Here is a 55,027-nt window from a genome sequence, read left to right on the forward strand (position 1 = left end):
TGCCTCGCAAGCGGTCCCGCAAACCTTCCTTGACGTCCGGCCCGGCGCAGCGCGCCGGGCGTTCGGAGAGGGCGCGAGGCAGTGCCTCGCAAGCGCCCTCTCCTCACCCACTCCTCCTCCTGAAGAGGAACCAGGAGACGGCGAGCATGGCCAGGGGGGGGATCGCGTAGGCCACGCGGTAATCGAAGCCGTACACCGCCGCCAGCTTCACCACCTGGTTCTGCAGCAGCCAGAAGCCGAGCGCGAACACCACGCCGATGAACAGGCGCCGGCCCAGGCCGCCGCTGCGCAGGCTGCCGAAGGCGAACGGGATCGCCGCCAGGCACAGCGCCAGCACGTTGAACGGGTAGAACCAGTGTCCCCAGTAGTGCTCTTCGAACTCGCTGGCATCGAGCTGGTTGCGCTTGCGGTAGTCGATGCCCTGGCGCAGTTCCGCCGCGCTCATGTAGCGCGGGCGCCAGATGCTGGCGCTGGCGGCCAGCGCGGCGGCGTCCAGGCTGGATTCCCAGCGCTCCTCGGGGATGTCCACCTGGGTCAGGGACCGCTCCTCGAAGCGGGTGCGGCGCACGTCGCGCAGCAGCCAGCCGTTCGGCCGGTGCTCGGCCACGCGCGCGTGGGCGATGGACGCCAGGCGGCCGTCGGGCTCGAACTCGAACAGGCGCACGTCGTGCAGTTCCAGCCAGCTTTCGTCGCCTTCGCTGCGCTCGCGGCCGGACTGGGCGTTGAGGAACACGTCGCCCTCGCGCGCCCACAGGCCGGAGAACTGGGCGACCATCATGTCGTTGGAGCGCGCGGCCGACTTCATCACGTCGCCGCTGCGCTGCGCCCAGGGGGCGAGCGTCTCGGCGTTGACCATCATCAGTCCGGTCAGCACCAGCAGCGGCAGCGCCACCGAGGCGGCCAGGCGCTTGCGCGACAGGCCCAGCGCGCGCAGCGCGGTCAGCTCGGAGCTGGCCGCCAGCTGGCCCAGGCCCATCAGCGAGCCGATCACCGCCGCGGTCGGGAACATCATGTACAGGCGCCGCGGGATCGTGTGGGCGATGTAGGTCACCGCCTCGAACATGCCGTAGCGGCCCTGGCCCACGCTGCGCAGTTCGTCGACCGTGGCCAGCACCAGGTCGAGGCCGGTCAGCACCGCCCAGGTGAGCAGGATGGTGCCGATGACCACGCGGGCCACCAGCAGGTCGTGCAGGCGCAGGATCGGCCTCATCGCGCCGGCCCGTTCACGAGCGCCGCCGCGGCCGGCGCACGCGGCCGTCGCCGAAGTACATCCAGGCCCCGAGCGCCAGAAGCGGCAGCAGCAGCCACCACAGGCCCGCGGCCACCGGCAGCTTGCCCGAGGCCAGGCCGTTGGTGCCCAGCAGCATCAGGTTCACCCCGAACACGTAGGCCAGCAGGCCCATCAGGATCCGGCCCCAGCGCGCCTGCCGCGGCGGGCTGCGCGCCAGCGGCACCGCCAGCAGGGCGAAGGCCAACGCCAGCAGCGGCGGCGCGATGCGGAAATGCAGCTGCGCGCGCGCTTCCCGGCGGCCGTCGCCCAGCAGGGTGAGGGTGGGCATCAGCTCGGGGTCGTCGTCGATGTCGCGCGACTCGGCGTCGGGCAGCCGCACCTCGTTGCTGGCGTAGCGCATCAGGCGGAAATCCCTGCCGCCGTCCATGGGACCCTCGACCCGGAAGCCCTCGTCGAGGGTCAGGTAGCGGGTGGTGCCCTCGACGGTGAGGGTACCGGTGCGGGCCGAGGTGACGTCCATCCGGCCCTCGTCCTGGCGATAGATGAACACGCGCCCGAGCCAGGTGCCGTCGTTGGACATGGCGTTGGCGTACACCACCCCGCCGCCGCCCGGCAGCTCGACGAAGCGGCCGGCCTCCAGGCCGGCGACGAGCAGGCTGCGCTGGCCGACCTCGATCATCCGCTGCGAGTACTCGCGCGCCCACGGCCCCAGCCACATCGAGCAGGCCGCGATCACCAGCACGAACGGCCCCACCAGCATCATCAGCGGGCGCAGCAGCCGCACCGGGCCGACCCCGATCGAGGTCAGCACCGGCATCTCGCTGTCGCGGTACAGGCGCCCCACCCCCATCAGCAGGCCCAGCATCAGGCCCAGGGGCAGGATCATCGGCAGGTAGTTGAGGACCTGCAGGCCGAGCTGGGCCAGCATCATCCCCGCCGGGACCCGGCCGCGGACGATGTCGCCCAGCACGTCGGCGAACACCGCGCCCAGGCTCACGACCATCAGCACCACCAGCGCCGCGAACGTGGTCTGCGCGAATTCGCGGAACAGGTAGCTGTCGAGCTTCGGCATCGGCTGGGGGCTTGGATTAGACTAGGGCGTTGCGTCCGGACCGTGCCGGCACGGCCTCGGCGCGTCCCGGGGCCCGCAAGGCCGCGTCCGGGCGCCGATTGTACGGAAGTCCCCTCGGAATCTGATCAATGACCCTCGAATTCACCCTGAACCGCGGCCCGGCCGCGGAAGTCGCGACCGACTGCATCGTGGTAGGCGCGTTCACCGGCGGCGCGCTCACGCCCGCCGCGCAGTCGCTCGACCGCGAGGGTCGCCTGGCCGCGCTCGCCGCGCGCGGCGACGTGTCCGGCGCCACCGGCCGCACCCAGATGCTGCACGACCTGCCCGGGGTGGCCGCGCCCCGGGTGCTGGTGGTCGGGCTCGGCGAGCGCGCCAAGTTCGGCGTGCCCCAATACCTCAAGGCGGTGGCCGACGCGGTGCGCGCGCTGCGTACCGGGCCCGTGAAGAAGGCGTTGCTGACGTTGACCGATCTGCCGGTCGAGGGCCGCGACGCGGCCTGGGCGGTGCGCCAGGCGGTCATCGCCGCCGACCACGCCGCGTACCGCTACGTCGCCACCCTCGGCGCGAAGAACAAGAAGCGCGAGGAAAGCGGCCTGTCCGCGCTCGCCGTCCAGGGCGACGACGAACAGGCGCTGGAGCAGGGCAAGGCGATCGCCGCGGGCGTGGAGTTCGCGCGCGAGCTCGGCAACCTGCCGCCGAACATCTGCAACCCGGCCTATGTCGCCGGGCAGGCGCGCGAGTTCGCGTCGCGCGTGGACGGCGTCGAGGTCGAGGTGCTGGAAGAGGACCGGATGGAGCAGCTGGGCATGGGCGCGCTGCTCGCGGTCGCGCGCGGCTCGGCCAACCGCCCGCGCCTGGTGGTGCTGAAGTGGAACGGCGGCGGCGATGCCCGTCCGTACGTGCTGGTGGGCAAGGGCATCACCTTCGACACCGGCGGCGTCAACCTCAAGACCCAGGGCGGGATCGAGGAGATGAAGTACGACATGTGCGGCGCGGCCGGCGTGCTCGGCACCTTCGTCTCCGCGGTCGGCCTCAAGCTCCCGATCAACCTCGTGGTGGTGGTGCCCGCGGTCGAGAACGCGATCGACGGCAATGCCTACCGTCCGTCCGACGTCATCACCTCGATGTCGGGCAAGACCATCGAGGTCGGCAACACCGACGCCGAGGGCCGCCTGATCCTGTGCGACGCGCTGACCTACGCCGAGCGCTTCAATCCGCAGGCGCTGGTGGACGTGGCCACGCTGACCGGCGCCTGCATGGTGGCGCTGGGCCGCTTCGCCTCCGGCCTGATGACCAGGCACGACGACCTGGCCCAGGAACTGCTGTCCGCGGGCGAAGACGTGTTCGACCGCGCCTGGCGCCTGCCCCTGTGGGACGAGTACCAGACCCTGCTCGACTCCAACTTCGCCGACGTCTACAACATCGGCGGCCGCTGGGGCGGCGCGATCACCGCCGGCTGCTTCCTCTCGCGTTTCGCCGAGGGCCAGCGCTGGGCGCACCTGGACATCGCCGGCAGCGCCAACAGCGACGGCAAGATGGGCATGGCCACCGGCCGGCCGGTCGGCCTGCTGAGCCAGTGGCTGCTCGACCGCGCCGGCGCCCGCTGAGGCCGGCGCGTGGCGGGTGGCCCGCGGCCGCGTGGCCCGGCCCCTGACCCGGGCGACAGCACGCACCTGAAAGGAACCCCTGCCCCGCCATGCCGCGCGCCGACTTCTACCTGATCGCCAAGCCCCGTTTCCGCGACCAGCCCCTGCGCCTGGTCTGCGAGCTGGTGCGCAAGGCCTACCACGCGAACCTCTGGACCCTGGTGCTGGCCCGCGACACGGCCCAGGCCGAGGAGCTCGACGATCTGCTCTGGGACATGGGCGAGGACGAATACATCCCGCACCAGATCGCCGGCCGCGACGACGAGGACGACGTCACGCCCGTGCTGATCGCCGATCCGCAGACCGGCACGCCGATGCGGCCGCTGGTGCTCAACCTGCGCGACGCGCCGGTCGCCGGGGATTTCGAGCGGGTGCTGGAAGTGGTGCCGGCCGACGAATCCGCGCGCGGGCCGCTGCGCGAGCGCTGGAAGCACTACAAGGCCCAGGGCTTGGAACTCAACAAGTACGACATGTAGGAGCGGCTTCAGCCGCGACCCGGCGCCCCGTTTCCGGGCAGCCGGCCCGCCGCGACGCACCGCCGACGACAAGACCGCCATGACCGACCAACTCGCCCCCAGCTACGACCCCGGCAGCTTCGAATCGCGCCTCTACGCCGAATGGGAGGCGTCGGGCGTGTTCGCCCCGCGCGGCGACGGCCCGGCCTACACCATCCTGCTGCCGCCGCCGAACGTCACCGGCACCCTGCACATGGGCCACGCCTTCCAGCACACGCTGCAGGACGCGCTGGTGCGCTACCACCGCATGCGCGGCTACCGCACGCTGTGGCAGATGGGCACCGACCACGCCGGCATCGCCACCGAGATGGTGGTCAGCCGCAACCTCGCCATCGCCGGCACCGGCGAGACGCGCGATTCGCTCGGCCGCGAGGGCTTCATCGCGAAGGTCTGGGAGTGGAAGCAGCAGTCGGGCGACACCATCGAGCGCCAGATGCGGCGCCTGGGCGCCTCGGGCGACTGGTCGCGCAAGGTGTTCACCATGGACGAGGGCCCGTCGAAGGCCGTGGTCGAGGCCTTCGTACGCCTGCACGAGCAGGGCCTGATCTACCGCGGCAAGCGCCTGGTGAACTGGGACCCGGTGCTGCAGACCGCGGTCTCCGATCTCGAGGTGGTGAGCGAGGAGGAGGACGGGTTCCTGTGGTCGATCCGCTACCCGCTGGCCGATGGCCGCACGTACGAACACGTCGAGCGCGACGCCGACGGCAACGAGGTGCTGCGCGAGACGCGCGACTACCTGGTCGTGGCCACCACCCGTCCCGAGACCATGCTCGGCGACACCGCGGTGATGGTGCACCCGGACGACCCGCGCTACGCCGCCCTGCACGGCGCCTTCGTCGAGCTGCCGCTGAGCGGCCGCCGCATCCCGCTGATCACCGACGACTACGTCGACCGCGACTTCGGCACCGGCGTGGTCAAGGTCACCCCGGCGCACGACTTCAACGACTACGCGGTGGGCCAGCGCCACGGCCTGCCGATGATCAACATCTTCACCGGCACCGCGACCGTCAACGACGAAGCGCCGGTGAAGTATCGCGGCCTCGACCGCTACGAGGCCCGCAAGGCCGTACTCGACGACCTCGAGGCGCTGGGCCTGCTCGCGGAGACGAAGCCGCACAGGCTGCAGGTGCCGCGCGGCGATCGCAGCGGCCAGGTGATCGAGCCCTATCTCACCGACCAGTGGTTCGTGCGCATGGACCGGATGGGGCGGCGCGGGATGGAACTGGTCGAATCCGGCCAGGTGAAGTTCGTTCCGCCGAACTGGATCAACACCTACCGCCACTGGATGGAGAACATCCAGGACTGGACCATCAGCCGCCAGCTCTGGTGGGGCCATCGCATCCCGGCCTGGTACGACGACCAGGGCAACGTGTACGTCGGCCGCGACGAGGCCGACGCGCGCGCTCGCGCGGGCCTGTCCGCGGACCTGGCGCTGCGCCAGGACAGCGACGTGCTCGAGACCTGGTTCTCGTCCTCGCTGTGGCCGATCAGCACCATGGGCTGGCCGGACGAAGAGGCGATGCGCGAGCGCGGCTTCGACGCGTTCGTGCCCAGCAGCGTGCTGGTCACCGGCTTCGACATCATCTTCTTCTGGGTCGCGCGCATGATCATGATGACCGACGCGCTGGCCGGGAAGATCCCGTTCCACGACGTCTACATCACCGGCCTGGTCCGCGACAAGGACGGGCAGAAGATGTCCAAGTCGAAGGGCAACATCCTCGACCCGCTCGACATCATCGACGGCATCAGCGCCGACGCGCTGGTCGCCAAGCGCACCACCGGGTTGATGAAGCCCAAGGACGCGCCGAAGATCGAAAAGGCCACGCGCAAGGAGTTCCCCGACGGCATCGCCGCGCACGGCGCCGACCCGCTGCGCTTCACCATGGCCGCGCTGGCGGGGCCGGGCCGCGACATCAAGTTCGACCTCGGCCGCGCCGAGGGCTACAAGAACTTCTGCAACAAGCTGTGGAACGCGACCCGCTTCGTGCTGATGAACACGGAGGGCTTCGACGCCGCCACCGCCCCGGCGTCGCCGGCCACCGACGCCGAGAAGTGGATCCTGTCGCGGCTCGCCCACGCCGCCGCGCAGGCGCGCGAGCACTTCGCCAGCTACCGTTTCGACCTGCTCGCGCAGGCGCTGTACGAGTTCGCCTGGAACGAGTTCTGCGACTGGTTCGTGGAACTGGCCAAGCCCGCGCTCAACGGCGACGACGCGGTCGCCGCGGCGAGCACCCGCCGCACCCTGCTGGCGGTGCTCGAGGCACTGCTGCGCCTGGCGCATCCGCTGGTCCCGTTCGTCACCGAGGAACTGTGGCGCCACGTCGCGCCACGCCTGGGCATCGAAGGCGCGACGATCTCGCTGCAGCGCTACCCCGAGCCGGGCGACTTCGCCGGCGACCACGCGCGCGCGGAGGCCGACGTGGAATGGCTCAAGGCGATGGTCACCGCGCTGCGCCGGATCCGCAGCGAGCTGGGCGTCTCGCCCAACCGCCAGGTGGCGCTGCTGGTCCAGCACGGTGCCGCGGACGACCACGCGCGCCTGCAGCGCTTCGCCGCGCAGCTGCGCTTCCTGGCCCGGCTCGAGCGGATCGACGCGATCGGGGGCGAGCCGCCGCCGGCCGCCGCCGGCCTGGTCGGCGAGCTCAGGCTGTTCGTGCCGCTGGAAGGGCTGGTGGACCTGGAGGCCGAGCGCGCGCGCCTGGACCGCGAGATCGCGCGGGTGGCGGGCGAGAAGGAGAAGAGCCAGGCCAAGCTGGCGAAGTTCAGCGAGAAGGTGCCGGCCGCGGTGGTCGAACAGGAGCGCCAGCGCCTGGCCGACTGGACCGCGCAGCACGACGCCCTGAGCCTGCAGCGCGCCCGCCTGGGCTGAGCCCGGGGGCGGCTGGCTGGTTTGCCGCGGTTCCCGCGTTCTCCGGGTAAACGCCCGGAGAACGTGCATGCGCCTGGTCCTGCTGCTCGCCTGCCTGTCGCTCGCCCTGCCGCTGTCCGCCGCCGAACTGCTGCTGGTCAACGGCCGCATCTGGACCGGCGACCCCGACCTGCGCGAAGCCAGCGCCATCGCGATCCGCGACGGGCGCATCGTCGCAGTCGGGGACGAGGCCACCGCGGCTGCCGCGCTTCCGGCCGGCACCACGCCGATCGACCTCGGCGGCCGGCGCGTGGTGCCGGGCATCAACGACGCCCACGTGCATCTGGGCGCGCCGCCGATGGCGACGTTCCTCAGCCTGCCCGCACCGGACCCCGGCAGCGCCGAGGTCGAGGCCGCACTTGCGGCCGAAGCCAGGGACGGCGACGGCTGGATCATGGGCGACATCGGCGCCGCCGTCTGGAACGACCCGGCCTGGCACCAGGCCCGCCTGGACACCCTGCAGCCCGATCGTCCGGTGATGCTGCAGGTGTTCACCGGCCACGGCACGCTGCTCAATACCGCCGCGCAACGCGCCCTGGGCATCGACCCCGCCGTGGAAGTGCCGGGGGGCTGGTACGGCAGCGCCGAGGGCGGCTTCGACGGCCGGCTCTACGAGTACGCGCAATGGCGCAACCTGTCGCTGGCCCCGCCGCAGCCCGATGCCCGCGAGACGAAGTCGATCCAGCTGTACGTGGACGCCACGCTGCGCTGGGGCACCACCTCGCTGCAGGCCATGACCTGGATCCGGCCGGAGCGCTTCGTCGAGCTGTGGCGCGCCTCCGGCGCGCCCACCCGCCTGCGCCTGGTGCGGCTGCCGCTGCCGGGATCGTTCGACGAACCCGTCGTCGCCGATGCGCTTGCGCGGCATCCGCCGGGCGCGCCGCGCGTCACCATCGCCGGCACCAAGTGGATCATCGACGGCACCCCGGTCGAACAGGCCGCGCCCCTGGCCGTGCCCTACCCCGACACCGGCGCGACCGGACGCCTCAACTTCGACCGTGCGCGCATCGAGGCGCTGCTGCGCGAAGCCCTCGCGCGCGAGGACCAGCTGCTGCTGCACGTGAGCGGCGACGTGGCCGCGGCCACGGTCATGGACGCGATGGCGGCGATCGCCGCGCCCGCGCAGTGGCGCGCGCGCCGGCTGCGCTTCGAGCACGGCGACGGGCTCACCCCGGCGCTGATGGCGCGTGCCGTGCAGTTCGGCATCGTGGTCGTGCAGAACCCCTCGCACCTGGCCATGCCGGGCGACCATCCGTTCACCGCCCTGGTCCGCGAGCGCCGGTTCTCCCCGCTGTCGGACGTACTCGAGGCCGGCCTGCCGCTGGCGCTGGGCAGCGACGGCCCGCCCAATCCCTGGCTCAACATGATGTTCGCGCTCGCGCCCACCACGCGGCCCGACCAGGCGCTGACCCGCGAGCAGGTGCTGCGCGCCTACACCGCCGGCAGCGCCTTCGCCGAGTTCGCCGAACAGGAGAAGGGACGCCTCGCGCCCGGCCTGCTGGCCGACCTCGCGGTGCTGTCGCAGGACGTGCTGGACCCGGCCCTGCCGCTGGAGGCCCTGCCCGCCACGCAGAGCGTGCTGACCGTGGTCGACGGCGAGATCGCCTGGCGCGATCCCGCGTTCTGAACGCCCGGCTAGAACCCGGGCATGCGCCCGGCGTCGTCGCCCAGCAGTTCCTTGGCCATGACGATGGCGTCCTCGCGCCCGTCATGCGCGGGGTAGTAGCGCGGGCGGCGGCCGATCTCGTTGAAGCCCTCGTCCTGGTACAGCGCGATCGCCACCGGGTTGGACGGCCGCACTTCCAGGAACACGCGCGCCGCCCCCTGCCCGCGCGCGACGCGCTCGAGGCCGCGCAGCAGGCGGCGGCCGTGGCCCCGGCCCTGGTGGCCCGGATCGATGCAGACGTTGAGCAGGTGGGCCTCGCCGGCGCCCACGCTCAGCACGCCGTAGCCGATCGGGCCCTGGTCCGATTCCAGGATCCAGGCCGGATAGCCGGCGCGCAGGCAGTCGCGGAAGATGCCCTGCGTCCACGGGAACGGATAGGCGCGGACCTCGATCCGCATCACCTCGTCGAGATCGTCCTCGCGCATCGGCCGCAACCGGGTGCGTGGCCGGTCCGCCGTGCCCGCCACGGCGTTCATCCCCGCGCCGTCCGGGCCCGCAGCGCGCGCAGCCGTGGCCACAGAGCGCGCCGCGCGCGCGCGTCGCGCAGGCCGCCTGGCGGCAGCAGGGACCGGCACAGTTCCAGCGCGGCCGCGTCGTCGGGGCCGCATCCCGCAGCGCGCAGCAATGCCAGCAGCAGCCGGTCGGGCGGTGGCGGACGCCGGACATCGCCCCTGGGGGGCGCCGGATCGGCCGCGGGCGGCGGGACCGGCCCGGCGTCCGCCCGGCCCGCCAGCGCGAAGACGGTGAACCCCATCGCCTCCAGGCACTCGCGCTGCAGCGGGTCGAAGCTCATGGCGCCCCTGCCTGCTGCGCCGCTTCCTGGCGGCGCCAGAACCACAGCACCGGGCCCGACAGCGCATACAGCGTGGACGCGGCGAGCAGCGTCTTGGGCGGATCGACCCACAGCGCGATCAGCACGCCGACCGCGATCAGCAGGGCCACGAACGGCACCCGCTCCGCGCGCGGCCCGGTGCCGCTGCCCTTGAAGCTGTTGTAGCGCAGCCGGCTGACCATCAGCAGGCCGGCGACCACGGTCACCACCAGTGCGCCGTAGCGCAGTTCCTCGCCGGCGTAGTCGAGCTCGTGGCAGGTCCAGACGAAGCTGGCCATCAGTCCCGCCGCCGCCGGGCTGGCCAGGCCGATGAACCAGCGCCGGTCCACGGTGCCGACCTGGCTGTTGAAGCGCGCCAGGCGCAGCGCGGCGCAGGCCGCGTACAGGAACGCCGCCAGCCAGCCGATCTTGCCCAGGGTCGGCCCGTCGAGCTTCATCGAGGCCAGCGCCCAGTGGTACATCACCAGCGCCGGGGCCATGCCGAAGCTCACCAGGTCGGCCAGCGAGTCGTACTGCACCCCGAACTCGCTCTGGGTGTTGGTCAGGCGCGCCACGCGGCCGTCGATGCCGTCGAGGATCGCGGCCACGAAGATCGCGATGCAGGCGGCGCCGTAGCGCCCCTGGGACGAGGCGATGATGGCGAAGAAGCCCGCGAACAGGCCGCCGGTGGTGAACAGGTTGGGCAGCAGGTAGATGCCGCGGCCGCGCGCGGGCGGCGTCGTCTGGGGCTCCATCCGCGCAGTGTAGCGCCGCCGCCACGGCCCCGCGCACCGCCGCGGCTGCCGTCGCCAGTCACGTTTCCGCACCATCGCGCTTGCGCGGGGGCCGGGCCGATGCTGCAATCGGCGCCGGACCACGTCCCCCGCAGGAGCCTGCCGATGCCCCGTCTCACCCTCCTGGTGTTCGTTGCCGGCCTGACCGCCTCCGCCGCGGCCTTCGCCGGGGAGGTCTACCAGTGGAAGGACGCCAACGGCGTCACCCATTACTCGCAGACGCCCCCGCCCAGTGGCGCCTACCAGCTGCGGCAGATCACCTCGACCGGCGCCTCCACCGCGCAGGCCAGCGCGCCCACGACGGTCGAGGAGAACCCCAACTGCGCGACCGCCCGCGGCAACGTGGCCGCGCTCAGCGGCAACCAGCCCGTGCACGAGGCGGGCGAGGACGGACAGCCCGGGCGGGCACTGAACGACGCCGAGCGCGCGGCCCAGCTCGAGCTGGCCAGGGCCGCGGTCAAGGCCTACTGCGACACGCCCGCGGGCTGACCCGTGCGCGTGGCCTGGGCCGCAGTCGCGGGCGCCCTGGGCGCCGGCGTGCTGGCCTGGTGGCTGGCGCGCGATCGGTCGCCCGGAACGGACGCGGGGAGCGGCGAAGTCGGTGAACCGGCACCCCCGGGCGCGCAGCGCGGCCAGGTGCTGTACCGCTGGCGCGATGCCAACGGGGTGGTGCAGGTCACCGACGTTCCGCCCGCCGGCCGCGAATACACCGTGGTCGACGTGGCGGCGCTGGAACGGCGCAACACCATCGATCCCAACCCCGCGCTCGAGGCCGGACGCGGGCAGTGAGCGCGGCCGCGGGCGGGTCGCATGGCAGAATGCGCATCCCGCTGTCCCGAGCCCGACGATGCGCCTGTCGCAGTTCCACCTCCGCACCGAGAAGGAAACCCCCGCCGAAGCCGAGATCGCCAGCCACCGGCTGATGCTCCGCGCCGGCATGATCCGCCGCCTGGCCGCCGGGCTGTACACCTGGTCGCCGCTGGGCCTGCGGGTGCTGCGCAAGGTGGAGGCCGTGGTGCGCGAGGAGATGGACCGCGCCGGCGCGCTCGAGATGGCGATGCCCTCGGTGCAGCCGCGCGAACTGTGGGAGGAAACCGGGCGCTGGGAGAAGTTCGGCCCGCAGCTGCTCAAGATCCGCGACCGCAAGGAGCACGAGTACTGCTTCACCCCGACTGCCGAAGAGGCCGTGACCGACTTCTTCCGCCAGGAGTTCAGCAGCTACCGCCAGCTGCCGGTCAATTTCTACCAGATCACCACCAAGTTCCGCGACGAGATCCGGCCGCGCTTCGGCGTGATGCGCGCGCGCGAGTTCGTCATGAAGGATGCGTACTCCTTCCACGTGGACGAGCAGGACCTGCTCGAGAACGGCTACCGCCCGATGTACGAGGCCTACGAGCGGATCTTCACCCGCCTGGGCCTGCGCTTCCGCGCGGTCGCGGCCGACACCGGCGCGATCGGCGGCAGCGCCTCGCACGAGTTCCACGTGCTGGCCGACTCGGGCGAGGACGCGCTGGCCTTCTGCGAGTCCTCCGGCTACGCGGCCAACGTCGAACTGGCCGAAGCGCTCGCGCCGGGCGAACGCCCCGCCCCGTCGGAGCCGATGCGCAAGGTCGACACCCCGGTGCAGAAGACCTGCGAGGACGTCGCCGCGCTGCTCGGGATCCCGCTCGCGCGCACGGTCAAGTCGGTGGCGCTGATGGCCGAGGAAGGCTTCGTGCTCGCGCTGGTGCGGGGCGACCACGTGGTCAACGAGATCAAGCTGGCCAAGGTCCCCGGCATGGCCGGGTTCCGCATGGCCACCGAGGCCGAGATCCAGGCGCACCTGGGCTGCGAACCCGGCTTCCTCGGCCCGGTGGGCGTGCGCGACGACGTGCGCGTGCTGGCCGACCGCAGCGTGGCGGCGATGGCCGATTTCGTGGTCGGCGCCAACGCACCGGGCGCGCACCTGGCGGGGGTGAACTGGGGCCGCGACCTCCCCGAACCGCACGTGGTGGCCGATATCCGCAACGTGGTCGCCGGCGACCCGTCGCCCGACGGCAAGGGCGTGCTGTCGCTGGCCCGCGGCATCGAGGTAGGCCACGTGTTCGCGCTGGGCAAGCGCTACTCCGAAGCGATGGGCTGCACCGTGCTCGACGAATCGGGCCAGCCGGTGCACCCGTCCATGGGCTGCTACGGCATCGGCGTCTCGCGCATCGTCGCCGCGGCGATCGAGCAGAACCACGACGAGGCCGGTATCCGCTGGCCGGAGGCGATGGCGCCATGGCGCGCGGTGGTGTGCATGATCAATCCCAAGGGCAACCCGGAAGTGACCGCGGCCGCGGAAAGCCTGTACCGCGACCTCATCGCCGCCGGCGTGGAAACCGCGCTCGACGACCGCGGCCTGCGGCCCGGGGCGATGTTCGCGGACATCGAGCTGATCGGCATCCCGCACCGGGTGGTGGTGTCCGAACGCGGCCTGGCCGCGGGCACCTTCGAATACCGGGCCCGGAGCGCCGCCGCATCCGAGCAGCTCGACCGCGACGCGCTGTTCACGCGGCTGGCCCGAGCATGAACGGTTTCCGCGGATAATCGCCCGAACTATTCGCGCCGCATTATCCGGCGCCGCTCCGCGGGAACCCGATCGCCGCATCCATTATCATTGCGCGCGTGCCAAGGACGGGACTTCCCATTTTCAGACCGGAGCAAGTTTTGATGGCAATCGATTTGACTGCACTTTCTCCCAAGGAACTCGACAACCTCATCGCCGAGGCCAAGCGTCGCAAGACCGTGCTCAGGAAGCGCAAGCCGATCGCCGCGATCCGCAAGCGGATCGTCGATTTCGCCACCGCCGAGGGTTACACCATCGAGGAACTGTTCGGCGCCGGCGGCCGCGCCGCGAAGGCACCCGGCAGGAAGGCCGCGAAGAAGGCCACCGGGCGCAAGCTGGGCAAGGTGCCGCCGAAGTACCGCAATCCGGCCAACCCCTCCGAAACCTGGACCGGCCGCGGCAAGCAGCCGCGCTGGCTGGCCGCGCAGATCGCCAAGGGCAAGAAGCTCGAGGATTTCCTGATCAGGAAGAAGTAGGGCCGGCCGCGCGCCAGGCCTGCGCGGGGAACGCCGGCCATGCCGGCGTTCTTCGTTTCCGGTGGTCGCCCGCCGCGCCCGGGGCCTGGCGGCCTGCGGCCCCGGCTCAGAGGCTGCGCCGCGCCGGCAGCAGCAGGTTGCCCACCAGCAGGCCCGCGATCAGCGCCAGCAGCACGTTGACCACCGTGATCGCCGCCTGCTGGCCCGCGACCACGTCCTGCTGCTGCACCGCCACCAGCAAGGTGCGCAGGCTGGTGCTGCCCGGGACGAGCATGATGATGCCCGGCACCCGGATCAGCGCCCCCGGCCGGTTGCGCCATTGCGCGTAGCCGTTGCCGGCCACGGTGATCACCAGCGCCGAAAGGAACACCCCGATCGGGCTGCCCAGCCATTGCCCGCCCAGGCGCGAGATCTGGTAACCGGCGATCGCCGCGGCCATCACCAGCGCGATGTCGCGCCGCCCGCTGCGGAACAGCGCGGCGAAGGCCCAGGACGCCGTCACCACCGCGCCCCACTCCACCCAGGCCGGCTGCGGCCGCAGCGCGCGCACCTGCGGCTCCAGGCCGAGCAGCTGCAGCGCGATCAGCGCGATCATCGTGCCCACCGTGAGCTTGAGCAGCGTGGCCAGCGCCCCGAACAGGCGCGCGGTGCCCGAGATCAGGTGCTGGCTGGTGAGCTCGCTGAACGCATTGGTGAGCGCCATGCCTGGCATCAGCACGATCATCGAGGCGATGACGACGGTGTTGAGGTTGAGCGGCGCCACGAAGGTGGCCACCAGCGCGGCCAACCCGCCGGCCACCACGCCGGCCAACACTTCGTCGGCTTCGCGCATCTGCGGACGGCCGCGGCTGAGGATGCCGAGCAGGCCGACCAGGGTCCCGATCACCGCGGCGGTGGCGATGTCCAGCCACGGCAGCCGCAGCAGCCCGGCCATGCTCGCTGCCGCCAACCCGAACCCCACGACCTGCTGCAGGTGGCTGCGCCAGCCGCCATCGCGCTTGAGCGCGCGCAGGGCCGCGTGCCCTTCGACGATGTCGAGGCGGCCGGCCAGCACCTCCTCCGCGATCCGGTCGGCCTCGCACAACTTGTGGAGGTTGGTCTCGCCCGGCGGCAGCCGGATCACGCGGGTGGTATGGCTGACGCCCGGCGGCTGTTGCGGATCGCTGAAGCTCAGGATCAGGCCGGTGGGGTTGCTCCACGGCTCGCAGTCGAGCCCCAGGCGCCGCGCGACCGCCTCGATGGCGCCTTCCAGGCGCTGCGCGGTGGTGCCGTAGCGGTGCAGCTGCCCGGCGAGCTCGACCACGAACTCGATGCGGGTGGCGAAGGCCGCGGCGCTGGCGGCGGTGGGCATCTGCGGTGCAGGCATGGCGACAGGATCGCATGACCCGCGCCGGCGCGGCAGCCGGGCGCCGCCGGCTGCCGTCGAAGGGGGCTTGCCTGTATCCTCGCCTGCGATGACTGCGCCCACGCCACAGCCGCCGTCCGCCACCGCCGACCCTGCCGATCCGTCGGTGCTGCGCCTGTCCGGACACTGGACGATCGGACAGGCGCACGAGATCGGGAAGGTCCTGCGCGCGGCGCCCGGCGACGCCCGTTGCGTCGACGCCACGGCCGTGCAGCGGCTCGATTCGCTCGGCGTGCTCCAGCTGTTGCGCCACGCCGAGCGCACCGGCATGGACTACGCGGGCTTCCGCTTCCGCGACGACCACCAGGCCCTGGTGGCGGCGATCGAGGACGTGCACGGCGGCCGCCCCGCGGCCAAGCGCGAGTACGGGTTCGCCGCCGCCCTGGCGCGACTGGGCTACGCGGTGCACGACAACGCGCAGGAGATCGTGGCCCTGGTGAGCTTCCTCGGCGAGACCCTGGTCAAGCTCGGCCGCACCGTGCTGGCCCCGCAGCGTTTCCGGCTCACCTCCACCGTGCACCACATGGAGCAGGTGGGCCTGGACGCGGTGCCGCTGGTGGCGCTGCTGTCGTTCCTGGTCGGTGCCGTGATCGCGTTCCTCGGCGCGCAGATCCTCGCCGACTTCGGCGCCACGATCTTCGTCGTGGAGCTGGTGTCGATCGCGTTCCTGCGCGAGTTCGGGGTGCTGTTGACCGCGATCCTGCTCGCCGGCCGCACCGCCAGCGCGTTCACCGCCCAGATCGGGGCGATGGTGAGCCGCGAGGAGATCGACGCGATCCGCACCCTGGGCCTGGACCCGGTGGACCTGCTGGTGATCCCGCGCGTGGTCGCGCTGCTGGTGATGCTGCCGCTGCTGACCTTCATCGCGATGATGTCGGGCCTGCTCGGCGGCCTGTCGGTGGGCGCCTTCAGCCTCGACATCCCGCCGCAGGCCTACCTGGCGCGGATGTACCAGGAGATGGAGCTGCGCCACTTCCTGGTCGGCATGTCCAAGGCGCCGCTGTTCGCGATGGTGATCGGGCTGATCGGCTGCCTCGAGGGCCTGCAGGTCAAGGGCACGGCGCAGTCGGTGGGCGAACGCACCACCTCGAGCGTGGTGCAGACGATTTCGCTGGTGATCGTGTTCGACGCGCTCGCCGCGATCTGGTTCATGTACATGGACTGGTGAGCATGGCCGCCGACCCCGACCTCCAGCGTCAGCCACCCGCCCGCGGCCAGGACCGGCCACCGGCGCTGATCCGCGTGCGCGGCCTGGTCAACCGCTTCGGCCGCCAGACCGTGCACGAGGGCCTGGACCTGGACGTGTACCAGGGCGAGATCATCGGCGTGGTCGGCGGCTCGGGCTCGGGCAAGTCGGTGCTGATGCGGTCGCTGATCGGCCTGCGCCGGCCCGATGCCGGCGAGATCTCGGTGCTGGGCGTGGACCCGCGCTCGGACGACCCGGCCGACCGCCTGCACCTGGAGCGCAGCACCGGGGTGCTGTTCCAGGACGGCGCGCTGTTCTCCTCCCTGACCGTGGGCGAGAACGTGGAAGTGCCGCTCAAGGAGCACCATCCCGACCTGCCCGATTCCCTGCGCTACGAGCTCTCCCTGCTGAAGGTGCGCCTGGCCGGGCTGCCGGCCGACGCGCTGGACAAGCTGCCCTCGCAGCTGTCGGGCGGCATGCGCAAGCGCGCCGCGCTGGCGCGGGCGCTGGCGCTGGACCCGCCGATGCTGTTCCTGGACGAGCCGACCGCCGGCCTGGACCCGATCGGCGCCGCCGCCTTCGACCGCCTGATCCGGACCCTGCAGCAGGCGCTGGGCCTGACGGTGTTCCTGATCACCCACGACCTCGACACCCTGTACACGATCTGCGACCGTGTCGCCGTGCTCGCCGACCGCAACGTGGTCGCCGCGGCCCCGCTGGCCGAGATCGAGCGGCACGACCACCCCTGGATCCGCGAGTATTTCCACGGGCCGCGCGGGCGCGCGGCCGCACGCGCGGCGGAAGGCGCCGCGCAGGAGTCCTGACGCATGGAAACCAAGGCCAACTACGTCCTGATCGGTGCGTTCACCATCGCGGTGACGGTGTTCCTGCTGCTGTTCGCGCTGTGGGCCGCGAAGTACTCGTCCGACCGCGGCTGGAACGAGTACCGCGTGGTGTTCCTCGAGCCGGTGACCGGACTGACCGAAGGCAGCAGCGTGCAGTACAACGGCATCGCCGTGGGCACGGTCGAGGACCTGATGCTGGCGCCGGAGGACCCGCGCCAGGTGATCGCGCGCCTGCGCCTGCAGGCCAGCACCCCGGTCAAGGTGGATACCCAGGCGCGGCTGTCGATGACCAGCCTCACCGGGCCGCCGATCATCCAGCTCACCGGCGGCAGCCCGGCCGCGCCGCCGCTGCTGCCCGGCCCCGACGGCGAGCCGCCGGTGATCGAGACCGCGGCCTCGGCGCTGCAGAACATCGCCGACACCGCCAACCGGCTGGTCGAGCGCCTCGACCAGGTGCTCAGCGAGGACAACGTGGCCCGCATCGCCGCCACCCTGGACCACATCGAGACCATGACCGGCGCGATCGCCGAGCAGCGCGAGGACATGCGCGAGATCCTGGTCAACGCGCGTACCGCCAGCCAGCAGCTGACCGTCACCATGGCCTCGGCCAACCGCACCCTCGACACCTTCGACCGCGAACTGGCGCAGAACCTGCCGCGGCTGATGGAGAAGATCGATGGCACCCTGGACCGGCTGGATTCGGCCGCACGCGGCGCCGATACGATCCTCAACGAGAACCGCGCGGCCATCAACAGCTTCGCCAACGACGGCCTGTCGCAGCTCGGCCCGACCCTGGGCGAACTGCGCAGCCTGATCCGCGACCTGCGCCGGATCAGCGACCGGCTCGACGCCAACCCCGCGCGCTACCTGCTCGGTCGCGACGCCCCCAAGGAGTTCGAACCGTGAACCACGCGGCCCCGATCCCGTTTCGGCCCCGCCGGGCCGCCCGCCTGATCGCGCCCCTGCTGCTCGCCACGCTGGCGGGCTGTTCGCTGCTGGGTGGCGGCGGAGAACGCGAGCGCTCGACCGTGTACGCGCCCGACCCGCGGGTCGCGATCGACCCGTCCGCGCCGGCGGCGACCTGGCAGCTCTCGCTGAGCCCGCCGTCGGGCGCGCGCGCCATCGACAGCTTCCGCATCGCGGTGCGGCCCACGCCCGGGGAGCTGCAGGTCTACCGCGGCGCCGTCTGGGCCAAGACGCCGGGCGACATGGTCCAGGACGCGCTGCTGCGCGCCCTGGAGGACTCCGGCAAGGTGCCGGCCATCGCCCGCCAGGGCGCCGGCGTCACCGCCGACTACAAGCTGGTGATCGATCTGCGCCGCTTCGAAGCCGACTACGCCGGCGGGCCCGCCCCCGCGGCCACCATCGAGCTGCACGCCAAGCTGATCCGCAGCATCGACCAGGGGATCGTGGCCGCGCGCACCTTCCACCACGCGGAACCGGCCGCCGGCACCGATGTCGCGCTGGTGGTGGACGCCTTCACCCGCGGGCTTGGAACCGTCACCGGCGAGCTCGGCAACTGGGTCCTCGCCGAGGGCGACGCGCACCGGCAGGATCTCCCGGCCCGCCCGGCGCCCTAGGCGCCCCGGGGCGGCGACGCGGGCACCCCGGGCTCCTCCCGGCGCGGAGCCGGTTCGCGCGCATCCGGCGTGCCCGACTGGCGCACGCACCCGGCACGGGCGCTGCCCTGCCTGGGCAGGGCCGTGCGCGCTGCACGCTCGTGCCCCGCCTGGCCGCTTCCCACGCCCGACGCGGCAGTGCGATCCGGCCCGTGGCGGCCGCCGCGCGCATCGGGCCCAAGAAAAGCCGGGCGCATCGGGCGCCCGGCTTCGCATCGCCTGCGACGGCGGCGACGGTGGTCCGTCGCCGCGACGCGTCCTCAGCGGACGATCGTCCAGCCCGCCGGATAGGTGCCGACCGGGCGCGAGGTGTAGGCGGCATCGCCCTTCATCAGCCAGATGTACAGCTGGCGCTGGGTGGTGTTGACCCACAGCACGTCCTCGCGGCCGTCGCCGTCGTAGTCGGTCACCGCCGCGATGGTGTAGCCGGCGCCCACGTTGCCGATGGTGGTGGTCTTGCGCACCTTGCTCCCCGCCATCTCCCAGTAGCCGAACTGGCGCGACGCCGGATGGGTCCAGAGGATGTCGGTGGCACCGTCGCCGCTCACGTCGCCGACGCCGGCGACCTGCCAGCCGGCCGGATAGGTCGACACCCTGGCCGAGTTGATGCCGCCGGACGCGTTGCCCGACCACAGGTACAGCTCGCGGGTGGTCGGGTTCACCCACAGGGTGTCGGCGTAGCCGTCCGCATTGAAGTCGCCGATCCCGGCGACCGAGAAACCCGCGCCGGCGTTGTTGAACGTGCGCGAGCCGGTGCGGCGACCGCCGTCCATCAGCCAGTAGCCGTACTGGCGGGTCGAGGCGTTGAACCAGTACAGGTCGCTCTTGCCGTCCCGGTTGGCATCGCCGGTACCCACGAGGGCCCAGCCAGCCGGATACGTGCCCAGCGAGCGCGCGGTGAACCCGCCGTTGCCTTTGCCCAGCCAGATGTAGAGGTCGCGCAGCGACGGGTTGCTCCACACCAGGTCCGCGCGGCCATCGGCGTTGAAGTCGCCAGTGGCGATCAACCTGTAGCCGTTCGCGATGTTGCTCATGGTCGAGCTGCCGGTACGGCTGGCGCCGTTCATCAGCCAGTACGCGAACTGGCGGTTGCCGGTGTGCTCCCACAGGATGTCGCCGAAACCGTTGCCGTCGACATCGTTGCGGGTGTAGGGCAGCGGCACCACGGTGGCACGGAACGCCGAAATGATCGGCATCGTCTGGTTCATGCTGCGGACGTTGTCCGCGCCGGCGCTGCCCGTGGGGCGGTTCTGGTAGCGCACCGACGGGTTGGCGAAGTGCGGGATCTCGAGCTGGCCGTCACCCAGCGGGTAGGCCATGATCGTGAAGAAGCCCGACGACGACGTCTCGCGGTAGCCGTAGGAATAGCTGTGCACGCCGGCGCGGCCGGCCGCGTCCTCCTGGTTGTGGGCCTGGCCCATCAGGTGGCCGAGTTCGTGCGCCAGCGAGAAGTCGCTGCAGAAGTAGCTCTGGCCGTCGCCTTCGTCGAGGTCCTCGCCGTCGCTGATCACCGCGTAGCCGAAGTCGGCGTCGCGCGCGGCCTGGATCCCCGAGCCGTTCATGCCGAGCAGCCAGGCGATGCCGCAGCCGGCGTGCTCCGGCTCGCGGTAACGGCGCAGGAAGGCCACCAGGTCGGCGCCATACTCGTCGCGCGCCTTGCGCAGGGCGTCGAACGCGGCGTTCGGCGTGATGTCCCTGCCGGCGCCGGCGTCGTAGCCGGTCATCTGCTGCAGCGCGTCCTCGTTGCTCGAGTTGTCGGCGTAGTTGACCTGCAGCGCGTACACCGGGCGCAGGCGCATGTTCACCCCGCTGTTGGCGTAGGCCTGGTTGGCCTGCGCCACCAGGTAGGACGCGCGGGTGCCCGCGGCGGAAGCGCCGCCGAGCTGCTGGGCCAGGCCGCTGGAATAGCCGATCAGCACGTCGATCACGGCCACCGCCTTGCCCGGTACGGCGGGCGCGGCCTTCGCGGCCACGCGCCGGGCGGCCGCCGCCATGCCCTGCTCGGGCGGCAGCAGCACGTCGTCGTGGTCGTGGCGGCCCGGGGGCAGGCGGGTCGGATCGGTGGTGACCACCCACGCGCCGTCGCGGTCGGTGCGCACGCGCAGCTGCTGGCCGCGATGGCTGACCATGCCGAACACCGCCTGGTCGCCGAAGGTCAGCACCGCGCCCTCGCCGTCCGGGCCGCGGCCGATCCAGGACCAGTTGCCGTCCGCGTGCTCCTCGTGGCGCTCGTAGGCCAGCTCGACGTTCTCGCCGCCCGGCGTGGGCACCACCAGCTTGCCGGTGGCGATCGCGTTCAGGGCGTGCTCTTCGCTGAGCGAGACCGGATGGAAGGTGTAGGCTCCGGACTGCCGGACCTTGCGCGCGTCGCCGTAGGCGAGCAGCTGGCCGCGGTCGGGAAGCGAGGCGAAGCCGGTCCCCGGCTCGCGCTGCGACGGCAACGCCTGGGCGGGGTCGGACGCGACGAGCGGGTCCGCCGTTGCCGGCCGCGAAGCAGCGGGGTCGGTTCCATGATCCGAGGTGCAGCCTGCCAGTCCGGCAACCAGCATCAATCCAAGCAGATGTTTGCGCATGTCTCGCGTCCCGAGTAGATGTCGCCCCTGAGGCGGGGAGTGTCGCAGGATACGCCGGCCTCCGCTGCTGCGGAAGCTAAATCACAGCTGAAAGCACCGGCGTCCGACCGGGCGGTTCACGGGGTTTCCGTGAACCCCACCCCGGTTTCCGGCCGGTTCGTCACCGCGTCGACCAGGGGGAAGGTGGCAGCAGGGACCGACCATCCAGCCCCGCATTGAATACCGCAAGGTCGGTGAGGATGCTTATCACCGGTGCCAGGCGCGCGCATTCGACTTGCCTGGACGGCGGCGCGGCGCGCGAGGTCCGGGCCTGCTCAACCGTGGCGGCGCCTGCGCGCGACCAGGATCGCGCTGGCCCCCACGGACAGGCGCCTGCCCGCGGCGATCGCGTCCACCTCGGGCCGGAGCAGTCGTTCCAGCGTGCGCACCGCCAGTCCACGGTCGACGCCATGCTCGAACTCGGCGCGCCCGGGAGGGGCCTGCCTGCCCAGCCCCATCCGGTACGGCAGCGCACGCAGGAGCAGCTGCGGCAACAGGAGCGGCCGGAAGTAGTAGCTCCAGTACTCGAGCTCGAAGATGCCGTCCAGCAGCTTGGACATCGAATCGAAGGTGTGCCTGCGGAAGTGGCCGGCGTCGACGTCCGCCTGCGACCACAGCCAGGCGTGGGCGGGGACGCTCATGTAGACCCGGCCCCCCGGCGGCAACACCCGGGCAAGCTCCTCGACCATCGCCCGATCGTCCTCGACGTGTTCGATCACGTCGAACAGGCCCACGGCGCCGACGCTGCCGGGACTGATGCGCGCCTGGAAGAAGTCCGCGCAGACGACCCGCTCCAGCCCCCGCTGCAGGCGCGCATTGGTGGCGCCCTGCACGCCCGGCTCCAGCAGGGCGACCGGCCAGCCGTCCCGGACCAGGCGCTGGGCGACGTACCCGTTCCCCCCGCCCACGTCCAGCAGCAGGCCGTCGGGCGGATGACGCCGCACCATCGCCGAGATGGCCTCGTTGCGGTGCCTGAACCAGAAGGACGCGTCTTCGATGTCGAAGCAGGCCTCGTGTCCGGCTTCGGGGTAGGACACGCTGGCGCCCGGGGCGTCCCCTGCCACCGGGAAGGCGATCCCATGGACGCCCTCGGCGAGGACCGGGCTGAGGTCCCGGTACCAGGTCATGCCCGTCCCCCGCGTTCCCGGCGGCAGCCCGGGACGGCCCGCGGCCTCGCGCCTGTCACGAGGCGAACCCGACCCCGGTCCTGGCCTTGAGCTCGTCGAGTTCCACGCCTGGCGCGGTTTCCACCAGATTGAGTCCCTGCGGGGTCACGTCGAAGACCGCCAGGTCGGTGATGATCCGGTCGACCACGCCCACGCCGGTCAGCGGCAGGGTGCACTCGGGCAGGATCTTGTGTTCGCCGTTCTTCGCCGTGTGTTCCATGAGCACCACGACCCGCTTGACCCCGGCCACCAGGTCCATGGCCCCGCCCATGCCCTTGACCATCTTGCCGGGCACCATCCAGTTGGCCAGGTCGCCCTTGTCGGTGACCTGCATCGCGCCGAGGATGGCCAGGTCGATGTGGCCGCCACGGATCATGGCGAAGGAGTCGTGGCTGCCGAAGTAGCTCGCGCCCGGGCGCGCGGTGACGGTCTGCTTGCCGGCGTTGATCAGGTCGGCGTCGACCTCGTCCTCGGTCGGGAACGGCCCGATGCCCAGCAGGCCGTTCTCGGACTGCAGCCACACGTCCATGCCCTCGGGGATGTGGTTGGCCACCAGGGTCGGCAGGCCGATGCCCAGGTTCACGTAGGCGCCGTCGGTCAGCTCCTGTGCGGCGCGGCGCGCCATCTCGTCGCGGGTCCAGGCCATTACTTGTCCTCCTGGCGGACGGTGCGCTGTTCGATGCGCTTCTCGGGGGTGGGGTTGAGCACGAGGCGGTCGACGTAGATGCCGGGCAGGTGCACGTGGTCGGGATCGATGTCGCCGATCGGCACGATCTCCTCGACCTCGGCCACGCAGACCTTGCCGGCCATGGCGCAGGCCGGATTGAAGTTGCGCGCGGTCTTGCGGAACACGAGGTTGCCGGCCTCGTCCGCCTTCCACGCCTTGACCAGCGAGAGGTCGGCCTTGAGCGCGGTTTCCAGCACGTACCAGTGGCCGTCGTCGAACTGGCGGGTTTCCTTGCCCTCGGCCACCACCGTGCCGTAGCCGGTGCGGGTGAAGAAGGCCGGGATGCCGGCGCCGCCCGCGCGCAGGCGTTCTGCCAGCGTGCCTTGCGGGTTGAATTCGAGCTCGAGTTCGCCGCCGAGGAACTGGCGCTCGAACTCCTTGTTTTCGCCGACGTAGGACGAAATCATCTTGCGGATCTGCCGTGTCTCGAGCAGCTGGCCGAGGCCGAAGCCGTCGACGCCCGCGTTGTTGGAGATGACGGTGAGGTTCTTGACGCCGGAATCGCGCAGCGCGGCGATCAGCGCTTCGGGGATGCCGCACAGCCCGAACCCGCCCACGGCGAGGGTCTGGCCGTCGGCGACGAGGTCGGCGAGCGCGGCGCGCGCGTCCGGGTACCGCTTGGATGTGCTCATGGAATCCTCGGCTCCGCTGGTGGGGTGATTCTACCCAGCGCCGTCTGCGGGTCGATGGCCGGGCGCGCCGCAAGCCGCGCCGGTCGTCCACCGCCATCGCGTCGCGGCCATCGCTTTCTGGGATCATAGGCGCATGAGCCGACGTTCCCGCGACCGCCTGCGCGCAGCCCTGTTCAACGCACTGCGCGCGGCGTTCCGCCTGCTGCCGCTGGGCGACGCCACGCGCGACCGGTGGCGCGAGTGGTTCGTGGCCCGTTTCCCGGCCCTGGTGCCGTACCGGCGCCGCGGCCGCCTGGTGGAGGAAGCGCTCGGCCTGGGCCACCCGGTCCGCGCCGACCAGCCCGCGATCGGCCACGTTCCCCGGCGCGACGGCACGCTGCCCTCGCCGCTCCCGGCGACGCTGGTCGCGTTCTACCTGCCGCAGTTCCACCCGATCCCGGAGAACGACGCCTGGTGGGGCCGCGGCTTCACCGAATGGCGCAATGTCACCCGCGCCCTGCCCCAGTTCGACGGCCACCACCAGCCGCGGCTGCCGGCCGACCTCGGGTTCTACGACCTGCGCGACGTGGGCGTGATGCGCGAGCAGGCGCGGCTGGCGCGCGAGTACGGGATCGGCGCGTTCTGCTTCTACTTCTACTGGTTCGGCGGCCGCACCCTGCTCGAAACGCCGCTGCGGCAGTGGCTCCGCGACCCGGAGATCGACTTCCCGTTCTGCCTGTGCTGGGCCAACGAAAGCTGGTCGCGGCGCTGGGACGGGCGCGAACAGGACGTGCTGATCGCCCAGCAGCACGGCGACGGGGACGACCTGGCCTTCATCGCCTACGTTGCCGACTACCTGCGCGCGCCCAACGCGCTGCGGGTGGACGGCAAGCCAATGCTGCTGGTGTACCGCCCGGGCCTGATGCCCGATCCGGCCGCCACCGCCCGGCGCTGGCGCGAGTGGTGCCGCGAACACGGCATCGGCGAGATCCACCTCGCCTACGTGCAGTCGTTCGAACGGCCGGACCCGGCCGACATCGGCTTCGATTCGGCGGTGGAGTTCCCGCCCAACCTGTCCCCGCCGCGCTCGATCTGCGAGCGGCAGCTGCTGCTCAACCCCGACCACCGCGGCGACGTGCTCGACTGGCGCGCGATGGCGGAGGATGCGCGGCGCCGCCCCATGCCCGGCTACCGCCTGTTCCCCGGCGTGAACCCGGGCTGGGACAACGAACCGCGCCGCCCCGGCCGGGGCCACGTCTACCTGCACGCCTCGCCCCGCGGCTACCGCGACTGGCTGCACGACAGCATCGCCCGGCGCCTGGAGGGCGTGCCGGCCGGAGAGCGCCTGGTCTTCATCAACGCCTGGAACGAGTGGGCGGAAGGGGCGGTGCTCGAGCCGGACGCGCGCCTGGGCCATGCCTGGCTGGAAGCGACCCGCCAGGCGCTGTGGCGCGCGGCGCGGCCGCCCGAGCCCGACCGCCGTCCCTGCGCCGTGGTCCACGCCTGGTACATCGAGGTGCTGCCGGAACTGCTCGAACGCCTGCGCGCCAGCGGCCTCGACTGGCGCCTGGTGGTGACCACCGCGCCCGAGCGCGCCGATGCCGTGCGCGACGCCCTCGACCGGGCCGGCGCCACGGCCGAAGTGCTGGTGTTCGAGAACCGCGGCCGCGACATCCTGCCGTTCCTGCACGTGGCCGACCGGCTCCTGGACGAGGGCGTCGACGTGGTGCTCAAGCTCCACACCAAGCAGTCCGACCATCGCTGGGACGGCGAGCGCTGGCGCGCCGAACTGCTCGACCGGCTGCTGGCCCCGGCCCGCGTCCCGGCGCTGCTGGAAGCCTTCGCCGCCGATCCCGCCCTGGGGCTGGTGGCGCCCGAGGGCCACCTGCAGCCTCTGGGCTACTTCTGGGGCGCCAACGAGGCCAACGTGCGCCGCCTGGCGACCCGGCTCGGCCTGCCGCCCTTCGACCCGGACGGCGACCGCTTCGTGGCCGGCAGCATGTTCTGGGTCCGGCTCGAGGCCCTGCGCCCGCTGCTCGACGCGCACCTGGACCCGCAGCTGTTCGAGTCCGAGCGCGGCCAGGTCGACGGCACCTGCGCGCATGCGGTCGAGCGCCTGTTCGGCCTGTGCGTGGGCGCCGCCGGCTACCGCGTCGAGACCGCCGCCGGGGCCTGCGGGGAGCCCGACCCTACCGACCCCGCCGCCCCCTACCCCTACGCGCGCCGCGACGGCTGACCCGCGTACTCGCCCGTACGGCAGCGGACGGGTAGAATCGCGAGGCTCTGCCCGCCGGCCCGCGGCGGGCGTCCAGATTTCTGCTCCGGGAGCCCCCACAAGATGAAGATCCTCGTCGCCTACAAGCGCGTGGTGGACGCGAACGTCCGCATCCAGGTCAAGCCGGACGGCTCTGGCGTGGTCACCGACGGCGTCAAGCTGTCGGCCAATCCGTTCGACGAGATCGCGCTGGAAGAAGCGCTGCGCCTGCGCGACAAGGGCCTCGCCACCGAGGTGGTGGTCGCCACGATCGCCCCCGCCGACGCCGCCGCGCACCTGCGCAACGGCCTGGCGATGGGCGCCAACCGCGCCATCCACGTGGTCGCCGACCAGCCGGTCCAGCCCCTCACCGCCGCGCGCGCCCTGCTCAAGCTGGTGGAGAAGGAGCAGCCGGACCTGGTGCTGCTGGGCAAGCAGGCGATCGACGACGATGCCAACCAGACCGGGCAGATGCTGGCCACGCTCTGGGGCCGGCCGCAGGCCACCTTCGCCTCGAAGCTGGAGATCGCCGACGGCAAGGCGACGGTCACGCGCGAGGTCGACGCCGGCCTGGAGACGCTGGAGGTCGACCTGCCGGCGGTGGTGACCACCGACCTGCGCCTGAACGAGCCGCGCTTCATCAAGCTGCCCGACATCATGAAGGCCAAGAGCAAGCCGATGGAGACGGTCCCGTTCGCGGACCTGGGCGTCGAGTCCGGCGACTTCCTGCGCACCACGCACCACGCCGCGCCGACCGGGCGCAGCCGGGGCGTGATGGTGAAGGACGTGGCCGAACTGGTCTCGGTCCTCAAGCAGAAGGGCCTGCTCTAGGCATCCACGCGGCCCGCACCGGCGGGCGAACCGGGCGGCGGCCCGCGCGCCACGCGCGACCCGCCCGACCACCAGGAGAGATTGCGCCATGTCCAACGTCCTCGTCATCGCCGAACACCTCGACGGCGCCCTCAACGCCTCCACCGCGCGCACCGTCAGCGCCGCGCTGGCGCTCTCGCCGGAGGCCATCGACGTCGCGGTGCTCGCCGCCGATCCGTCCGCCGTCGCCGCCGAGGCCGCGAAGATCTCGGGCGTGACCCGGGTGCGCGCCGTGGCCAACCCGGCCAACGCGCATCCCATCGCCCAGGTGCTGGCGCCGCAGGTCGCGGAACTGGCGAAGGACTACAGCCACGTGTTCCTGCCCAGCACCACCTTCGGCAAGGACCTCGCCCCGTGCGTGGCCGCGCTGCTGGGCGTGGCCCAGGTGTCCGACCTGATGGCGGTCGAGGGGCCGCACGTGTTCAAGCGCCCGATCTACGCGGGCAACGCGATCATCACCGTCGAGGCGCCGGCCGACCGGGTCGTGGTGGCCACCGTGCGCACCGCGTCGTGGCCGGAAGCCGCGCGCGACGGCGGCGCGCCGGTCGAGGCGGCCGGTACCTCCGCCACCCTGCCCACCCACACCCGCTTCGTCGGCCTGGCCCAGGGCAAGTCCGACCGCCCCGACCTGCAGAGCGCCAGGCGGGTGGTATCCGGCGGTCGCGGCGTGGGCTCGAAGGAGAACTTCGAGATCATCTACCGGCTGGCCGACAGGCTCGGCGCGGCGGTGGGCGCTTCGCGCGCGGCGGTCGACGCCGGCTACGTCCCGAACGAGCTGCAGGTCGGCCAGACCGGCAAGATCATCGCCCCCGAGCTGTACGTGGCGGTCGGCATCTCCGGCGCGATCCAGCACCTGACCGGCATCAAGGACGCCGGAACGATCGTCGCGATCAACAAGGACCCGGACGCGCCGATCTTCGAGATCGCCGACATCGGCCTGGTCGGCGACCTGTTCACGCTGCTGCCGGAGCTCGAGGCGGCCCTGTGACCCCACCCGGCGCGCGGGCTTCCGGACCCGGGCTTCCATGACCGAGGCCACGGACATCGTGCGCGGCCAGCCGCGCGCCGGGGCGCGCCATGCGCCCCGCCGCGCGATCAGCGTGGTCACGATGATGTACCGCTCCGAGCCTTTCCTTTCCGCCTTCCTGGAGCAGGCGCGGCAGGCGCTGGCGGAAGCGGGGTTCGACGACCACGAGATCGTCTTCGTCAACGATGGCTCGCCCGACGGCTCGGCCGCCTTCGTGCGCGCCCAGCAGGCCCTCGACCCGCGCGTGCGCCTGGTCGACCTGGCCCGCAACTTCGGCCACCACCGCGCGGCGCTGGCGGGCCTGACCTGCGCGCGCGGCGACCTCGTGTTCATGATCGATTGCGACCTCGAGGTGCCGCCGTCGGTCCTCGGGACCTTCCTGCGCACCATGCGCGACACCTCGGCCGACGTGGTTTACGGGGTGCAGGAGGTCCGCAAGGGCGGGCTGGTCGAACGCGTGGGCGGCCGGGCCTTCTGGCGCCTGTTCAACCTGCTCAGCGACACCCGCGTGCCGGAGAACGTGCTCACCGAACGGCTGATGCGGCGCGAGTACGTCGACGCGCTGCTGCAGCTCGGCGACCGCAACATCTTCCTGGCCGGCATGATGTACTGGACCGGGTTCCGGCAGGTCGGGGTGCCGGTCGCCAAGTCCCAGCGCGAGGGACGCTCCACCTACTCGTTGCGCAAGCGCGTGTCGCTGCTGGTGGAGGCGATCACCTCCTTCTCCACCGTGCCGCTGAAGTTCGTGCTCGGCGTCGGCCTGCTGCTGGTGCTGGCCGCGGTGCTGTTCGGGGCCTTCCTCGTGGCCCGCAAGCTGCTGTACCCGGACTCCGTGCTCGCCGGATTCACCGCGCTGTCGCTGCTCATCATCGGGTCGAGCGGCGTGGTGATCACCATGATGGGGATCCTGGGGCTGTACGTCTCGAGGATCTTCGTGCAAACCCAGGGCCGGCCTGCGTTCATCGTCCGGAACCTCGACGAACAAGGACAGGAACATGAAAGAGAACCTTGACCAGTACAAGGACGCCTACGAGGACTCGTTCCCCTACTACTGGGACGAGACAGTGCTCCTGGACGCCTACGCCCGCAAGCTGGTCGAGACCCTGAAGGACCGCAGGAACCTGCGCGCCCTGAGCCTCGGCATCGGCCGCCAGATCGTGAGCCGGACCCTGTTCGACAACATCTCGCTGCGCGAATACCACGTGGTGGAAGGCTCGCCGGAGATCATCGCCGACTACCTCGCCAAGGCGTCGCCGCCGGCCTTCGTGCAGGTGCACGAGGCGTACTTCGAGGACATCGAGTTCGACCAGCCCTTCGACGTCATCGAGATGGGCTTCGTACTCGAGCACGTGGACGACCCGGGCCTGGTCCTGCGCCGCTTCCGCGGCATGATCGCCGACGACGGCGTGCTGTTCGTGGCGGTTCCCAACGCGCGTTCGCTGCACCGCCTGCTGGGCCACGCCGCGGGGCTGATGCCCGACATCTACTCGCTGAGCGACTCCGACCGCGCGCTCGGCCACAAGCGCTACTTCGATTCCGACAGCATCGCGGACCTGGTCGAGGCCAGCGGCTATCGCGTCGAGGCGCGCCACGGCCTCATGCTCAAGCCGTTCACCACGGGCCAGATCCAGTCGCTGGGCCTGGGCCGCACCCTCGATGAGGCACTGATCGAGGTCGGCTTCGGGCTTCCCGACATCACCAACGGCATCCTGCTGGTCGCACGCCCCGGATGATCCCGGTCCTGATCGTCAGCGGCGGCGGGTTCCAGGGGCTGGGGCTGCTGGAGTCGCTGCAGCGGCTCGCGCACGTCGCGCCGATCGTGGCCGACGTGTACCAGGACAACGTCACCCGCTACCTCTCGCCGCGCTACGTGCAGGTCCCGCCGCTCGCCGACGAGGCGGCGTTCACCGATGCGCTGCTCGCGCTGGTCCGGGAGCGCGGCGTGCGCGCGGTATTCCCCGCGACCGCGCACGAACTGCCGCTGCTGGCGCGGCTGCGGGACAGGTTCGCGCGGGCGGGCGCGCAGGTCGCGGTCTCCGATCCGTCGCTGGTGGAGATCCTGCTCGACAAGCAGGCCACGCACCGGTTCCTGCTCGCGCACGGGCTGCCGGTCCAGGCGCCGGTCGATCCGGAGGACCATGACTTCTCCCGCCCCCTGTTCGGCAAGCCCCGGCATGGCTGGGGCGGGACGGGGACCGTCCTGGCCCGCTCGCCCGCGGAGGCCCGGCACGCCGACGCGCGCCCGGGCGGCGCGCCGCTGCTGTGGTTCCCCTACCTGGAGCGGTTCGAGGAGTACTCGCTCGACCTGGCGATCTCGCCGTCGGGCCACGTCTCGCCGCTGGTGCTGCGCCGGCGCCTGCGCACGACCGGCGGCTACGCCGCGATCTCGCGCACGGCGAGCCGGGCGCCGCTGCGGGCGCTCGCGCGCCGGATCGCCGATGTCCTGGCCGCGTCCGGCGGGCGCGGCATCCTCAACGTCCAGTTCATCGTCGCGGACGACGGCGAGCCGTTCGTGTCCGACGTCAATCCGAGGTTCGGGACTTCCGCCGTGCACGCCCTGGCCGAAGGCGTCAACCTGCCCGGCTTCTTCCTCGAGGACCAGGCGCCCGGCCCCGACGCCGACGCCCCGCGGCGCGCCGCCAGGACGGTGCGCTACCTCGAGACGATCGCGGTGCCCCTGCTGCGCCAGCGCCCCGACGCGGTGGTCTTCGACCTCGACGACACCCTGGTCGACCACAAGCTGTGGATGGCGGACAGGCTCGCCGCCGCCTACGACGCCGTCGCACGCGGATGGGCCGACCCGGACGCGTTCGCCCTCGCCGCGCTGCAGGCCATCGACGAGGGCGAACGCCGCTTCCTCATCGACCGGGTGTGCGAGACGCTCGGCTGGGAGGAACGCCAGCGCCAGGCCCTGCTCGAGGCCTACCGCCGCGCGCCGGGCGGCGAGACGCCGCTGTACCCCGACGTCGCCCCGGCGCTGGAGGCCCTGCGCGATGCCGGCCTGCGGCTGGCCGTCCTCACCGACAATCCGGTCGCCACCCAGCGCTCCAAGCTCGAACGTTCGCCCGTGCTGCGCGACCTGGCCGCGTTCTTCTCGCGCGGGGCCGGCGCGGAAAAGCCGGCCGCCGTGGCGTTCGAGGCCGCCGCGCGCGGCCTCGGGCTGTCGCCGGACCGGCTGTGCATGGTCGGCGACAACCTGTTCCGCGACGCGCTCGGCGCGATCCGAAGCGGCTACGCCTGCGCCTTCGTGCTCCACCGCGACGGCGCCTTCATCCATCCGCACCGGTCGCTGGCCGCGCGGATCCCCCTGCCCGGGGACATCCACCACGTGCGCGACCTGACCATCGTCCGGGAATCACTGCTGTCACGATGAAACAGCATCGCGTCGCCATCCTGCAGTCGTCCTACATCCCCTGGAAGGGCTTCTTCGACATCATCCACGACGTCGACGAGTTCATCTTCCTGGACTGCGTGCAGTTCACCACGCGGGACTGGAGGAGCCGCAACCGGATCAAGTCGGCCAACGGCCTGCAGTGGCTGTCGGTGCCGGTCGGCGCCGATACCCGCCGCAGGATCCAGGACGTGGCGATCCCCGACCCGTCGTGGCAGGCCCGCCACTGGAAGTCGATCCAACACGTCTACGCCAAGTGCCGCGGCTATGCGCGCTGGCGCCCGCTGTTCGAGGACTTCTACCTGGGCACCCGCTGGGACAACCTCTCGGCGATGAACCAGGCCATGGTCCGAACGATCGCCACGCAGGCGCTCGGCATCACCACCCGCTTCAGCGATGCCTCGGACTATGCCCCGGAGGGCGCCAAGCAGGAACTGATCCTGGACCTGGTCCGCAAGTCCGGGGCGACCCACTACCTGTCCGGGCCCGCCGCCCGCGCCTACATCGAGCCCGCCCGCTTCGAGGAGATCGGGGTGGAGCTGGCCTACAAGGACTACGGCGACTACCCCGAGTACGAGCAGCCCTGGCCCCCGTTCGAGCACGCCGTCAGCATCGTCGACCTGCTGATGTGCACGGGGGACGAGGCTGCCTACCATATCTGGGGTCACCGCCAGGCCCGGACCTGAGTCCGGACCTTACCGCCCCGCGCACTCCCAGACGCCAGGACACGCCATGCACGCTGCGACCGCCTACGGACTCGTGTTGCTCACCATCCTGCTGACGGTATACGGCCAGTTCGCGATCAAGTGGCAGGTCCTCGCCTCGCCGCCGATGCCGGCCGACCTGCACGGCCGTGCCATGCACCTGTTCCACCTGTTCACCAGCCCGCTGGTCGTCAGCGCGCTCGCGGCGGCGGTAGTCGCCTCGGCGACCTGGATGCTGGCGATGACGCGCCTGCCCCTCAGCCACGCGCACCCGATGACCGCGCTGACCTTCGTGCTCGTGGTGTTCGGCAGCAACGTCCTGTTCTCCGAGCCGATCACCACGCCGAAGGTGATCGGCCTGACCCTCATCGTCATCGGCATCATCGTCGGCGCCCAGGGATGATCCCCGCGCCCCGCCCATCCCTCCCGACGCCGGACACGGACCCGACATGATCCCGTTCAACAAGCCCCGCCTCGCCGGCCGCGAACTGGAATACATCCGCCAGGCCTGCGAGAACATGCACCTGTCCGGGGACGGACCGTTCACGCGCCGCTGCCACGCGCTGCTGGAACAGGACACCGGATGCGCGCGCGCGCTGCTCACCCACTCGTGCACGGCGGCGCTGGAAATGGCCGCGCTCCTGCTCGACCTGCAGCCCGGCGACGAGGTGATCATGCCCTCGTTCACCTTCGTCTCGACCGCCAACGCCTTCGTGCTGCGCGGCGCGGTGCCGGTGTTCGTCGACATCCGACCCGACACGCTCAACCTCGACGAGACCCTGGTCGAGGCGGCGATCACGCCGCGCACCCGGGCGATCTGCGTGGTGCATTACGCCGGGGTCGGCTGCGAGATGGACGCGATCGGCGAGATCGCGCGCCGGCACGGGCTGGCGGTGGTCGAGGACGCCGCGCAGGGCATCCGCTCGACCTACCACGGCCGGCCGCTCGGCTCGATGGGGGCGCTGGGATGCCTGAGCTTCCACGAGACCAAGAACGCGATCTCGGGCGAGGGAGGCGCGCTGCTGGTCAACGACGAGCGCTTCTCCGAACGGGCCGAGATCATCCGCGAGAAGGGCACCAACCGCAGCAAGTTCTTCCGCGGCCAGGTCGACAAGTACACCTGGGTCGACGTGGGTTCCTCCTACCTGCCCGGCGAGATCAGCGCGGCCTTCCTGCTCGCCCAGCTCGAGGCGCTGGACGCGATCACCGGCGAGCGCCTGCGGATCTGGGAGACCTACCACCAGTGGGCAGAGGCCCACGAGCGCGAGGGCAGGGTACGGCGCCCGATCGTCCCCGCGCACTGCACCCACAACGCCCACATGTACTACCTGCTGCTGCGCGACCTCGGGCACCGCCAGGCCTGCATCGCCAGCCTGAAGGAAGCGGGGGTGCAGGCGGTATTCCACTACGTGCCGCTGCACGCCACGCCCGCCGGCCGCAGGTACGGCCGCGCGCACGGAGAACTGCCGGTCACCGTGGACGTCAGCGACCGCCTGCTGCGCATGCCGCTGTGGATCGGCATCGACGGGCACCTGGACAGGATCCTCGCGGCGGCGGATGCGGCGCTGGTGCGCGGGTGAGGCCGCCGTCGCCGCCGATCGCGCCGCTGCACGCATGAAATAATTGCCGGCCGGCCCGCCGGGCGTGCGCACCACGCCACGCCAACCCGGCCAGCCCACCGAACGCCCGCCCATGACGCCAGACGCACAGACTCCCGGCACCCACGCCCCGATCCGGCGCGGCTTCCTGCGCTATGCGCTGATGTTCCTCGCCGTGTCGCTGCCGTTCGTCGCCTATTACACCGCCACCGGCAAGGCGCTCGCCTTCATCGACATCGGCATCGACACCTTCAGCTACTTCTACCCGATCCAGGTCATCCAGGCCGAGCAGCTGCGCCAGTACGGCGAACTCACCTGGTCCTTCCGCCAGGGCCTCGGCGGCTACATCGGCGCCGCGGTGCTTCCCACCCACATCGCGTTGGCCTGGCTGCCCGACGCGTGGCAGCTCGCCGCGCGCATGCCGCTGTACATGCTCAAGCTGTTCCTGGCCGGCGCGTTCTTCTTCGCCTACCTGCGCAGGCTGCGCGTCGACCCGACCCTGGCCTCCATCGGCGCCCTGGCCTACGCCTTCGGCAACTACGCGGTGATCAACGAGCAGTGGGACGCGCTGTTCATCCTGCAGTTCTCGGCCTACCTGTACTTCCTGGAGAGCTACTTCCGCACCTCGCGCGGGTGGTTCGCGGTGGCGGCCGGGCTGGTGGTGTGCGCCGGGGGACCGTTCGAGCCCTACGTGTTCGCCCTGCTGACCCTGGTCTACCTCCCGGCACGCATGCTGCTGCTCGACACCCGCGACGATGCGCGGCCGCTGCTGCCGACCCTGCTGGCGTTCGCCGTGCTCGGGGCGCTGGGCGCCATGCTCATGGCCGTGGTCCAGGTGCCGAACATCCTGTTCCTGCTCGACAGCCCGAGGGTGAGCGGGGACCACGCGAAGTTCTCGACCCTGGCCGAGAAGCTGCTCTCGCTCAACAGCGCCAGGACGATCGGCGCCGAGCTCGCCGGGCTGTTCGGCAAGGACCTGCTGGGCACGGCGAATGCATACCGCGGCTACCAGAACTGGTTCGAGGGACCCGGCTTCTACGTCGGCATGCTGATGCTGGTCTGCGCCCCGCAGCTGCTGTCGCCCTCGGCCACCCGCCGCGAACGCTGGGGCCTGGTCGCCGGCGTGGTCCTGCTCGCGGCCTATTTCGCGTGGCCCGCCGTGCGCCACGCCGTGTACGGCTTCGGCCACACCGGGTTCCGGATCTCCACGCTCTGGGTCTCGGCAGGGATCGTGCTGGCGGGCGTGGCCGGGCTGCGGCGCGCCTGCCTGAGCGGCGTGTGGCGCCCGGGTGTCGCCATCGCCGCGGCCGCGATCGGATGCGCCCTGGTCGGCGCGGTCTGGCTGTCGCCCGGGCCGATCGCGAAGGGCTACCTGTGCCTGGTCCTCGCCTTCGCCGGGATGTACCTCGGGCTGCTGTGGATCCAGGCAGGCAAGCGGCCGGGGCCGGCGCTGGCCACCGTCCTGTGCGTCATGGTCGCGGCGGAGCTGCTGCTCGCGGCCGCGCCCGCGTTCGTCGACCGCAGGACAGTCGACACTGACGGGGTGGCGGCCAACGGCCGGCGCTACGACGACGGCACCGCCGAGGCCGTCGCCCTGGCCCGCGCGCACGGCGGCGAGGACGAGTTCTACCGGATCGAGAAGACCTTCAACTCGGTCTTCCTCAACGACGCCCTGGTGCAGGGCTACCACGGCACGAAGTCGTACTTCTTCCACGGCAAGTCGATCACCCGCTTCGTCGACTCGCTGCGGCTGCCCCGCCACCACCCGCGCGCGAACTACATCAGCACGATGACGGGCCGTCCCGCCATCCTCGACCTGCTCGGCGTGCGATACATCCTGTCCCGGGACATGAAACCGGCAAAGGACAAGGCCAACAGGCTGGTCGGCTCGGCCGGTGACATCCACGTCTTCCTCAATGGAAACGCACGGGGCGTGGCCCACCTGTACCGCAATGTAGTCGGAGAGTCGGTACTCGCGGACGTCCGCCCGAAGAAGCGCGACCAGGCCCTGTTGGACTGGCTCGTGGTCGAGGATCCGGATCCGATGTGGGCCACGCTGGCGGCGCTCGAATCGGCGCCCGCGACGCAGCCGACCCAGGACGCCGACCGCGTCCACGTGCGGCTGGTCGACGACCGGGCCCTGGACATCACCGTGCAGGCGACGCGCCCGGCCGCGCTGCTGGTGGCGATGCCGCACGACCGCGGCTGGAAGGCGCGGGTGGACGGCACCCCGGTCGCCACGACGCGGGCGCAGTACGGACTGACCGCGCTGCCGGTGCCGGCCGGCAGCAGCCTGGTGGAACTTCGCTACGAAGTGCCCGGCAGGCGCCTGGGCCAGGGGCTGTCGCTCGCGGCCCTGCTCGCGCTGCTGGCGCTGGCCGGCGGCCGCTGGTGGCTGCGCCGCAGGCGCTGACCCGGGACGCGGTGCCAGCGCACCGGCCGGGCGGCCAGCCGCCCCCCCCCCGCCCGAGGCGCCGGTCCTCAGCGGACTTCGGAGATCTCCACCCCGTCCAGTCCCTGGGCCAGGGTGCGGGCGTCGCCGCCCTGGGCGAGCTTGATCCTGAGCCGGACCTCGTTCTGCGAGTCGGCGTGGCGCAGGGCGTCCTCGTAGGAGATCTCGCCGGCCTGGTACAGCTCGAACAGCGCCTGGTCGAAGGTCTTCATACCGAGGTTGGTCGACTCCTTCATCACTTCCTTGAGCTTGTGGATCTCGCCCTCGCGGATGTAGTCCTGCACCAGCGGGGTGCCGAGCAGGATCTCCATCGCCACGCGCCGGCCCTTGCCGTCGGGGGTCGGGATCAGCTGCTGCGCGATCACCGCCTTGAGGTTGAGCGAGAGGTCCATCAACAGCTGGCTGCGGCGGTCCTCGGGGAAGAAGTTGATGATGCGGTCCATCGCCTGGTTGGCGTTGTTCGCATGCAGGGTGCACAGCACCAGGTGGCCGGTCTCCGCGAAGGCGATGGCGTGGTCCATGCCCTCGCGGGTGCGCACCTCGCCGATCATGATCACGTCCGGCGCCTGGCGCAGGGTGTTCTTCAGCGCGTTCTCCCAGCTGTCGGTGTCGATGCCGACCTCGCGCTGGGTGACGATGCAACCTTCGTGCTTGTGCACGAACTCGATCGGGTCCTCGATCGTGATGATGTGGCCGGTCGAGTTCTGGTTGCGGTAGCCGATCATCGCCGCCAGCGAGGTCGACTTGCCGGTGCCGGTGGCGCCGACGAAGATGATGATGCCGCGCTTGGTCATCGCCAGCGTCTTGATGATCGGCGGCAGGTTCAGCTCCTCGACCGTCGGGATCTTGGTCTCGATCCGGCGCAGCACCATGCCCACCTGGTTGCGCTGGTAGAAGCAGCTGACGCGGAAGCGGCCCACGCCCGAGACGCCGATGGCGAAGTTGCACTCGTGGGTCTTCTCGAACTCCTCGCGCTGCGGCGGGGTCATCACGTTCAGCACCAGGTCGCGCGACTGCTGCGGCGTGAGCGGGTTCTGGGTGATGGGCTGGATCTTGCCGTGGACCTTCATCGACGGCGGCATGCCCGCGGTGATGAACAGGTCCGAGGCCTTCTGGTGGGCCATCAGCTTGAGGAACGAGGTGAAGTCGATGCTGCTCATGGTGGCTCCTGCGTGGCCGGGGACCGGGAGCGGGCCGGTGGTCGTGGACGGGCGCCGCGCGCCTGCCCGATCCGGTTACCCCTCGCCCTCCCCGGCCGTGACTGGTCCCAAATCCGATCCCTGCCCGAGCGCCGGTCGCCCGGTCACTCGAACAGCCGCTTCTCCCGCGCGTATTCCCTGGCCTGCTGGCGCGTGACCAGGCCGCGCTTGACCAGGTCCTGCAGGTGCTGGTCGAGGGTCATCATGCCGTGCTGCTGGCCGGTCTGGATCGCCGAGTACATCTGCGCGACCTTGTCCTCGCGGATCAGGTTGCGGATGGCGGGGATGCCGACCATGATCTCCCAGGCCGCGGTGCGCCCGCCGCCGACCTTCTTCAGCAGCGCCTGCGAGATCACCGCGCGCAGCGACTCCGACAGCATCGAGCGCACCATCGGCTTCTCGCCGGCGGGGAACACGTCGATGATGCGGTCGATGGTCTTGGCCGCCGAGCTGGTGTGCAGGGTGCCGAACACCAGGTGGCCGGTCTCGGCCGCGGTCAGCGCCAGGCGGATGGTCTCGATGTCGCGCATCTCGCCGACCAGGATGTAGTCCGGGTCCTCGCGCAGCGCCGAACGCAGCGCCTCGCTGAAGCCGTGGGTGTCGCGGTGCACCTCGCGCTGGTTGATCAGGCACTTCTGCGAGGTGTGCACGAACTCGATCGGGTCCTCGACCGAGAGGATGTGCGCGTACTCGTTCTTGTTGATGTGGTCGAGCATCGCCGCCAGGGTGGTCGACTTGCCCGAGCCGGTCGGGCCGGTCACCAGGATCAGGCCCTGCGGCTGCTGGATCAGCTCGCGGAAGATGGGCGGGCAGCCCAGGTCCTCGAGGGTCAGCACCTCGGAGGGAATGGTGCGGAACACCGCCGCCGCGCCGCGGTTCTGGTTGAAGGCATTGACGCGGAAGCGCGCCAGGCCCGGGATCTCGAACGAGAAGTCGGTCTCGAGGAACTCCTCGTAGTCGCGGCGCTGCTTGTCCGACATGATGTCGTAGATCAGCGCATGCACCTGCTTGTGCTCGAGCGCCGGGATGTTGATCCGCCGCACGTCGCCGTCGACCCGGATCATCGGCGGCAGGCCCGCCGAGAGGTGGAGGTCGGACGCCTTGTTCTTGACCGAGAACGCCAACAGTTCGGCGATATCCATGCAAGTCCCCTGGCACTGCTGATGACGTGATGCGGCCGTGTCCCCGTCCCGCAGGCCACAGCCTAGCCCCGGCCGGCAGTATAGCCCCGTACCCGGATCACAATTCCAGACCTTTCAATCGGATATCGGGACTTGCCGATGCCGCCCCTGCAACGGGACCGGCAATGGACTGAACGTGGCGGGCGGCTGGCGGGGGCCATCGGGCCGCCGGCGGGGAAGCGGCCGCCGCGCTCGGGCGCCGCGACCCGTCGCCGGCCCCGGAAGCGGGCCGGGTGCGGCCACGCGCACCGGTCGCGTTGCCCCATGCGCGTCCCGACGCGGTAGGGTGTTGGCCCCGTCCACGACACCTCCCGCCAATGCCCAGCCCCGCTTCGCCCGAGTCCCTTCCGACGGTCGTCTTCATCGGTGGCGGCAACATGGCCCGCAGCCTGGTCGGCGGACTGCTCGCCGGCGGTGCGGATCCATCCGCGATCCGCGTCGCCGACCCCAACGCCGACGCCCGTGCCGCGCTGGCCTCGTCCTTCGGCGTGCCCACCTTCGCGAGCGCCGCGGAGGCCGTCGAAGGCGCCGCGACCTGGGTGTTCGCGGTCAAGCCGCAGGTGATGCGCGCCGTCTGCACGGACCTGGCCGCGACGGCGCAGCAGGCGCGGCCGCTGGTGGTGTCGATCGCCGCCGGCATCACCTCGGCCCAGATCCAGCGCTGGCTCGGCGCGGAGTTCGCGGTCGTGCGCGCCATGCCCAACACGCCCGCCCTGCTCGGCGCAGGGGTCACGGGCCTGTACGCCAATCCGCGCGTGGACGACGACGGCCGCGCGCGCGCCGCGCGCCTGCTCGCGAGCGCGGGCGCGACGGTGTGGATCGACGACGAATCGCTGATGGACGCGGTCACCGGCACCTCCGGCAGCGGTCCGGCCTACGTGTTCCTGCTGGCCGAGGCGATGGAGGAGGCCGCCATCGCCGAGGGCCTGTCCGCGAACGCGGCGCGCACCCTGGTCCGGCACACGATCCTGGGCGCGGCGCGGATGCTGGTCGAATCCGGCGAGCCGCCCACCGAGCTCCGGCGCCGCGTCACCTCGCCCGGCGGCACCACCCAGGCCGCGATCGAGGCCTTCGAGGCCGGCGACCTGCGCGGACTGGTCGCGCGCGCGATCCGCGCGGCGACCCGCCGCGGGGGCGAACTCTCCGCGGCCAATGACTGAGCGCGCGCGCCGCATGCGCATCCTCGCCGCGGCGGCGACGGCCGGGCTGCTGGCCGCCTGCGGCGGCGATCCCGCGTCGCGCGCCGACCTCGCGGCCGCGGCGCAGGCCGCGCGCCAGCCGGCCGAACTGGCCATCGGCGAGTTCACGGTCCGCGCGAGCCTGGCGCCCACTGCGTCGCTGGGGCCCGGCATCGCCCGCCATTACGGGGTGGAACCGGGCCGCGACGTGCACCTGTTGCTGGTGGGCGTGCGCCGCGGGCCGCTGCACGACGAGGCGTCGGTGCCGGCGCAGGTCAGCGCACGCGCCCGCGACCTGCGCGGCGTCTGGCAGGACGTGCCGCTGCGCGAGGTGCGCAGCGAGGGCTTCATCGACTACGTCGGCACCGCGCGCGTGCCGCCGCCCGACACGCTGGCCTTCGAGGTCACCGTGCATCCCGAGGGCGCGCCGGCGCCGGGAGTGCTGCGCTTCAGCCGCGACCTCCTGCCGCCCTGAGCGGTGCGCGGCTCAGCCGCGCGCGCGGCGATGCGCCCAGTCGCGCACGACCTGCGCGATCCGGGCCAGTCCGTCGGTCAGCGCCGCGGGCCCGGGCTGCAGGATCAGCGGCGACTTCACCTCGTGCAGCTCGCCGTCGCGTACCGCCGGGATCGCGTCCCAGCCCGGCCGCGCGGCCACCTGCTCCGGACGGAAGCGCTTGCCGCACCACGAGCCGAGGATGATGTCCGGCGCGCGCTCGACCACCGCCTCGCCGCTGGCCAGGATCCGTCCCTTCGCCAGCGGCTCGGCCGCGCGTTCCGGGAACACGTCGTCGCCGCCTGCGATCGCGACCAGCTCCGACACCCAGCGGATGCCGGTGATCATCGGCGCGTCCCATTCCTCGAAGTACACCTTCGGCCGCGCCGGCAGCCGCGCCGATGCCGCCCGGGTCGCGTCCAGGCCGCGCGCGAGTCCGGCGGCGTAGGCCTCGGCGCGCGCCGCCGCGCCCACCAGCGCGCCCAGCCTGCGCACGTAGTCGAGGATGCCCTCGACGCTGCGATGGTTGCTGATCCACACCTCGATGCCGCGCCGTACCAGTTCGGCGGCGATGTCGGCCTGGATGTCGGAGAAGCCCACCACGAAATCCGGCCGCAGGGCGAGGATCGCGTCGATCTTCGCGCTGGTGAACGCGCTGACCTTCGGCTTCTCGCGCCGCGCGCGCGGCGGACGGACGGTGAAGCCGCTGATGCCGACGATCCGGTCCTGCTCGCCGAGCGCGTACAGGACCTCGGTCGGCTCCTCGGTGAGGCAGACGATGCGGCGCGGCCCCGTGCTCATGCGACGCGCTTGCGGAAGTACACGACGCGCTCGGTTTCCTCGAAGCCGCAGCACCGGTGCGCGGCCTGCGACGCGAGGTTGTCCAGCAGCGCGTCGGAGGCCAGCTCGGCGCAGCCGCGGGAGCGGGTCCAGTCCCCGATGCCCTGCACCAGCGCGCGGCCGACGCCGCGGCCGCGCCAGTCGGGCTCCACGTACCAGGCCTCCAGGAACCCCACCGGGGAGGTGGTCGTGCCGTTGACGTAATCGGTGCGCAGGCGGGCTTCCGCGAAACCCACCGCCTCGTCGCCGACCAGCGCAAGCAGCACGCAGGCCGCGTCCGCCGGCGCCAGCGCAGCGCTCAGTTCCTCCATGCCATCGACGCCGGGCTCGCCCGGCCACAGCGCCTGCCGCATCCGTCCCCAGGGGCCGGCATCGTCGGGCAGGCGCGCCGGCCGGAGACGGAATGCGGGCACCGGCGTCACGGATACAGCATCCGCTTGCTGCACTGGCCGGTGCAGTCGAATTCGTACAGCCAGCGCTCGTGCAGCCGGTACTCGGCGCCATACCAGAACTCGATGCGGTCCGGGCGCACGCGCAGCCCGGTCCAGCGCGGCGGGCGCGGTACCTCGCGGCCCTCGAACTCGCGGTCGACCTCGGCCAGGCGCTGTTCGAAGGTCTCGCGCGATTCCAGCGTCTCGGACTGGCGCGAGGCCCAGGCGCCGAGCTGGCTGACCCGCGGCCGGGTGGCGAAGTACGCGTCGGCCTCGGCCTCGTCGACGATCTCGACCGGACCCTCGATCCGCACCTGCACCCCGTTGCGCACGCGCGGCCAGTGGAACAGCAGCGCGGCGTACGGATTGACCTGCAGTTCCTGGCCCTTGCGTCCGTCCAGGTGGGTGTAGAACACGAAGCCGCGCGCGTCGTGCGCCTTGAGCAGCACGATGCGCGCCGACGGCCGTCCGTCGCGCGTGGCCGTGGCCAGCGTCATCGCGGTGGGGTCGGGCTCGCCGGCGGCGCGCGCCTCGGCGAACAGGGCATCGAAGGTGGCCAGGGCCTCGGCCTGGAGATCGGCGCAGTCCATTGGGCTATTGTGGCCCGATGGCCACGAATGCGCATGCCGCTGCGCCGCATGGGTTCGACGCCGCCCTGGTGACGCGGCTGCTCGACGACGCGCACGCCGCCGGTGCGCGCGTGTACGGCATTTCCGGGCTCCAGGGCAGCGGCAAGTCCACCCTTGCGGCGCAGCTGGCCGCGGCCGCGGCGGCGCGCGGGCGGCGCACGGTCGCCGTGTCTCTGGACGACTTCTATCTCGACGCCCCGCAGCGCGCGGCGCTGGCGCGCGAGGTCCACCCCCTGCTCGCCACCCGCGGTCCGCCGGGGACACACGACGTCGCCCTGGCCTGCGAGGTCCTCGATGCCCTGCGCGAACGCCGGCCGGTGCGCGTCCCGCGCTTCGACAAGCTGTCCGACCGCCGCCTGCCGGTCGCGGACTGGCCGCAGGTCGATGCGGCCGACCTGGTCGTGTTCGAGGGCTGGTGCCTGGGCGCCACGGCCGAGGACGCGTCCGCGCTCGACGCCCCGCTCAACCGGCTCGAGCGCGACGAGGACGCCGACGGCCGCTGGCGCCGCCACTGCAATGCCGCCCTGGCGCGCGACTATCCCGCGCTGTGGCGGCGGATCGACCGGCTGCTGTTCCTGCAGCCACCGGGGTTCGAGGTGGTGCCGGAGTGGCGCTGGCAACAGGAGCAGGCGCTGCGCGCGTCGGACCCGGGCGCGCGCGGCATGGACCGGGACGCGCTCGCGCGCTTCGTGCAACACTACGAACGCGTCAGCCGCCAGGCGCTGCGCGTGCTTCCGGCGCGCGCGGACGTGGTCGTGGAGCTCGACCGCGCACGCCGTCCGGTCGCGCTGCGCCTGCGCCACGACCGCTGAACCGCGCGCCCGCTACTGGACCTGGTCGCTGATGTCCTCGCTGCGCCAGGGTTCGGGCATCTCGCGCTGCGGGCACAGCCGCGCCGCATGCTCCCAGCCGCTGTCGGAGCGGAACGAGAACGAGGTGCGGTCGGGGATTTCATAGTCCGCCACCTCCAGGCCGGTGCCGCCGTGGTCGCCGCAGCGCTGGTGCACCCGGTAGCGGTTCGCGCCGGTGCGCTCGATGCGTTCGTACAGGCAGAACGAGGTCACCCAGCGCATCCCGGCGCGGTTGACGAGGTGCACGCCGGCGGACGTGGCGTCGTCGCACGGCTCGTCGGTGCGGACGTAGTAGCCGAAGTCCAGCGGCAGGGCGTCGATGACCTCGGGCGTGGCCGCCGGCGGCGTGGGCGCCGGGCCGGCCGCCGCATCGGGTTGGCAGCCCAGGAGCAGCAGCAGGGCGAGTGGTGCAAGGGTGGCTGCAAGTGCCTGTTTCATCGGTCTGCTCCCGTCGCCTCGCCGATCACGCCGGCCGTCCGGCCGGCGCCGACGCCAGCGCCCGGTAGGACTCGTCGATCACCTTCAGGCTGTTGCGCACCTTCCAGTGCACCCAGCCCGCGACCGCCATCATCGGGACCCCGAGGATCGCACCGATGATGGTGACGGTCAGGATGCCGCCGATGACCAGGAAGGCGAGCGAGCCGATCCTGGCCGGCTGCAGGCGCTGCACCAGCTCCTGTCGGCGCGACTCCAGCACGACCGGGTTGCCGGTGCCGGCCTGGGTGATGAATCCGGTGACGTATTCGGGGGTCAGGTTGAGCATGGCGTGCCTCGCGTCGGTTCATGGGGGCCGGCCCGTGTGCGGGCGCGGAGGGAAAGCGCGTTCAGTCCTTGCGCCGGTAGCGGGTCCCGACCGGTCCGGACAGGGTGTCGTCGTCGACCCGGGTGAGCAGCAGCGCCGCGTCGTTGTCCCGCGACAGCCGGACCCGGATCCGGTCGCCGTCGATCTCGTAGGTCAGTTCGCGTTCGACGCCCGCCACCGGGCTGGACATCACCACCCGGCCGTCGGGATGGAAGGTGAGCGCGCTCATGCCGAGCTCGTCCTCGAACGTGCCCCTGAAGCCGCCGCCGCAGGCGGACAGCAGCAGGGCGAGCAGCGCCATCGTCGTGCCGGTCCTCATCGCCTCATCCTCCATTGCCGTCGAACCGCAGCTCGCCCAGCACGACGGGCTGGCCGTGGCGGTCGCTGGTGATCGTGTAGCCGAGCAGCGTGGCCGACAGTGCGGAACCATCGCTGCGCCGGCTGATGCCGGTGATGCGCATGCGCGCATCGAGGACGACGTTGCGCAGGCCGCCGTTCCTGTCGAGCACGTCCCGGGCGGTCGCGGCGTCGAGCGGCCAGAAGTTCAGCTCGCCCTGGTTGTCGACGCGCACCGAGACGCGTTCGGGATGCGCCCGGTCGACCGGATAGGCAGTGAACGTCAGGACGCTGCCGGGCGTGAACGCGGTCAGGTAGTAGCCGCCGCGGCCGCCGTCGTATTCGCTCAACGCCGCGCGCACGTTCAGGCGCAGCAGGCCCACGCCTTCGGTGCCGTCGTACACCGCACGCAGCCGCTCTTCCTCGGCGCGCAGCACGTCGGCGCGCTCGAACTCGTTGGCCATGCGCACGCCGGGCTGCGCCGCGGCCCATTCGGCGAACGGCGGCTGCCGTCCTTCGAGCCGGTAGGCCAGCATGACCATCTGCAGGTCTTCCGGATGCGCCAGTTCGTGCCGTCCGGCCACGCCGCCGGTGGCGGTCGCGGCGCCGGCGCCCGCCGTCGAGGGTCCCGGCGCAGCCGCGACCCCGCCGGGTGCGGCCGGCTGCGGTCCTGCCGCCTGGCCAGGCACGGCGCCACCACCGGCCGGCGCCGTGGATGCGGGCGCATCGCCGCCGCCGCAGGCGGCCAGGACCAGCGCCAGCGGCACGGTCAGCAGCCGGGCGCGCCCCGTCCCGCGCTCACAGCCGCACATCGCGCGCCTCCGCCGCCTGCACTTCCGCCTCGCGCCGCGCCTGGCCGAGTCGCCGCAGTTCGTCCTGCATCGCCTCGACATGGGCGTAGAGGCTGCCCTGGTGCAGCATGGCCGTGCCCACCTCCATCGCCAGCGCCGGGTTCCGGCCGCTCAGCGCGATCCAGGCCTGGATGCTCAGTCCGCACCCGTCGGACCACTTGGCCCCGGTGGCATTGGGATGCGCGTTCACCGCGCCCCGGCAGCGGTGGAACAGCGGGTTGGCCGTTGCCATCGGATGGCCCGCATGGTCGCGCACCCACTCGAGCCTGCGGTGCCCGGCCGAATGCCCGCGCGGCTTGTCCGATTCCTCGGTCCATTGCGGCTCGCCGTACTTGGCGACCAGCGCATCGAGCAGCGCCTGCACCGGCGGCATGGCGCCTTCGCGGAAGTGCTGCGCGCGGCGGATGAGGTGGGCGGTCTCGGCGCCGGGCGCGCCGGGCGTGGCCACGGTGACCACCTCGTCCACGTGCAGCCACTTCAACCCGCCCTCGCACTCGTGCCATTCGCGGCGGAAGTCGCAGGGCCGGTGTTCGCCCTTGCGCACGGTGAAGGTCTGGGTGCCGAGTTCCACGCCGTGGGTGTCGAGGCGGTCGAGCCAGCGGTTGGCGTTGCTGACCTCCGCGTCCGTGCCGAGCGCACAGCGCGCGGTGGCCAGGGCCTCGTCCGCGGTCATGCCCAGGCGCAGCCCGATGATGTCCGGTCCGGGCAGTCCTTCGCGGACGGGTGCCGGGCAGCGCAGGTCGCCTGTCGCGACCGGTTCGGGTCCGGCCGCCGTCTCCGGCGCCGCGGCCGGCTGTGCACCGGCGGGCTGTCCACCCGCCCCCTCACCGCGGCAGCCCGCCAGCGCGAGTATCCCGGCGACGGCCATGGCGCAGGCCCGGTGTGCGTGCATCGCGTGTCCTCCCTTGCCCGTCCCCGCCCGCATCCTGGCCACCGCCGGGGACCGTGTCCTCACTGCGGCTTCAAGGAACCTTCAAGCCGTGCATCGCGGGGGCGCCGGCGGGCACGGGGAGGGCTTCCCGGTCGCCGCGCGCGGCTATGATCCGGGCATGTCCCAGGCCCTTCCGCCGCCCGACGACCGGGTCTACCGCTGGCGCTTCGGCGCGGTGGAATTCGACGAGGCGCGCCACGAACTGCGGGTCTCGGGCCTGCCGGTGGAGGTCGAGCACAAGCCGCTGCAGGTGCTGGCCCTGCTGCTGCGCCACGTCGGCGAGGTGGTGACCAAGGAGGAACTGTTCGAGACGGTCTGGGCCGGCCGGGTCACCGTGGACCACGTGCTCGCCACCGCGATCGGCAAGCTGCGCAAGGCCCTGGATGCCGGCGGCGAATCCCGGATCGTCACCGTGCCGCGGATCGGTTACCGCTTCGAGGGGCCGGTTGAACGCATCGCCGTCGGCCACCGCCCCAGCGCCGAGCTGACGTTCGAGCCGGGCCAGCCGGTCCCCGGCCGCGAGCACTTCCTGCTCGAACGCCCGCTCGGCCAGACCCTGGGCAGCGAGGTCTGGCTGGCGCGCCAGCCGCGCAGCCGCGAGGCGCGGGTGTTCAAGTTCGCCCGCGGCGGCGAACGGCTCTCGGCGATCAAGCGCGAAGCCACCCTGATGCGGGTGCTGCGCGACACCCTGGGCGAACGCGACGACTTCGTGCGGGTGCTGGACTGGAACTTCGAGACCGAGCCCTGCTTCCTGGAATGCGAGTACGGCGGCGAGTCGCTCCCGGAGTGGGCCGGGGCGCACGGGGAGTTCGCCGGCTGGAACCAGGCGCAGCGGCTGGACTTCTTCCTCCAGGTCGCCGTCGCGGTCGACGCGGCCCACGGCGTGGGCGTGCTGCACAAGGACATCAAGCCGGCCAACATCCTGGTCCGGCCGCGGCGCGACGGCGGCTGGCAGGCCTGCCTCACCGACTTCGGCAGCAGCCGCCTGCTGCAGCCCGGGCGCCTGGCCGAGCTGGGGATCACCGGCCTCGGCCTGACCGTGACCCGGCCCGACGCCGGCAGCAGCGGCGGAACCCCGCTGTACCTGGCGCCGGAGCTGGTGGCCGGCCAGCCGCCGACCGTGCGCAGCGACCTGTATGCGCTCGGCGTGCTGCTCTACCAGCTGCTGGTGGGCGACCTGCGCCGGCCGATGGCTCCGGGCTGGGAGCGCGACATCGACGACCCGCTGCTGGTCGAGGACATCTCCCGCGCGACCGACGGCGATCCCGCGCGGCGCCTGGGCAGCGTGGCCGGACTGGCCGAACGGCTGGCATCGCTGCCACGGCGGCGCGAGGAGGCGCGGCAGCGCGCGGACACCGCGCGCAGTGCCGAGCAGGCGCAACGGGCGCTGGAGCAGGCGCGCGCGCGGCGACCGTGGATCGCGGCCACCATCGCCATGCTCAGCATCGGCCTGGTCGCCAGTTCGCTGCTCTGGTACCGCAGCGAACGCCTGCGCGAAGCCGCGGCGATGCAGGCGGCGCGCGCCGAGGCGGTGGCGGCCTTCCTGAGCGACGACCTGCTCGGCGCGCTCAGCCCCGGCGGCAGCGGATACGAACGCGACCCCACCGTGCGCGAGGTGCTCGAACTCGCCTCCAGCCAGGTGGCCGAACGCTTCCCCGACGACCCGGCCACCCGCGGCGGCGTGCATGCCGCGCTGGGCCAGGCCTGGCGCACGCTCGGCGACCGCGAGCGCAGCGTGGCCCACCTGCGCGAGGCCGAACGCGACTACGCGCGCGCCTTCGGCCCCGCCGACCCGCTGACCCTGCGTACCCGCTACGCCCTCGTGCGCACGCTCGCCTACTCCAACACCGCCGCCCACATCACCGAGGCCGGCGCGCTGCTCGACGCCACCGACGCCATGCTCGGCACGGGCCTGCACGGCGACGACGACCTGGCGCTGGACGCCGCCTACGCCCGCGGTGTGTTCCATTTCCAGCAGCTGCAGATCGAACCGGCCATGCAGGCCTACCGTCGCGCCGACCGCCTGCAGCGCCTGCTGCGCCCGGACGACGCCCTGATGGCGGCCACGATCCGCGAGAACCTCGCCGACGGGACCCTGCGCCAGGGCGACCTCGCCGGCGCGGTCGCGCAGCTGCGGGCGATGCTCGCCGACCCGCTGTTCGACGCGCGCCGGATCGGCGAGAGCAAGGCCGCCGGCCACCGCATCATGCTGGCGCGCGCGCTGCGCAACCTCGGCCGCTACGACGAGGCGCTGCCGCTGGCCGAAGCCGCCGCGGCCGCGACCGGGCGCATCCTGGGCCCCGACGACTACACCACCCTGGTCCAGCTCTCCACCGTGGCCAGCATCCACGACTACGCCGGGCGCTGCGGGCAGGCGCTGGAAATCGCCCGCGTGGTGCGCGCACGCATGGCCGCGCGCTACGGCGAAGAGCGGCAGGCGACGCTGATCGAGACCGGCAACCTCGGCTTCAAGGAGTACGACTGCGGCGACCGCGAAGCCGGCCTGGACTACCTGCGCCAGGCCGAACGCGGGCTGCGCGAACGCTTCGGCGCCGACAACGTGGCCGCGCACAGCTTCCGTTACGCCCTGGCCCGCGCGCTCGCCGACGAGGGCCGGCACGAAGAAGGGCTGCGGATGGTGGACGGCCTGAGCGTGGAGGCGCTGACCGCCGGCGACTCCACGCCGGGATGGGAACAGCGCCTGCGCGCGCTCAGGGGCCGGCTGCTGCTGCAGGCCGGCGAGGCCGCGGCCGGACGCGCGCTGCTCGCCGAAGCGCTGCCGGCGCTGCGGGCGCTCGGCAGCGAGGATCCGGCAGACATCGACCGCCTGCAGGCGCTTTTGGCTGCGGCGGACGGGGCCGCCGACTGACCGCGCTCAGTCGACCACGAAGGTCACGCGCATGTTCACCCGCCACTCGGTGATCGCGCCGTCGGGCGAGGTGACCACCTTGGTCTCGTTGATCCACGCGCCCTGGATGTTCTTGATCGTCTCGGCGGCCTTGGCCAGTCCGCTGCGGACGGCGTCCTCCACGCTGGTGGACGAGGAGGCATTGAGTTCGATGATCTTGGCGACGGCCATGGACGTGCTCCGGTTGCGCGACGCAACGGTCGCGGGTGCAACAGGTTGCGCCGGCGTCCGTTAAGGCGGCGGCCACGGGCCGTGGACTGCTACGATTCGGCCGATGAATCCCGCCCCGAACATCGTGCTGGTCGGACCGATGGGTGCCGGCAAGTCGTCGATCGGCCGCCGCCTCGCCGGCCGTTTCGGCCTCGGCTTCGCCGATACCGACAACGAGATCGAGGCGCGCACCGGCGCCAGGATCCCGATGATCTTCGAGTGCGAGGGCGAAACCGGCTTCCGCGCGCGCGAGGCCGCGGTGCTGGCCGACCTGCTGCGGCGAGAAGGTCTGGTGCTCGCGACCGGCGGCGGCGCGGTGCTCGATCCGCGCAACCGTGCGCTGATGCGCGAGCGCGGCTTCGTGGTCCACCTCCAGGTGAGCCTGGAGCGCCAGCTCGAACGCCTGGCGCGCGACCGCAGCCGGCCGCTGATCGCGGGCGACGATCGCCGCCAGGTGCTCGAACGCCTGTCGGCCGAGCGCGCGCCGCTGTACGCCGAAATCGCCGACCTCGCCTTCGACACCGACCACCTCATCCCGCCGCAGGCCGCGACGCGTATCGCCCAGCTGCTCGAACGGCGCTGGACGCGCACCACGGCGGCCGCCGCCCAGGACCCCACCGCATGACCCAGCACCGCACCGTCGACGTCGGCGGCTCCCATCTCTACCGGATCACGATCGGCCCCGGCCTGCTCGACGACGGCGCGCTGCTCGCCGCCACGCTGCGCGGCGACGCCTTCGTCGTCAGCGACGACGCGGTCGCCCCGCTCTACCTGCAGCGCGTGCTCGACGCCCTGTCCGCGGCGCGGCCCGGCCTGCGCATCGGCCACTGGACCATGCCCGCGGGCGAAGGCTCCAAGACGCTGGCCACGTTCGGCCAGGCGATCGACGCGATCGCCAGCGCCGGCATGCGCCGCGACGCCACCGTGTATGCGCTCGGCGGCGGCGTGGTCGGCGACCTCGCCGGGTTCGCGGCCGCGGCCTGGATGCGCGGCGTGGACTGCGTGCAGCTGCCGACCACGCTGCTGGCGATGGTCGATTCCTCGGTCGGCGGCAAGACCGCGGTCGACCTGCCGCAGGGCAAGAACCTGGTCGGCGCCTTCCATCCGCCGCGCGCGGTGCTCGCCGACACCGCCGCCCTGCGCACCCTTCCCGCCCGCGAACTGCGCGCGGGCCTGGCCGAGGTGGTCAAGTACGGCGCGATCGTCGATGCCCCGTTCCTCGACTGGCTCGAGGCGAACGCCGACGCCCTGCTGGCCGGCGACGACGCCGCGCTGGCCGAGGCGATCGCGCGCAGCTGCGCGCACAAGGCCGCGATCGTCGAGCGCGACCCCTACGAGCACGGCGACCGTGCCCTGCTCAATTTCGGCCACACCTTCGGCCACGCGATCGAGACCAGCCAGGGCTACGGCGGGCTGATCCACGGCGAGGCGGTGGCGGTGGGCATGGTTCAGGCCGCGCTGCTGTCCGAGCGCCTGGGCCTGTCGTCCGCGGCCGACACCGCGCGCCTGCGCGGCCTGCTGCGGCGCTTCGGCCTTCCGGTGGAGCCGCCGCCCGGGCTGGATCCCGACACCCTGCTGGCGCACATGCGCCTGGACAAGAAGGCCCAGTCCGGCGGGCTGCGCTTCATTGTCTGGGACGGGGCAGGGCGCGCCCGGGTCCTGGCCGGCGTGCCTGAATCCGAGGTCCGCGCGGTACTGGCGGGCTGACCGCCATCCCCGGCAGCGCGCGGCCGGGCCGGTACAATGGCCGGCCCATGCGCCTGCTCCTGCAACAACGCCCCGAAGGCCGCGAAGCGCCGCGCTTCGTCCAGCTGACCCTGCAGCCCGACCTGCTGGGCGCGTGGACCCTGTTGCGCGAAAGCGGCCAGACCGGCGGCCGCAGCACCCTGCGCCGCGAGCAGTACATGGACCACGCCAGCGCCCTGGCGGCGCTCGAACAGGCGCGCGACGCCCAGCTCAAGCGCGGCTTCCAGCTGGTGTACGCCGAAGGCACGGGCGCGCCGCGGTGAACGCGCGCCACCCCGACCGGCCTGCCGCTGCCGCCGCCACCGCCACGCCCCGCGCCGGACTCGCTTCCGCGACGCCCCTCTTCCCCCTGCATCGATCCGGCACGACGGCCGGACCCGGACCGACATGACCCTGCCCCTCGCCAACGACCGCTTCCTGCGCGCCCTGCGCCGCGAACCCGTGGACCGTACGCCCGTGTGGCTGATGCGCCAGGCCGGCCGCTACCTGCCCGAGTACCGCCAGGTGCGGCGCAAGGCCGGCAGCTTTCTGGCCATGGCCAAGCACCCGGAGATCGCCTGCGAGGTGACGCTGCAGCCGCTGCGCCGTTTCCCGCTGGACGCGGCGATCCTGTTCTCCGACATCCTGACCATCCCCGACGCGATGGGCCTGGGCCTGTACTTCGCCGAAGGCGAAGGCCCCAAGTTCGAGCGCCCGGTGCGCAGCGCGGCCGACGTCGCCCGACTCGGCGTGCCCGACATGGAAGGCGAATTGCGCTACGTGATGGACGCGGTGCGGGTGATCCGCCGCGAACTGCACGGCGCGGTGCCGCTGATCGGCTTCTCCGGCAGTCCGTGGACCCTGGCCTGCTACATGGTCGAGGGCGGCGGCAGCAAGGACTTCGCGCGGATCAAGGCGATGGCGCTCAACGACCCGCAGGCGCTGCATGCGCTGCTGTCGGTGAATACCGAGGCGGTGATCGCCTACCTGTCGGCGCAGCGCGCGGCCGGCGCGCAGGCGCTGCAGGTGTTCGACACCTGGGGCGGCGTGCTGTCGCCGGCGATGTACCGCGAGTTCTCCCTGCCCTACCTGCAGCGCATCGCGCGCGAACTCGAGCGCGGCGAAGGCGACGCGCGCGCCCCGCTGATCCTGTTCGGCAAGGGCACCGGCGCCTATCTGGAAGAACTCGCCGCCAGCGGCGCGGAGGGCGTGGGCGTGGACTGGCTGGTGGAACTGGGCGAGGCCGCGCGCCGCACCGGCGGGTGCGTCGCGGTCCAGGGCAACCTCGATCCGGCCACGCTGTACGGCTCGCCCGACGCCATCCGCCGGGAGGTGCGTCGCGCGCTCGACAGCTGGCGCGACGGCAACGGCGGCTCGCGCGAGGGCCACGTGTTCAACCTCGGCCACGGCATGTCGCCGGACATGGACCCGGAACACGTCGCCGTGCTGGTCGACGAAGTCCACGCCTACAGCGCGCGCTGACGCGCGGCGCCGACACCCCCGGAATCCGGCACCTTCAGTGGGGTGCCGGCCCGTCCCTGGCCGAATCGTCCCACTCCGCGCCGGCGCCACGTAGCGCGGCCTTCAACGCGGCCGTCGTCGTTCCCGGCGGCCATCCTTCGATTCCCGACACGACTGCGCATTCGCGCATGATGTGGAAGCGCGGCGCCGCGCAGTGCTCGAAGAACGGGAAACCGTCGCGTCGGTGTACGGCGCGGATCGGGAGATCACCGTTCGCCAGGGCCCAGCGCCCCAGCTTTCGCAAGTCCGCGGTGAGATCCCGGGGGACCGGCAGCGTGCCATGGACTGGGATCCAGCGACCAGGGTCCGGGTCCTGCCGGATGTGTTCGATCGCGCCAGGCTGCCGCGGCATCCCGGATCCGGTGGGTGCGGTGGCACATCCTCCGATCACTCATCTCCTTGTCATGCAGCTCCCTGCAACAGCGAACTTGGCGGAGAGACGGCGCCGTTTCCGGCATGTGCACCATGAGCCGGAAGACTGATGTCCGCGTGACGCCACGCCTTCCCAGGGCCGACCAGCGACGAGCCCAGCCACCGATCGCACCTACGGATCTGGCGGCGCAGGCTCGTGCCGCACGCGCAGGAAGCGAGCGAACCGCGGCAGTCCATTGACGGTGTGGCCGCTGTAGCGGTAGGTCACCAGGCTGCCGACCGGCGGCGGCGCGGCGCGCTGGGCATCGGTCAGCCCGCCGCCCAGGCGGAAGCGCACGCCGTCCGCCCGCTCGACCAGCAGCGCGCCGGTCATGCCCGCGTACTTGCCGCGGCCCGGCAGGTGCGCGACCACGCGCGCCTCGGCATCGGCATGCGGCTTGAGCTTGCGCACGCCGTCGCTGCGCCCGGCGCGGTAGCGCGCGTCGTGATGGTGCAGCATCAGTCCTTCGCCGCCGGCGGCGACCACGGCCCGCAGCCGCGCCTGCAGTGCCGCCGCATCGGGGACGCGGAACTGCGGCACCGGCTGCAGCCAGGCGACGGCGGCACGGTCGAGCAGCCTGCGCAGCTCCAGCAGCCGTTCGCCGAAGCCGCCGGCGTGCCCGGGCAGGTCGAAGACCATGAAGCGCACCTGCCGCCAGGCGCCGTCGTCCCGATGCCCGGCGCGCACGAGGCCGCTGATCTCGTCGAAGCGGCCGCGGCCGATCCACAGCTCGCCGTCCATCGCCACCGTCGGCCAGCCGGCGACGAACCAGTCCGGCGCCTCGATGCGGCGGCCGCCGCGGGTCCACAGCGCATGCCCGTCCCAGCGCCCGCGCACGCCGTCGAGCTTTTCGCTGACCCAGTAGTCGGCCACCTCCACGCTGCTGTCGTAATCGGTGGCCAGCATGAGCGGAGGCGGCTGCGCGGCGCCGGACCCGGCGGGCGCGAGCAGCAGGATGGACAGCAGCAGCAGGAGGCAGGCACGCATGGCGCGATCCCACGGGGGCGATGCCTTCATCGTCCCGTCCACGCAGCCTCGCGCGTATCGGCCCCGCTCCGACGCTCGGGTCGGAACATGGCGCGTGCGCGCGTCGGTCCCGACCCTGCTAACGGGTCGACGCCCTGGCCGGAAGCACGCCCGCCAGCGCCTGCTCCAGCATCGCCCCGGTGACCGGCTTGCGCAGGAATGCGTCGAAACCCGCCTTGGCCGCGGCGGCCTCGGCGTCGGCGTCGGTGCGGGCGGTGACCGCGACCAGGGGCCCGGTGAAGCCGTTCTGGCGCAGCAGCGGCGCCAGGGCCAGGCCGTCGATGCCGGGCAGGTCGAGGTCGAGCAGGGCCGCGTCGAACGGCTGGCCGGCGATCTCCGACAGGGCGGCCAGGCCATGCGCGACGCGGCGGACACGATGGCCCTGGCCTTCGAGCAGGCCGGCAATCACGTCGGCGACGGCATCCTCGTCCTCGACCAGCAGCAGGCGCAGGGCGTGCGGCGCCCGCCCCTCGGGCGAAGCGTCCGGAGCGCCGGGCGGGGCGGTGGCGGGACGCAGCGGGAGCAGCACGCGGAACGTGGTGCCCTCGCCCGGCGCGCTCTCGAGTTCGATCCGCCCGCCCATCGCCGCGGCCAGCTCCTGCGAGATCGCCAGCCCCAGCCCGCTGCCGCCATAGCGGGCGCTGGTGCGCGCGCCCTCGGCCTGCTCGAAGCGGCGGAACAGGCGCTGTTTCTGCTCCTCGTTGAGGCCGGGGCCGGTATCGCGCACGACCAGGCACACGCCCCCGGCGTGCGGTCCGGCGTGCAGTGCGATGCTGCCGCGCTCGGTGAACTTGGCCGCGTTGCCGAGCAGGTTGAGCAGGATCTGCCGTACCCGCCCGGCATCGCCGCGGACCCAGCGCGGCAGCGCCTGGTCGATGTCGCAGTGGAACGCGAGACCGCGACGTTCGGCCAGCGGTGCGTTGAACGCCGCGGTCTCGCGCACCAGCGCGTGCAGGTCGAACGGCTCGTCCACAAGCTCCAGCCGACCGGCCTCGATCTTCGCCAGGTCGAGCGCGTCGTTGACCAGGCGCAGCAGGTGCTCGCCGGCGCGGCGGATCGACTCGACGTGGCCGCGCTGGCGGGCGTCGAGGTCGGTGCTCGCCAGCAGCTCGCTCATGCCCAGCACCGCGGTCATCGGCGTGCGCACCTCGTGGCCAAGGGTGGCGAGGAAGCGGGTCTTGGCCAGCGAGGCCTGCAGCGCGAGCTCGTGCCGCTGCTCGGCCAGCTGCCATGCGTGGCGCCGCTTGAGCCGCGCGCGGTACTGCAACGCGAGCAGCCCGAGCAGCGCCAGCGCGCCCAGCGTCCACGCCAGCATCGCCGGCGGCGTGCG

At 72.2% G+C, this 55,027-nt stretch carries 52 protein-coding genes and 1 pseudogene (1 of these 53 cut by a window edge); 30 read left to right on the top strand and 23 right to left on the bottom strand.

The annotated features are described in order from the left end of the window. Positions 1-103: 103 nt before the first annotated feature. Positions 104-1,210, bottom strand: coding sequence for an LPS export ABC transporter permease LptG (gene lptG, locus LUTJ29_RS0112090; protein WP_027072739.1), 1,107 nt, complete (start codon positions 1,208-1,210; stop codon positions 104-106). Between the two features lie 13 nt (positions 1,211-1,223). After that, positions 1,224-2,303, bottom strand: a complete 1,080-nt coding sequence (lptF, locus tag LUTJ29_RS0112095; RefSeq protein ID WP_027072740.1) for an LPS export ABC transporter permease LptF — start codon at positions 2,301-2,303, stop codon at positions 1,224-1,226. Positions 2,304-2,431: 128 nt separating this feature from the next. Here lptF and LUTJ29_RS0112100 point away from each other — a divergent pair, with 128 nt between their 5' ends. From LUTJ29_RS0112100 to LUTJ29_RS0112115, 4 genes are all read left to right on the top strand, one after another. Further along, complete coding sequence (locus LUTJ29_RS0112100) at positions 2,432-3,910, top strand: leucyl aminopeptidase (protein WP_027072741.1); 1,479 nt, start codon at positions 2,432-2,434, stop codon at positions 3,908-3,910. 89 nt (positions 3,911-3,999) lie between these two features. Beyond that, positions 4,000-4,425 carry a DNA polymerase III subunit chi gene (locus LUTJ29_RS0112105; protein WP_027072742.1) on the top strand — a complete coding sequence of 142 codons (426 nt, stop codon included), beginning with the start codon at positions 4,000-4,002 and terminating at the stop codon, positions 4,423-4,425. 79 nt (positions 4,426-4,504) lie between these two features. Beyond that, positions 4,505-7,333, top strand: coding sequence for a valine--tRNA ligase (locus tag LUTJ29_RS0112110; RefSeq protein WP_027072743.1), 2,829 nt, complete (start codon positions 4,505-4,507; stop codon positions 7,331-7,333). A gap of 67 nt (positions 7,334-7,400) precedes the next feature. Then, the gene (locus LUTJ29_RS0112115) at positions 7,401-8,999 is read left to right on the top strand and encodes an amidohydrolase family protein (protein ID WP_027072744.1); all 1,599 of its coding nucleotides are present in this window, start codon (positions 7,401-7,403) and stop codon (positions 8,997-8,999) included. An 8-nt stretch (positions 9,000-9,007) separates the two neighbouring features. Here the strand turns inward: LUTJ29_RS0112115 and rimI are convergent, their stop codons facing one another. The 3 genes from rimI to pssA are packed head-to-tail and all read right to left on the bottom strand — an operon-like array spanning position 9,008 to position 10,604. After that, complete coding sequence (gene rimI, locus LUTJ29_RS0112120) at positions 9,008-9,514, bottom strand: ribosomal protein S18-alanine N-acetyltransferase (protein WP_027072745.1); 507 nt, start codon at positions 9,512-9,514, stop codon at positions 9,008-9,010. Beyond that, positions 9,511-9,831, bottom strand: coding sequence for a hypothetical protein (locus LUTJ29_RS17325; protein WP_051322983.1), 321 nt, complete (start codon positions 9,829-9,831; stop codon positions 9,511-9,513). Before LUTJ29_RS17325 ends, rimI begins: the two co-directional genes overlap by 4 nt. Then, a complete protein-coding gene (gene pssA, locus LUTJ29_RS0112130) occupies positions 9,828-10,604 on the bottom strand; it encodes a CDP-diacylglycerol--serine O-phosphatidyltransferase (RefSeq protein WP_027072746.1) in 777 nt (258 codons plus the stop codon). Before pssA ends, LUTJ29_RS17325 begins: the two co-directional genes overlap by 4 nt. Positions 10,605-10,748: 144 nt before the next feature. Between pssA and LUTJ29_RS0112135 the strand changes: the two genes are divergently transcribed. From LUTJ29_RS0112135 to LUTJ29_RS0112150, 4 genes and pseudogenes are all read left to right on the top strand, one after another. Further along, on the top strand, positions 10,749-11,132 hold the full coding sequence (locus LUTJ29_RS0112135; protein WP_043741410.1) for a DUF4124 domain-containing protein: 384 nt from the start codon (positions 10,749-10,751) through the stop codon (positions 11,130-11,132). Positions 11,133-11,141: 9 nt separating this feature from the next. Next, positions 11,142-11,432, top strand: coding sequence for a DUF4124 domain-containing protein (locus LUTJ29_RS0112140; RefSeq protein ID WP_186441931.1), 291 nt, complete (start codon positions 11,142-11,144; stop codon positions 11,430-11,432). Positions 11,433-11,490: 58 nt separating this feature from the next. Then, positions 11,491-13,194: a proline--tRNA ligase gene (locus LUTJ29_RS0112145; protein ID WP_027072749.1), complete on the top strand. Its 1,704-nt coding sequence runs from the start codon at positions 11,491-11,493 to the stop codon at positions 13,192-13,194. Between the two features lie 140 nt (positions 13,195-13,334). Then, positions 13,335-13,700: pseudogene (locus LUTJ29_RS0112150) on the top strand (H-NS histone family protein); the annotation flags it as partial. A 112-nt stretch (positions 13,701-13,812) separates the two neighbouring features. Here LUTJ29_RS0112150 and LUTJ29_RS0112155 read toward each other — a convergent pair. After that, on the bottom strand, positions 13,813-15,072 hold the full coding sequence (locus tag LUTJ29_RS0112155) for a threonine/serine exporter family protein (protein WP_027072751.1): 1,260 nt from the start codon (positions 15,070-15,072) through the stop codon (positions 13,813-13,815). Between the two features lie 88 nt (positions 15,073-15,160). On the opposite strand from LUTJ29_RS0112155, the gene LUTJ29_RS0112160 reads away from it, so the two are divergent. From LUTJ29_RS0112160 to LUTJ29_RS0112175, 4 genes are all read left to right on the top strand, one after another. Then, complete coding sequence (locus LUTJ29_RS0112160; protein ID WP_027072752.1) at positions 15,161-16,279, top strand: ABC transporter permease; 1,119 nt, start codon at positions 15,161-15,163, stop codon at positions 16,277-16,279. 65 nt (positions 16,280-16,344) lie between these two features. Further along, positions 16,345-17,121, top strand: a complete 777-nt coding sequence (locus LUTJ29_RS17330; protein ID WP_051323013.1) for an ATP-binding cassette domain-containing protein — start codon at positions 16,345-16,347, stop codon at positions 17,119-17,121. A 3-nt stretch (positions 17,122-17,124) separates the two neighbouring features. Then, a complete protein-coding gene (locus tag LUTJ29_RS0112170) occupies positions 17,125-18,048 on the top strand; it encodes an MlaD family protein (RefSeq protein WP_027072753.1) in 924 nt (307 codons plus the stop codon). Then, the gene (locus LUTJ29_RS0112175; RefSeq protein WP_232221212.1) at positions 18,045-18,722 is read left to right on the top strand and encodes an ABC-type transport auxiliary lipoprotein family protein; all 678 of its coding nucleotides are present in this window, start codon (positions 18,045-18,047) and stop codon (positions 18,720-18,722) included. The genes LUTJ29_RS0112170 and LUTJ29_RS0112175 overlap by 4 nt, the downstream gene beginning before the upstream one ends. Before the next feature lie 299 nt (positions 18,723-19,021). Here the strand turns inward: LUTJ29_RS0112175 and LUTJ29_RS18170 are convergent, their stop codons facing one another. From LUTJ29_RS18170 to LUTJ29_RS0112195, 4 genes are all read right to left on the bottom strand, one after another. Then, positions 19,022-21,202: an FG-GAP-like repeat-containing protein gene (locus LUTJ29_RS18170; RefSeq protein WP_051322984.1), complete on the bottom strand. Its 2,181-nt coding sequence runs from the start codon at positions 21,200-21,202 to the stop codon at positions 19,022-19,024. Between the two features lie 446 nt (positions 21,203-21,648). Further along, positions 21,649-22,500, bottom strand: a complete 852-nt coding sequence (locus tag LUTJ29_RS18175) for a methyltransferase domain-containing protein (RefSeq protein ID WP_051322985.1) — start codon at positions 22,498-22,500, stop codon at positions 21,649-21,651. A 55-nt stretch (positions 22,501-22,555) separates the two neighbouring features. Beyond that, a complete protein-coding gene (locus tag LUTJ29_RS0112190) occupies positions 22,556-23,185 on the bottom strand; it encodes a CoA transferase subunit B (RefSeq protein WP_027072755.1) in 630 nt (209 codons plus the stop codon). Beyond that, positions 23,185-23,898, bottom strand: coding sequence for a CoA transferase subunit A (locus LUTJ29_RS0112195; protein ID WP_027072756.1), 714 nt, complete (start codon positions 23,896-23,898; stop codon positions 23,185-23,187). Before LUTJ29_RS0112195 ends, LUTJ29_RS0112190 begins: the two co-directional genes overlap by 1 nt. Positions 23,899-24,031: 133 nt before the next feature. On the opposite strand from LUTJ29_RS0112195, the gene LUTJ29_RS0112200 reads away from it, so the two are divergent. The 10 genes from LUTJ29_RS0112200 to LUTJ29_RS0112245 all read left to right on the top strand — a co-directional run bounded on the left by LUTJ29_RS0112200 (position 24,032) and on the right by LUTJ29_RS0112245 (position 36,134). After that, the gene (locus LUTJ29_RS0112200) at positions 24,032-26,113 is read left to right on the top strand and encodes a glycoside hydrolase family 99-like domain-containing protein (RefSeq protein WP_027072757.1); all 2,082 of its coding nucleotides are present in this window, start codon (positions 24,032-24,034) and stop codon (positions 26,111-26,113) included. A gap of 102 nt (positions 26,114-26,215) precedes the next feature. Continuing rightward, positions 26,216-26,962 carry an electron transfer flavoprotein subunit beta/FixA family protein gene (locus LUTJ29_RS0112205; protein WP_027072758.1) on the top strand — a complete coding sequence of 249 codons (747 nt, stop codon included), beginning with the start codon at positions 26,216-26,218 and terminating at the stop codon, positions 26,960-26,962. Between the two features lie 88 nt (positions 26,963-27,050). Continuing rightward, positions 27,051-27,989 carry an electron transfer flavoprotein subunit alpha/FixB family protein gene (locus LUTJ29_RS0112210; RefSeq protein ID WP_027072759.1) on the top strand — a complete coding sequence of 313 codons (939 nt, stop codon included), beginning with the start codon at positions 27,051-27,053 and terminating at the stop codon, positions 27,987-27,989. A 37-nt stretch (positions 27,990-28,026) separates the two neighbouring features. Further along, positions 28,027-29,040 carry a glycosyltransferase family 2 protein gene (locus tag LUTJ29_RS0112215; protein ID WP_084524862.1) on the top strand — a complete coding sequence of 338 codons (1,014 nt, stop codon included), beginning with the start codon at positions 28,027-28,029 and terminating at the stop codon, positions 29,038-29,040. Then, a complete protein-coding gene (locus tag LUTJ29_RS0112220; protein WP_027072761.1) occupies positions 29,024-29,761 on the top strand; it encodes a class I SAM-dependent methyltransferase in 738 nt (245 codons plus the stop codon). Before LUTJ29_RS0112215 ends, LUTJ29_RS0112220 begins: the two co-directional genes overlap by 17 nt. Further along, the gene (locus tag LUTJ29_RS0112225) at positions 29,758-31,401 is read left to right on the top strand and encodes an HAD-IA family hydrolase (protein WP_027072762.1); all 1,644 of its coding nucleotides are present in this window, start codon (positions 29,758-29,760) and stop codon (positions 31,399-31,401) included. The genes LUTJ29_RS0112220 and LUTJ29_RS0112225 overlap by 4 nt, the downstream gene beginning before the upstream one ends. Beyond that, positions 31,398-32,105, top strand: a complete 708-nt coding sequence (locus LUTJ29_RS0112230; RefSeq protein ID WP_043741363.1) for a WbqC family protein — start codon at positions 31,398-31,400, stop codon at positions 32,103-32,105. The genes LUTJ29_RS0112225 and LUTJ29_RS0112230 overlap by 4 nt, the downstream gene beginning before the upstream one ends. A gap of 46 nt (positions 32,106-32,151) precedes the next feature. Then, on the top strand, positions 32,152-32,526 hold the full coding sequence (locus LUTJ29_RS0112235; RefSeq protein WP_043741365.1) for a hypothetical protein: 375 nt from the start codon (positions 32,152-32,154) through the stop codon (positions 32,524-32,526). Between the two features lie 46 nt (positions 32,527-32,572). Further along, positions 32,573-33,703, top strand: coding sequence for a dTDP-4-amino-4,6-dideoxygalactose transaminase (gene rffA, locus LUTJ29_RS0112240; protein WP_027072764.1), 1,131 nt, complete (start codon positions 32,573-32,575; stop codon positions 33,701-33,703). Positions 33,704-33,815: 112 nt separating this feature from the next. Next, positions 33,816-36,134: a YfhO family protein gene (locus LUTJ29_RS0112245; protein ID WP_084524863.1), complete on the top strand. Its 2,319-nt coding sequence runs from the start codon at positions 33,816-33,818 to the stop codon at positions 36,132-36,134. Positions 36,135-36,202: 68 nt separating this feature from the next. Here LUTJ29_RS0112245 and LUTJ29_RS0112250 read toward each other — a convergent pair whose 3' ends face one another. Together LUTJ29_RS0112250 and LUTJ29_RS0112255 are read right to left on the bottom strand one after the other, a co-directional pair. Next, positions 36,203-37,333: a PilT/PilU family type 4a pilus ATPase gene (locus tag LUTJ29_RS0112250; protein ID WP_027072766.1), complete on the bottom strand. Its 1,131-nt coding sequence runs from the start codon at positions 37,331-37,333 to the stop codon at positions 36,203-36,205. A gap of 143 nt (positions 37,334-37,476) precedes the next feature. Then, a complete protein-coding gene (locus LUTJ29_RS0112255; RefSeq protein WP_027072767.1) occupies positions 37,477-38,514 on the bottom strand; it encodes a type IV pilus twitching motility protein PilT in 1,038 nt (345 codons plus the stop codon). A gap of 356 nt (positions 38,515-38,870) precedes the next feature. Between LUTJ29_RS0112255 and proC the strand changes: the two genes are divergently transcribed. Next, positions 38,871-39,713 (top strand): pyrroline-5-carboxylate reductase, encoded by an 843-nt coding sequence (gene proC / locus LUTJ29_RS0112260; RefSeq protein WP_027072768.1) that lies wholly within the window; start codon positions 38,871-38,873, stop codon positions 39,711-39,713. Positions 39,714-39,726: 13 nt separating this feature from the next. Next, positions 39,727-40,206 (top strand): DUF4426 domain-containing protein, encoded by a 480-nt coding sequence (locus tag LUTJ29_RS17345; protein ID WP_051322986.1) that lies wholly within the window; start codon positions 39,727-39,729, stop codon positions 40,204-40,206. Between the two features lie 12 nt (positions 40,207-40,218). Here LUTJ29_RS17345 and LUTJ29_RS0112270 read toward each other — a convergent pair whose 3' ends face one another. The 3 genes from LUTJ29_RS0112270 to pdxH all read right to left on the bottom strand — a co-directional run bounded on the left by LUTJ29_RS0112270 (position 40,219) and on the right by pdxH (position 42,085). Further along, positions 40,219-41,025 (bottom strand): cobalamin-binding protein, encoded by an 807-nt coding sequence (locus LUTJ29_RS0112270; protein ID WP_027072769.1) that lies wholly within the window; start codon positions 41,023-41,025, stop codon positions 40,219-40,221. Next, positions 41,022-41,417, bottom strand: coding sequence for an aminoglycoside 6'-N-acetyltransferase (gene aac(6') / locus LUTJ29_RS0112275; protein WP_051322987.1), 396 nt, complete (start codon positions 41,415-41,417; stop codon positions 41,022-41,024). Before aac(6') ends, LUTJ29_RS0112270 begins: the two co-directional genes overlap by 4 nt. A 65-nt stretch (positions 41,418-41,482) precedes the next feature. Next, positions 41,483-42,085, bottom strand: a complete 603-nt coding sequence (gene pdxH, locus LUTJ29_RS0112280) for a pyridoxamine 5'-phosphate oxidase (protein WP_027072771.1) — start codon at positions 42,083-42,085, stop codon at positions 41,483-41,485. A gap of 17 nt (positions 42,086-42,102) precedes the next feature. Between pdxH and LUTJ29_RS0112285 the strand changes: the two genes are divergently transcribed. Then, entirely contained in the window at positions 42,103-42,936 is an 834-nt protein-coding gene (locus tag LUTJ29_RS0112285; RefSeq protein ID WP_027072772.1) for a kinase, read from the top strand. Positions 42,937-42,948: 12 nt separating this feature from the next. On the opposite strand, the gene LUTJ29_RS17350 is transcribed toward LUTJ29_RS0112285, so the two are convergent. From LUTJ29_RS17350 to LUTJ29_RS18855, 5 genes are all read right to left on the bottom strand, one after another. Continuing rightward, positions 42,949-43,413 carry a hypothetical protein gene (locus LUTJ29_RS17350; protein WP_084524864.1) on the bottom strand — a complete coding sequence of 155 codons (465 nt, stop codon included), beginning with the start codon at positions 43,411-43,413 and terminating at the stop codon, positions 42,949-42,951. Between the two features lie 25 nt (positions 43,414-43,438). After that, a complete protein-coding gene (locus LUTJ29_RS0112295) occupies positions 43,439-43,738 on the bottom strand; it encodes a hypothetical protein (RefSeq protein ID WP_027072773.1) in 300 nt (99 codons plus the stop codon). A 61-nt stretch (positions 43,739-43,799) separates the two neighbouring features. Further along, the gene (locus LUTJ29_RS0112300) at positions 43,800-44,096 is read right to left on the bottom strand and encodes a hypothetical protein (protein WP_144774150.1); all 297 of its coding nucleotides are present in this window, start codon (positions 44,094-44,096) and stop codon (positions 43,800-43,802) included. Positions 44,097-44,100: 4 nt separating this feature from the next. Continuing rightward, complete coding sequence (locus LUTJ29_RS0112305; protein WP_027072775.1) at positions 44,101-44,925, bottom strand: hypothetical protein; 825 nt, start codon at positions 44,923-44,925, stop codon at positions 44,101-44,103. Then, a complete protein-coding gene (locus tag LUTJ29_RS18855) occupies positions 44,912-45,637 on the bottom strand; it encodes a hypothetical protein (protein WP_084524865.1) in 726 nt (241 codons plus the stop codon). Before LUTJ29_RS18855 ends, LUTJ29_RS0112305 begins: the two co-directional genes overlap by 14 nt. Positions 45,638-46,013: 376 nt before the next feature. Here LUTJ29_RS18855 and LUTJ29_RS0112315 point away from each other — a divergent pair, with 376 nt between their 5' ends. Further along, the gene (locus tag LUTJ29_RS0112315; protein ID WP_027072777.1) at positions 46,014-48,764 is read left to right on the top strand and encodes a winged helix-turn-helix domain-containing protein; all 2,751 of its coding nucleotides are present in this window, start codon (positions 46,014-46,016) and stop codon (positions 48,762-48,764) included. A gap of 6 nt (positions 48,765-48,770) precedes the next feature. On the opposite strand, the gene LUTJ29_RS0112320 is transcribed toward LUTJ29_RS0112315, so the two are convergent. Next, complete coding sequence (locus tag LUTJ29_RS0112320; RefSeq protein ID WP_027072778.1) at positions 48,771-48,974, bottom strand: dodecin family protein; 204 nt, start codon at positions 48,972-48,974, stop codon at positions 48,771-48,773. Positions 48,975-49,077: 103 nt separating this feature from the next. On the opposite strand from LUTJ29_RS0112320, the gene LUTJ29_RS0112325 reads away from it, so the two are divergent. The 4 genes from LUTJ29_RS0112325 (at position 49,078) to hemE (ending at position 52,220) form a co-directional block, all read left to right on the top strand. Further along, positions 49,078-49,638, top strand: coding sequence for a shikimate kinase (locus LUTJ29_RS0112325; RefSeq protein WP_027072779.1), 561 nt, complete (start codon positions 49,078-49,080; stop codon positions 49,636-49,638). Further along, positions 49,635-50,720 carry a 3-dehydroquinate synthase gene (gene aroB / locus LUTJ29_RS0112330; protein WP_027072780.1) on the top strand — a complete coding sequence of 362 codons (1,086 nt, stop codon included), beginning with the start codon at positions 49,635-49,637 and terminating at the stop codon, positions 50,718-50,720. Before LUTJ29_RS0112325 ends, aroB begins: the two co-directional genes overlap by 4 nt. Before the next feature lie 47 nt (positions 50,721-50,767). Further along, positions 50,768-51,022 (top strand): WGR domain-containing protein, encoded by a 255-nt coding sequence (locus tag LUTJ29_RS0112335; RefSeq protein WP_027072781.1) that lies wholly within the window; start codon positions 50,768-50,770, stop codon positions 51,020-51,022. A gap of 124 nt (positions 51,023-51,146) precedes the next feature. Further along, entirely contained in the window at positions 51,147-52,220 is a 1,074-nt protein-coding gene (hemE, locus tag LUTJ29_RS0112340; RefSeq protein WP_027072782.1) for a uroporphyrinogen decarboxylase, read from the top strand. A gap of 583 nt (positions 52,221-52,803) precedes the next feature. Here hemE and LUTJ29_RS0112350 read toward each other — a convergent pair. Continuing rightward, the gene (locus LUTJ29_RS0112350; RefSeq protein WP_027072784.1) at positions 52,804-53,658 is read right to left on the bottom strand and encodes a DNA ligase; all 855 of its coding nucleotides are present in this window, start codon (positions 53,656-53,658) and stop codon (positions 52,804-52,806) included. A gap of 118 nt (positions 53,659-53,776) precedes the next feature. Then, positions 53,777-55,027, bottom strand: the 3' portion of a protein-coding gene (locus LUTJ29_RS17355; RefSeq protein WP_343122691.1) for a two-component regulator propeller domain-containing protein. It continues 2,322 nt past the right edge of the window; 1,251 of the gene's 3,573 nt are visible here — the last part of the coding sequence; the start codon falls outside the window, past its right edge; the stop codon is at positions 53,777-53,779.

The sequence above is a fragment of the Luteimonas sp. J29 genome (assembly GCF_000472505.1).
Taxonomy (GTDB): domain Bacteria; phylum Pseudomonadota; class Gammaproteobacteria; order Xanthomonadales; family Xanthomonadaceae; genus Luteimonas.

Excerpts from the sequence above, each read along its gene's own strand:
- LUTJ29_RS0112285 (WP_027072772.1), top strand. The coding sequence starts at position 42,103 with ATGGCCACGAATGCGCATGCCGCTGCGCCGCATGGGTTCGACGCCGCC.
- LUTJ29_RS0112135 (WP_043741410.1), top strand. The coding sequence starts at position 10,749 with ATGCCCCGTCTCACCCTCCTGGTGTTCGTTGCCGGCCTGACCGCCTCC.
- LUTJ29_RS0112320 (WP_027072778.1), bottom strand. The coding sequence starts at position 48,974 with ATGGCCGTCGCCAAGATCATCGAACTCAATGCCTCCTCGTCCACCAGC.
- LUTJ29_RS17345 (WP_051322986.1), top strand. The coding sequence starts at position 39,727 with ATGCGCATCCTCGCCGCGGCGGCGACGGCCGGGCTGCTGGCCGCCTGC.
- LUTJ29_RS0112335 (WP_027072781.1), top strand. The coding sequence starts at position 50,768 with ATGCGCCTGCTCCTGCAACAACGCCCCGAAGGCCGCGAAGCGCCGCGC.
- LUTJ29_RS0112230 (WP_043741363.1), top strand. The coding sequence starts at position 31,398 with ATGAAACAGCATCGCGTCGCCATCCTGCAGTCGTCCTACATCCCCTGG.
- proC (WP_027072768.1), top strand. The coding sequence starts at position 38,871 with ATGCCCAGCCCCGCTTCGCCCGAGTCCCTTCCGACGGTCGTCTTCATC.
- LUTJ29_RS17350 (WP_084524864.1), bottom strand. The coding sequence starts at position 43,413 with ATGAAACAGGCACTTGCAGCCACCCTTGCACCACTCGCCCTGCTGCTG.
- LUTJ29_RS0112300 (WP_144774150.1), bottom strand. The coding sequence starts at position 44,096 with ATGAGGACCGGCACGACGATGGCGCTGCTCGCCCTGCTGCTGTCCGCC.
- pssA (WP_027072746.1), bottom strand. The coding sequence starts at position 10,604 with ATGGAGCCCCAGACGACGCCGCCCGCGCGCGGCCGCGGCATCTACCTG.
- LUTJ29_RS0112155 (WP_027072751.1), bottom strand. The coding sequence starts at position 15,072 with ATGCCTGCACCGCAGATGCCCACCGCCGCCAGCGCCGCGGCCTTCGCC.
- LUTJ29_RS0112325 (WP_027072779.1), top strand. The coding sequence starts at position 49,078 with ATGAATCCCGCCCCGAACATCGTGCTGGTCGGACCGATGGGTGCCGGC.
- LUTJ29_RS0112200 (WP_027072757.1), top strand. The coding sequence starts at position 24,032 with ATGAGCCGACGTTCCCGCGACCGCCTGCGCGCAGCCCTGTTCAACGCA.
- LUTJ29_RS0112295 (WP_027072773.1), bottom strand. The coding sequence starts at position 43,738 with ATGCTCAACCTGACCCCCGAATACGTCACCGGATTCATCACCCAGGCC.
- LUTJ29_RS0112110 (WP_027072743.1), top strand. The coding sequence starts at position 4,505 with ATGACCGACCAACTCGCCCCCAGCTACGACCCCGGCAGCTTCGAATCG.
- LUTJ29_RS0112210 (WP_027072759.1), top strand. The coding sequence starts at position 27,051 with ATGTCCAACGTCCTCGTCATCGCCGAACACCTCGACGGCGCCCTCAAC.
- LUTJ29_RS0112255 (WP_027072767.1), bottom strand. The coding sequence starts at position 38,514 with ATGGATATCGCCGAACTGTTGGCGTTCTCGGTCAAGAACAAGGCGTCC.
- LUTJ29_RS0112160 (WP_027072752.1), top strand. The coding sequence starts at position 15,161 with ATGACTGCGCCCACGCCACAGCCGCCGTCCGCCACCGCCGACCCTGCC.
- LUTJ29_RS0112105 (WP_027072742.1), top strand. The coding sequence starts at position 4,000 with ATGCCGCGCGCCGACTTCTACCTGATCGCCAAGCCCCGTTTCCGCGAC.
- LUTJ29_RS0112170 (WP_027072753.1), top strand. The coding sequence starts at position 17,125 with ATGGAAACCAAGGCCAACTACGTCCTGATCGGTGCGTTCACCATCGCG.
- LUTJ29_RS17325 (WP_051322983.1), bottom strand. The coding sequence starts at position 9,831 with ATGAGCTTCGACCCGCTGCAGCGCGAGTGCCTGGAGGCGATGGGGTTC.
- LUTJ29_RS0112250 (WP_027072766.1), bottom strand. The coding sequence starts at position 37,333 with ATGAGCAGCATCGACTTCACCTCGTTCCTCAAGCTGATGGCCCACCAG.
- aroB (WP_027072780.1), top strand. The coding sequence starts at position 49,635 with ATGACCCAGCACCGCACCGTCGACGTCGGCGGCTCCCATCTCTACCGG.
- LUTJ29_RS0112195 (WP_027072756.1), bottom strand. The coding sequence starts at position 23,898 with ATGAGCACATCCAAGCGGTACCCGGACGCGCGCGCCGCGCTCGCCGAC.
- LUTJ29_RS0112145 (WP_027072749.1), top strand. The coding sequence starts at position 11,491 with ATGCGCCTGTCGCAGTTCCACCTCCGCACCGAGAAGGAAACCCCCGCC.
- LUTJ29_RS0112115 (WP_027072744.1), top strand. The coding sequence starts at position 7,401 with ATGCGCCTGGTCCTGCTGCTCGCCTGCCTGTCGCTCGCCCTGCCGCTG.
- LUTJ29_RS0112215 (WP_084524862.1), top strand. The coding sequence starts at position 28,027 with ATGACCGAGGCCACGGACATCGTGCGCGGCCAGCCGCGCGCCGGGGCG.
- LUTJ29_RS18175 (WP_051322985.1), bottom strand. The coding sequence starts at position 22,500 with ATGACCTGGTACCGGGACCTCAGCCCGGTCCTCGCCGAGGGCGTCCAT.
- hemE (WP_027072782.1), top strand. The coding sequence starts at position 51,147 with ATGACCCTGCCCCTCGCCAACGACCGCTTCCTGCGCGCCCTGCGCCGC.
- LUTJ29_RS0112190 (WP_027072755.1), bottom strand. The coding sequence starts at position 23,185 with ATGGCCTGGACCCGCGACGAGATGGCGCGCCGCGCCGCACAGGAGCTG.
- LUTJ29_RS0112305 (WP_027072775.1), bottom strand. The coding sequence starts at position 44,925 with ATGTGCGGCTGTGAGCGCGGGACGGGGCGCGCCCGGCTGCTGACCGTG.
- lptF (WP_027072740.1), bottom strand. The coding sequence starts at position 2,303 with ATGCCGAAGCTCGACAGCTACCTGTTCCGCGAATTCGCGCAGACCACG.
- LUTJ29_RS0112225 (WP_027072762.1), top strand. The coding sequence starts at position 29,758 with ATGATCCCGGTCCTGATCGTCAGCGGCGGCGGGTTCCAGGGGCTGGGG.
- LUTJ29_RS0112235 (WP_043741365.1), top strand. The coding sequence starts at position 32,152 with ATGCACGCTGCGACCGCCTACGGACTCGTGTTGCTCACCATCCTGCTG.
- rffA (WP_027072764.1), top strand. The coding sequence starts at position 32,573 with ATGATCCCGTTCAACAAGCCCCGCCTCGCCGGCCGCGAACTGGAATAC.
- pdxH (WP_027072771.1), bottom strand. The coding sequence starts at position 42,085 with ATGGACTGCGCCGATCTCCAGGCCGAGGCCCTGGCCACCTTCGATGCC.
- LUTJ29_RS0112270 (WP_027072769.1), bottom strand. The coding sequence starts at position 41,025 with ATGAGCACGGGGCCGCGCCGCATCGTCTGCCTCACCGAGGAGCCGACC.
- LUTJ29_RS0112205 (WP_027072758.1), top strand. The coding sequence starts at position 26,216 with ATGAAGATCCTCGTCGCCTACAAGCGCGTGGTGGACGCGAACGTCCGC.
- LUTJ29_RS0112100 (WP_027072741.1), top strand. The coding sequence starts at position 2,432 with ATGACCCTCGAATTCACCCTGAACCGCGGCCCGGCCGCGGAAGTCGCG.
- rimI (WP_027072745.1), bottom strand. The coding sequence starts at position 9,514 with ATGAACGCCGTGGCGGGCACGGCGGACCGGCCACGCACCCGGTTGCGG.
- LUTJ29_RS0112315 (WP_027072777.1), top strand. The coding sequence starts at position 46,014 with ATGTCCCAGGCCCTTCCGCCGCCCGACGACCGGGTCTACCGCTGGCGC.
- LUTJ29_RS0112350 (WP_027072784.1), bottom strand. The coding sequence starts at position 53,658 with ATGCGTGCCTGCCTCCTGCTGCTGCTGTCCATCCTGCTGCTCGCGCCC.
- LUTJ29_RS0112220 (WP_027072761.1), top strand. The coding sequence starts at position 29,024 with ATGAAAGAGAACCTTGACCAGTACAAGGACGCCTACGAGGACTCGTTC.
- LUTJ29_RS0112245 (WP_084524863.1), top strand. The coding sequence starts at position 33,816 with ATGACGCCAGACGCACAGACTCCCGGCACCCACGCCCCGATCCGGCGC.
- LUTJ29_RS18855 (WP_084524865.1), bottom strand. The coding sequence starts at position 45,637 with ATGACCGCGGACGAGGCCCTGGCCACCGCGCGCTGTGCGCTCGGCACG.
- lptG (WP_027072739.1), bottom strand. The coding sequence starts at position 1,210 with ATGAGGCCGATCCTGCGCCTGCACGACCTGCTGGTGGCCCGCGTGGTC.